Consider the following 57405-nt stretch of genomic DNA (forward strand, 5'->3'; position numbering starts at 1 on the left):
AATGTCTATGATTGGTTTTCATATATTTACAGTTACAGCAGAGCACCCTGAAGGCGTATGGTCAACTTTTGATCAACGAGATTTAGCACCAGATAGAACAAGTTTTCATGGAGACCCTGTAAATTCTAAATCAGATAAATACACATTATTCGATGGAAACTCTGTTGGGAATACAGAAGATGGAATTATTCAAGATAAAACCACCCTTACTCCAAAAGTTAAAAATAAAGTATTTCAATCCTATCCTGAAGGAGTTAGATACAATCAGGCATCTCAAGGAATGGACGTTATTAAAGAAGATGAAGAGTTTGTTAAAATGATTAAATCTAGTAACGAATTAGCTAAAAAAACCCTTACGAATGATAAAGTTAAAATATGGACAAATTATAAATTAGTTGGCTCTATATGGTCAAAAACTAATGCTCCAATTAATGAGTTGCTAGATGGAGATTTATCAAAACCATACGGTACCGGTAATGGGCAAAGTTTTGGTAGTTTAGATTTAGCAAATGTCACTATGGAAACCACATTCCAAACAGGAGGAATGAATTGTTTTACTTGTCACTCGATGAATAATAATTTATATAGGACAAATACATCAAAAAAAATAAATGTTAAGTCTCCTTTGATTAACTCACACTTATTCGAAAAATATGCAGAATTAAAAGCAGCATTATTAGCAAGTCAAGGAGCAGCCAAAACTGACATTAATAAAAAATCGAATACTAATACAATAAAATCTTATAATAATATAGATGAAATTAATAATTTAAAAAATAACATAAGGGAATCATCTCGTGAAGAAGCTAGAGAATTACTTAAAAAGTAGTTATAATACCCTTAGGTAACAATATATATACTTAAATGTATCACGTTTCATCTTTACATAAATCCTATTAACTACGTACAATTAAAATATTCTTCGTAAAATTTCTATGAAAAGGTGGAAGCCAATCTAAGTAAAATAAAGTAAAACTATTTCAACTTAGATTATTTCAACTATTTAAAATTATATTGCAAAAAATCTTCATAATTAGGAGAAATTTAATGCTAGATTTGGAATAGCCAATTCCTGTTTAATTTGGCTCAAACGAATCAAATCATCAATAAAAGTGTTTGAAGATACGCTCGTTAAGGTCACCAAGAGCCAAAAGGTGCCAACTGAAGACAGCTGGCACCTTTTTTTATTTAAAAATTATATACATTAAAGTATATAATTGCTTTATTTATTGCCGTTAAGTAAACCTGCTATTTTCTTGCTGATTTCAACTGCTACAGGACGATGGCCTGCTTCCAGAGCCACGACTGCTATAGAAGCATTCAACTGAGGAATATAAACGGCATCTGTTCCCAATCCGCCTCCGTGATTGTACGCTAAAAACCCTGCATACTTAACTTTGCGGATACCAAGACAATAGTTGATTTCCAAATTTGGCGGTACATCGGTTGTCATCTGAGCGAGAACATTTTTGTTTTTTATAATCTTACCACCAAAAAGTTGCTGAAAAAAAATAGCCATTTCTTTCACATTGGTTACAATTCCACCTCCGCCATACAAATCCCAAGAAGTATCAAGATTATAGGTATCCCATCCAAATTGATCCCAATATTGATGGGTCTGTGGAGCTGTATTTTCAAGTGCATTTTCAAATTTTGCAAACCGGGTAACTTTCAAACCTTGCTTTTTGTAGCCCAGCAGTTTTCTCATCGTTTTGTAATAGGGCTGGTGCGTCACATTCTCTATAACTTCAGTAAGTAATACAAAGTTGATATCAGCATAGTGAAAACCTTCGCCAGGATTTGACAGTGGTTTACCTAGTCCAGCTGCTCTTATGATCTGCTCCTCCCGTGTCCACGCATGTTGCGGATGTTCTCCGATAAATTTAAAATATCCTTCATCCACATAGTCTCTTATACCTGATGTATGGGATAAAAGATGTTTTAAGGTGATGCTGTTTGTATTGTAGCCAGCAGTTGATAATACCTGATCAGATTTTGAAGTAAGATATTTTTTTAGCGGTTGATTGATATCCAATCTTCCTTTTTCAGCCAATCGCAAGATGGTGGCCGCAACATAAGGTTTGGTTGTACTCGCAATCAGTATGGGCTGATCTGCTGTTAATTTCTGCTTTGTTTCCCTTTCTGAATATCCAACAGCATAACTGAAGGAAAGATTTTGATCCGGGGCTTCCACATATAATGCAAAACCTACAGCTTTTGGATCGGCAGCGTAAGTGGAGTCAACAATGTCTTTTATTTTTTGCTGTATATCTTGTGCGTACGAATTTGAAGCTGCTAGGATAATCAGAAATATGACCTTAAGATTTTTAACGGTGTTCATTATTATTATTTTATTTTTTGGGGGACAGAGTTATTGAAAAGCAGGAAATAAAAATTTGATTAAATATTGTTTCCTGAACTTTGTAAAGTTGTTTTTTACGGTTGATGTGGAGGTTAATTAAGCTGTTCCCTAAATTGCAGTGGGGTCAGTCCGGTTTTGTTTTTGAAAAGTTTATTAAATGATTGCGGATACTCAAATCCCAGCTCATAAGCAATTTCGGCAGCAGTAAGTTCCGATGTCGACAGCTTTTGTTTAGCAACTTCGATCAATTTAGCGTGGATATGCTGCTGTGTATTCATTCCTGTCATATTTCTTAGTAGATCACCCAAATAACCATATGATACATGCAACTTTGCTGAAAAATAACTAACTGATGGAATACCTTTCTGTGTTGATTCCTCATCTCCATAGTAATTGTTAAGCAGCGTTTCAAACCGCTCTATCAAAGGGCTGTTTATTGCCTTTCTCGTGATAAACTGCCGTTTATAATAGCGGTTACTGTAATTAAGCAAAACTTCCAAGTATGAAATGATCAGTTCCTGGCTTGTATCGTCTATTACTGTTTCGATTTCTTCTTTGATATCTTCAAAAATGTGCAATACTTTGTTCTTTTCTTTTTCTGAAAGATGAAGGGCTTCATTTATATTGTAACCAAAAAATCCGAATTTTGTCATTAACCTGGCAAGTGGATGCCCCGCAAAAAAATCTGAATGGATGAAAAGGCTCAATCCACTACAATTATCATCATCAGCGACCGCAAGAGCCTGTCCCGGAGCTACAAATATTAATCCCCCTTCATCAAAGTCATAGTACCCCTGTCCATATTTCAATTTGCCCTTCAAGTTACTTTTATAGGATACCATATAAAAGTCGTGAACAAGATATTTCACTTCTGATTCCGGAGAAATATCAGTGTGGTTTACAGAAACGATAAGCGGATGTAAAGGGCCGGCAACCCCCAGCCCTTTACATAAATCACTAATTGACTTAAAATAATGCAGTTCCTTTCTTTTAACTGATTTATCGATCATGATTTAATTTTAAGAATTTTTATTATACATGAATTGACCGTTTAAAATTAGCCATTTTTAACTACAATAGATTTTAACCCTCCAGTCCTTTTGCAATCTGTTTTCTGAATTCTTCAGCCCCGATGTTTAACCTGTGCTGATACGTCGATATGGCATCATTGCCCACCAGGTAACGGAGCTGGTCTTTACCGTCCGTTATGGCTTCGTAAACTACAGAGGCAATAGATTCAGGAGTTGAAAATTGAAGCGGACTTTCACTGTTTTCAAAACTTGCCAGGAACTTGTCAAACTGTTCTGAATAAGCTTCATGCTTACCAAGATCCAGCGACCTGCTCATAAAATCTGTAGCAATTCCGCCAGGCGAGATGGTCTTTACCTGGATATCATGGGCAGCAAGCTCGAAAGACAGGCTTTCGCTCCACCCTTCAACAGCCCATTTTGTCGCATGATAAATGGAAGAAAACGGGAATGCGACCAATCCGCCTATAGAAGTTGTGCTGATAATTAAGCCATTACGTTTCTCCCTTAAATGAGGAAGAAAAGCCTTTGTTACCCGGACAACTCCCAAAACATTAGTATTGAACTGTCGCGTGATTTGTTCATCTTTATACCCTTCTAATGGACCTGTCAGGCCGTACCCTGCATTGTTGAACACCACATCTACAGGGCCAATTTGAATAGCCGCCGCAACTGCTTTTTCAATGGATGAAAAATCTGTTACATCCAATGTAAGAATATGGATGTTTTTGATTTGGTTCAGTTCAGTTTCTTTCTCGGGATACCTCATTGTTGCAATTATATTCCATCCTTTTGATGCCAGTAATTTTGCAGTTGCCTTCCCCAATCCGGAAGAAGCCCCGGTTATAAATATCGTTTTCATTGATCTGCTTATTTGGATAGGAAAATATTGTTTGTAAACGCCTGATATTCTACTTCAGAAGTATTTCTTCGTGCGTTCAGAATAGGCTTGATGTCGTTAGTAGGAGAATAGCGCAAACGATCAGTTCCGTCAGTGGCAGCTTCGTAAATCGCTTGTACCACTTTTTCTACTGCATCAGTATCTGCAGCTCCCGCCATTCCACCATAAACTTTACCAATCTGCTCTAAAAAAGGAAGATAATCTTCGATCAATTGTAGGCCTAAACCTTCATCACCCATACGGTTCATAAAGCCGGTCTGCGGTGCTCCCCCCGGTTCAATGATTTTTGCAGCAATACCCAATGACATCAATTCATACCTTAATCCTTCAGTCCATCCCTCCAAGGCAAATTTGGATGAACTGTAAATCGAAGCCATAGGAAAACCGATGGCACCGGCACCTGAACTGATATTGATAATAGTACCTGATTTTTGGAAACGAAAATGAGGTAAAACGGCTCTTGTTACATCCATTGCCCCAAATACATTCACGTCAAATTGGGTTTGGATAGCTTCACGGGATGCACTTTCAAAAATTCCGAAAAGACCATATCCTGCATTGTTTACCACTGCATCAATATTTCCGAAGTGGTTTATTCCCTCAGCGATTGCTCTATCAATAGAATTCTTATCCTGAACATCTAATTGAGTAACAAAGATATTTTCTGACTTGTCGAGATTTCCATCTTTAGTGGTATCTCTCATTGTTGCGATAACATTCCAGCCTTTAGCAGCGAAATAATTTGCAGTTGCGGCTCCAAAGCCTGATGATGTTCCAGTGATCAATACTGTTTTGTTCATTTTTTTGATATTTAATTTGTTTAACACTTTTGATACTGCAAATATCTACTGCATATCGGCCAACGAATAAACCAGATTAAGGGATTGATAATCCAAAATGAGGATTATGGTTTTTTCCAGAAAAGCCTGTCATTATTAGTGTGAAAATTAATGACGTTGACGCCTGTTTTAGCATTTGTATTTGTTTCAAATCCATCAACGACCGGATCTTTACTGGCTACCGGCAGGAGTTCTACATATTGTATTGTTTTTCCTTTTGCACGCGTCTGCGAGCCAAACTCACTTTTCAGCGGGCAGATCAGCCTATAAAGATTTTTGGCCATAAAGGTGTAGAGGTAATCGTTAAGATCGTCAGCCTTTCCATGATAGTTTGCGTCTGCGTTAAGTTTTAATACTCCTCCGCTTATTAAGCGTTCTCGTACTTCCGCAATACTGAGCAGATTATCTTTTTCATCCATTATATAAGCATTATCCTGTGGATCCATATAGATCCATTTCTTTAGGGAAGGGATATAAACAGAATTGATGACATGTCCTCCTTCCGGGCTGGGGTATCTCCCTGAAAAGCAGATCACGGTTCTGGACTGGAATCCCATGGCCAGGAACACTTCATTCATCGCAATGGAAAGCGGATAGCATCCATGCGCCTGCTTTTTAGTTCGGTAGCTATCAATAATGCTTATGGCGTTTAGGGATTCGATATTCGGGGCATCATTGTGAGGGACCTCTTCATGGAACCACTTCAACAGTCTTTTTGCTCTTTCAATATCACTTCCTTTTCCTGCAATGGCATCAAGACCGTATTTTGTTCGGATCTTTGTTAGATCTTCATGGTCAGAAGACTGATAAGAGAAATCAGGAAAGGTCTGCTTCTGAGAAATATTATATTCCTTTCCCTGACGAAGTTCTCCGAGTTCGGGTGTATCGATTTGCGCAGATGCCCAACCCGTTATAAAAAGGCCTAATAAGGCTAACTTACAGTTTTTTCTCATAAATCATTAATTAAGTATCAATGCATTCATAATTTTGTTTGCTAAACCAATACTGCTCCTCCATCAATGATCAATGATTGTCCGGTTATATATTCCTGCTTCATAAGGAATACAAACGTATCTGCAACATCTATTGGCTGTCCCACTCTTTTTAGCAGAAGTGTTTTTTCCAAATGACTGAAAAAGCTTTCTTTGTCTTCTTGGCGTAGGTTACCCCATAGGTTTGTGTCTATGATACCAGCGGCAATATTGTTTACCCGTATTGGAGCCAGCTCTACTGCCATCGCTTTTGTAAAAGCGTCCATAGCACCACAAATCGTAGCACCTAAACTATACCCGGCAGCAGGGCGTTGCCCAAAATTGCCACTCATTAAGTTAATACTTCCGCCTTCGTTGATATATTGTTTACCATATTTAATCGCTGCAAACGCACCCCAAAACCGAATGGTGAAAAAATCCTTTCCTTTTTCTATGTCGGTATCATCAACCATGCTCATTGAAATATTTTCGCCGGCAGTATAAACCAGGTGATCGAAGTTGCCTATACTGCTGAAAAATGATTTTATATTTTCTTCCCTGTCTAGGCTCAAGGCAAAACCTTTACTGTTTTCCGGCAGGGTTGCAAGCGCTTGATCAATTCGCTGTTGATTGCTTGATACAATGATCACTTCTGCACCATCCGCCGCTGCTGCCTGAGCTGTTGCCAGTCCAAGTCCTGAACTACCGCCAAGAACAATTATCCTTTTATTTTCTAATGTTTTCATTTTTAATTCTTTATGTTAAAAAAATATGCTACAAAAAATTATTACCACCAATTAATAGTTGGCCTGTCCGATCTGCAGCTGGTCGAACTTTCCGTCTTTACCTATTCTGAATTTGAAGTATGTTTTGAAATCACCCCAAGTATCACTATGGAATTTTCCATAAATATCCATACTACTGTTTTCAACTTTATCGATGGAGGTAAAACGTTCTTTACCAATTGCTTCGGTTGAAAATTTCATGAAATCTCTTGAATGACCATCATCAAGAAGGGTTGCATTCTTACTGAAATAGAAAAGCCACTCTTTGGAGGCAGCTTTTTGCCACGCCTCAATAGCAGCACGGACATTTTCGTTGCTTATTTTTTCGTATTCCATTATTGTTGTCGCTTTATGGTTATGATTACCCATTTGCCCACACGCAGATAAATTAATCATGAGCAGGATCGGCAATAAGAATCTATACATCTTCTTTACGTGATATTTTACTGGTTGGCCCCACCATTAACCAATAAATGCTGTCCGTTAACAAATGAAGAAAGACTCCCCGCAAAAAATTCTGCTGCATTGGCCACATCCTCCACTTCTGCTAAACGGCCCATCGGACAACTGTCAAGCAGCGATTTTCTCAGTTCAGGATAACTTCCCTCCTCTGCGAAGATACCGGAATGATCAACCGCGAAAGGGATAATGGAATTGACAGTTACCCCGCGGTACCCGATTTCTTTTGACAATACATCAACCAGGTATCGTGGTGTGGTTTTACTTCCTCCGTACACCGCCATACCCGGAACCGGAAAAGCCGTAGTACTGGATGCAATATAAATAATACGGCCGTTATCCTCTACATTTAGTGCAGCCTGCTGCATCGTGAAATAGGCTCCTTTGGTGTTGATTGAAAACAGGCGGTCAAACTGCTCTTCTGTAAATTCTGTTACAGGCGTTTCCACCATTTCTATACCGGCGTTGGCCACCACGATATCAATTTTACCGAATACCCTTTTTGCTTCTGCGAAAAGTCGTTTAATATCTTCTACTTTACTGACATCGGCCTGGATAGAAATAACTTTTACGCCCATCGCCCTGATATTGCTTTCTACCTGATCTGTAGAAGATTTATCTTTTGAGTAATTCAGTACGATATCTGCACCTAAAGCGGCATAACGCTCTGCAATGGCTTTTCCCAAACCTCTTCCTGATCCTGTAATCAAGGCTACTTTGTTTACTAAGGTGTTCATTGTATAATATTTTAGTTTTGATTTTAGAAATTTATTTAGGCCATCCCTCCATTGGCGCCTATGCTTTGCCCAGATATCCATTTTGCCTGGTCGGATGCAAGAAATGCCACCACTTCCGCTATGTCTTCAGGAGTTCCCAAACGACCGAATGCATTCGTAGAAGCAAGCTGTTTGATCAGTTCCTCAGATTTTCCGTTAAGGAACAAATCGGTTCCTGTAGGGCCGGGCAATACACAATTGACATTGATTCCTCTTGAACCAATTTCTTTGGCAAAAATGCGGCTCATCTGTTCTACAGCAGCTTTAGTGGCAGCATATACGCCATAAGTCGGAAAAATAGTCCGGGTCACCGTTGAAGAAAGGTTGATGATACTTCCATTATCAGAAAGTTTGGTGGCCGCCTGTTGCAGGGAGTAAAAAACACCTTTTATATTAATATCCAGCTGTTTTTCCAGCTGTTCTTCTGAAAGATCTTTGATTAGTGCATTCAACATCACTCCTGCATTGTTTACCCATATATCTACTTTTCCAAAATGCTCAATGGTTTTATCAAAAAGGTATTCCACTTCTTCTTTTCTGCTTACGTCAGCTTTGACTGCAATAGCCTGTCCTCCGGTAGAAGTGATACGTGATACAGTCTCATCTGCTGCGGCCTGGTTGCCACTGTAATTCACAATAACTTTAGCACCTTTCTGTGCCAATTTTAGCGCAATAGCAGCACCGATTCCTTTTGATGATCCGGTTACTACTGCCACTTTTTCTGTTAAATTTTTCATTTTATTTATTTTTTGTTTGATGAAACTTACCTGTCCCTTTTATATTCAGGATTACTATGGCAGTTCCGTTTTTTGTGTTGTTAGATTTTAATTTCTTAGGTCAAAGGTATAATCACCAATGCCCTGTATTGTTGCGAATATTAAAGGATGAGTTGCAAATTTTAAAGAATTGCAGCCCTAAGGAAAGCGTATGTTATTCGGGAAGTGCTATACCTGATATCTCAGCGCATTTATTAATGAACATCTCCTGTATGTCCGTATTTCTGGCATCAGGATGCACAGTCTGTGGTTTTTTGTGATAATAATATCCTCCCGACTTAAGTGTCTCATTATCCATAGAAGAAGCTAACCAGACCTGCGTTACTGGGGCATCTGCAAGGCTGTCCGGAGCACCGGCCCCTCCCATTTTAGTCGCCACCCAGCCCGGCTCTAGTGCATTTGAAGCGACATCTTTCCATTTTCCGGCAATTGCGAAGGCAAGAAGAACATTGTGTAATTTGGAATCTGCATAGGCCTGGAAACCGTTCCAGTTTCTTTGTTCCCAGAAAAGGTCGTTAAGACTGCTATCTCCGTCGCGGTGAAGACCGCTGCTCATATGAATAAGCCTTTTGGGTTTCTCAATAAGCGCGGTAAGGATGTACGGAGAAAGGCTATTTATGGCAAAGACGTGCGGTAAACCATCTATAGTCATAATTTTCCTAGATTCCCGGTAGCCAACCGCCGCGTTATGGATAACAGCATCAAATCTTCCGAGTTTATTTACTTCTTTAGCGAGATCGATGGTTTCTGAAATACTGGCGAGATCACCAGTCAACACCGCCTCAGATTTTGGATTTGCTTGAAGCGCTTCTTCGGCTCTATCCTGATTTCTAGCATGAAGCACTACCTGATGTCCCTGCTGGATCAATAATTTTGCGGCCATCATACCTAGGCCATCGGAAGATCCTGTAATGAATATTCGTCCCATATTTGCAATTTTTTAATTTAATTGGTTTCGATTTGAATCTCCTTTTACCTAAAAATTTCTAATGCATTTTTTTTAATTTCCGGATATCTCTAAAAGGATTCAATTCAGCTAATGTTTGTTATTCAAAGGTACTGGGGCCGGCACCTTTGTCTCTTGCAAATATTAAATCAAAAGTTGCAAATATTACAGAACAGCAATTGGTATGTGCTATGAAATTTATATAGAATAATAACGCTGTAAGTTACTTTGCTTTCATCTAAAGCTTTTATGCACGTATAATATGGATTATTTGTTTTCCAACAGTAAATAATTATGATCAATGCAGAGACCAGCAAAAGAGAAGGGCAAAAAATCGAAAGCTATTACCATATCTGTATGATAAGGCGTGTCATATAACCTTTGATATCTGGTTCTATCCTTTACTGTCAGAAATTTTGGATGTTTGTTTACAGGAATAAAATTAAATTTATTGACTTCCTTTACTGGCTTCAACGATCAGTTCAGCTGCTTCCTTCGGATGCGTCATAAAGACACAATGACTAGCTCCCTGAACTTCTACTATTTTTTTACTTTTCGCTCTTTCGGCGTATAAACGTTCCAGATCAGGATTTATAATTCTATCTGCCTTTGCAACCATATACCAAACGGGTTTCGATTTCCAGGCAGGAATATGGATTATAGCATGAAAAACCGAATCTTTTGTCGGAGTTTGAGAAACAGCCATAAAATCGGCTTTCTCCTTTGCCACACCACCTGCAAAATCTGAAGGAAAGTTGTTAGGGTTGATGTAATCAAATCCGTCATCACCTTTGATTAAAGATTTATAGGCAGACGGATATTTTTTTGCGTTGTCTGCTTCAGATTCGCCTTCGTCCGGAGCATGTGCAGCAAGATAGACAAGTCCTGCAACTTTTGGATTGTTTCCGGCGGTCGTAATAATTGCTCCACCATAGCTGTGACCTACTAGAATACAGGGGCCGTCCTGCTGGTCAATAATCCTGTTTACCTGTTTTACATCATCCTCATAAGACAATAAAGTCTGTTGAGTTACAGAAACATGATATCCTTTTTTTGTAAGTTCTCTATATATGCCTTCCCATCCGGAACCATCTACAAAAGCTCCATGAACAAGAACAATATTTTTAACCGGTAATTTTTGTGCAAAAACAACTCCTGTTGAGCTTGCACAAAAAGTGATCAATATAACTAATAGCAGTTTAAACATAGTTTTCATATTTTTTTTATAATGATTTTATCTAAAGTGTAAATCATATTGTCTAAGCAATTTCTTTATGAATTTCACTAGCCCAGTTATGGAATCTCTGGTTCTATAATCTATGCAGCCGGTATCTGTATTATTTCTATAATTCCGATTTTTCTTTTCATCATATTCTATTATATTGGTTTAATTTATGATGTAAATTTCGGCCGGAATATTAATATTTGAGGTAGTTTTCGTTGAGTAGGCAAAATGAGTCGTTAAAAGTTATTTAGAAATAAAGAACATCTTATTAGTGATGAGATTTTCTATATAAAACAGGTGAGGTCCTCTCATATTTTTTAAAAAAGTTGCTGAAATGCGAGGTTTCGGAAAATCCCAGTCTGTAGCTAATTTCTTTGATAGGTATATCTCCATTTTGCAATAAGGACTTTGCCTCTGTAAGTGTTTTCTCGGCAATCCAGCCAGTAATATTTTTCCCAGTTTTGCTTTTGATAACACTACTCAGATAATTGGGATGCAGATTGAGGGCATTCGCATAATCCTGTACCCTGAAAGCCTGATCCGCTTTACCCGAACTCAGATCACGATAATGCCGTTCCAAAATCCTTTTAAAAGAAATAACAATCTGGGAACTGCGATTTCCTTCGTAGATGGGATTATAATCGTTCCAGATATGTTCTTTAATCTTAAAAAGAAGTACCGCTAACAGATGACCGATGATTTTATATTTTGAAGTTGTACTTTTTCTGTATTCATTTAATATCTGAACATTAATCGCCCCGACTTCTTTGAAAAAATCATCTGCCAACACTCTTGGCCGTACAGTTTCAGTAAGGAGAAATGGAAAATCATTGTAGACATCTTTTCCAATGTATTTTTTAAGAAAGGTTTCGTCAAAAGTAATTAACAAAATATCCTCGATTTCCTTCCAGCTGAATGTTCGATAATTACTTGGATTGGTAAAATAGATTGAATGTGGTTCAACTTCAAAGCTTTGCTCATCGATTGTATATCTTCCACTTCCGTTCTTTACGAACAAGAAAGAGAAAAAATTGGGTCGGTAAGACGCAGATTGATAAGGAAGTTTGAACGGAATATCTCTTAAATTGAAAATAGTGAATCCCTCCGTGAGATCGAACAGATCTACAGGAAGGTTTAGTGCTTTGTACAGCTGAAATAGAGAATGAGATTCGAAATTGTCTGTTGATTCCACTTTTACTGCATTTCAAATTTGAATCCCAAATTTAATAATTTGAAAACTTAAACTAATAAAATTAGGAATTGGTTTGCTTATCCTAATTTACAGCAAATTTCAAATTAAAATACTGAATATTTCTGAAGAAAAATGGATTCAATAAGTATTATTTAATTTGGTACAATCGAACTAATTCATTGATAAAAATGTTTTAAGATATACTCGTCTTTATCACATGATAGGCTTATTAATTTCTAAATCTTGCACCAAATGTTTCGATATTTCTTCGGTTACGAGTACAAGGCTGGAACAGCCAATTAACCACTCATTATTCCAATGTTAATTTTTACAAGTTTTGAAAATTAAATTGTATCAAACAAAAAAGTTAGAAGATTTATTAGATAAATTAGAGGGATATAATTCATTTTTAATTTGACTTAATCGAACCAAATCATCGATAAAAGTGTTTGAAGATACGCTAGTCTTCGTCACACAACCGACATTTGAAGATTGCACTCTTCGATGTCGGCTTTTTTATTTCCTAATCCGTTTTATATTACCTTAAGTTAATCTCTCTCCAATATCAAGATATAATTATGCATACTACGAATTACTCTTATTTACTGAGCCCTTTTTTAATGCGATTACAGCAAATCCAGCCACAACTCCAATTAATGCAGCTACTTTAACGCTTTTGGACGTATTTAAAGGAGGTATACCGTATATTCTGTGTGGGTCTTTTGAAGGCTCAAGTATATTCCCCGATACTTCAGGACCATTCTTTATTTTCATCATTAACCGTACACCAGCTGATGCCGTATTGATTACTACTTTAGGAAAAAGTCTGTAAATTGAAGTAATTGCATAAGATCTGAAATCGGGAAATAAATCTTTTTTCGGTTTCCTAGCTAATTCAACCATTTTTGCAGCGGTATCTCTTGGATCTGAAGCAATGGGAGGTATCCCCATCTTAAATCCTGAGTATTTTGCAGAGTGAAGATTCCCGGTTGATTTCTGAAGTTGGGGGTATAAATTACAGACATGAATGTTGGCATAATTTGAAATTTCGCCTTGAAGGCCATCCATCATTCCTTTAATACCGTACTTAGTTGCCGAGTATACAGAACTGTAAGGTGCGGGCATATATCCTCCTATAGAAACATTATTAATTAATATCCCTTCATTCTGTTTTTTGAAAATTTTAATAGCATTGTAAGCTCCATGCATATAACCAAATAGATTAGTTTTAATAACCTGTTCGTGAATCTCCATTGGAATCTCTTCAAATTTTCCACTCGCCATTACTCCAGCATTATTTACCCATATATCAATTCTTCCAAATCTGGACAATGTTTCTTCTGCTACCCTTTCTATATCTGCAGCAACGGAGGTATCTGCGGAAATTCCCAATACTTCTACTCCCATTCCTTTACAGAGCTCAACAACCTCATCTATACCTTCCTGTCCTCTTGCCACAATTACTATATTACATCCTTCCAATGCAAAAGCTTCTGCAGCAGCCCTTCCTACCCCACTGCTTGAGCCTGTTATTACGACTGTTTTTCGTAATAAAGTCTGTTGAAATTGTTCTTCTTTTCTCATGTTTACTTTTTTTCAATTCGATAATAAATAGAACATGTATTGTGCCAGATGTGTAATTTTTAGGATATATTGTACATTCATTCAAATTTTTACATCCAAAATAATAATGAGTGATGTTTAGGTATTTACATTTTTTATAAAAAGTATTACAAATCCACTTTTTAGTGCAATTGGTCTTATTATTGGATACATTTTATTATACCACTCACAAAAATATCCTTTTATGAAAAAAAATATTGCCATACTAGGAGGATGCTTTGCAAGTAATAGGGATAACGAAATCTTGGCGAATATAGTTTTTGATGAAAAACATTTCATTAAAGCAGACGATAACGCATTAAAAACATGTGATCTTTGTAGTGAAAGCTCAAAGATAATTGCAGAACAGTTGAAACAGCTTCGTTTTTCTTACAATCTATTTCAAAACATAGAAAATTATAAAAAGAAAAATGAATAGTCTGTTTCTTATGCAACAAACTCTATTATAATTTTCAAAGACTAATTCAATAATAAGAAATGAAATTTTAGTAATCAGGTTTTGACTCTGGTACTTTTACAATGTTAAGTAAAAATTATATAAATGATTTTTACAGGTAATACTCTACATCATGAAAACAATTAATAATTTTTGGGAAATACTTAAAAGCACTTATAAAGACTGGAGCGCGCGGGATTTGGGAACTGAGGCTGCAAGTTTAGCCTACACTGCAATTTTTTCGATTCCGGGACTCTTAATTATAGTTATATGGCTCACTGGTATATTCTTTGGTGAAGAAGCGGTACGTGGAGAAATAACTAAACTCATCGGGAGCATGATGGGTAGAGATGTTGGCAAGAGTCTTGAAGAAATGGTTGTCGCAGGCATGGTTGATAAAAAAAATATCATTATGAAAATCATTGGAATTGCGACTCTAGTTTTTGGTGCTACCTCACTTTTCTTCCAATTTCAAAAATCCCTCAATAAGCTGTGGGATATCGTGGCAACTCCTAAAAAGGCATGGGAAAAATATCTTCTCGACCGAGCGAATTCTTTGGGGATGATTATTGTGATTGCATTTCTTATGCTCATTACCTTGCTCATAAGCTCTTTTATCGGTCTTGCTAATGATTGGGTTGTCCATCGTTTCGGGTTGGAAACCCTGGTTCTGATGAATATCATTAATATTGTTGTAGGCTTTCTGGTTACGCTATTTCTTTTCGCCGCCATGTTCAAAATTCTACCCGATGTTGAGTTACAATGGAGATCTGTATGGGTAGGGGCCGCAGTAACTGCTGCACTATTTACACTTGGGAAGTATATCCTTACTTTTTATTTTGAAACGTTCAATCCCAGTTCTGCGTTTGGTACAGCCGGAACTGTTATTTTACTGTTGCTTTGGATTAATTATACCTGTCAGATTATTTTCTTTGGTGCAGAATTCACTAAGGTATATGCTAAAAAAATGGGTCACCAACTAAAACCTTCAAAACATGCAAAATGGAGTCCTCAAATAGTATCTAAAGAAGATTCGCAAGACGTCGTATCTGCTGAAAAAAATTCAAAAAAAACGATGAAAGATTCAACGATTTAGCTTCGAAAATTTATAATATAAAAAATGAATAATCTTTATTTTTTTTTGTTGACGTTCAATATCCTATTTCTGCCACTGGTGTGTAAAACATATTATTTCTTTTCGATAGCGTATTCATCATAGACAATATTAATGAGTTCATCAGAATTAATATTTCGCGAAAAAATGGGATAGTGAAAAGCATCAAGCTTGTTAAGAATACGAATGAGATCCATCTTTTCTTTATGAGTGAGGTTTCCGGCCACAATATTCGTTGCCTGACGAATTTTTTCCATCTGCCTTTCGAGAACAACCAATCCTTTTTCTGAAATACGGATGAGCTTGCTTCGTTTGTCCATATCAGACTCTGTCTGTTCAACAAGTTTCTGACGAAGCAGCCTTGCAATAACAAGCATACCAACTGGCTTATCATGTATATTTTTTTTGATAAGGGCCATTTTAGTCATCTCCCCAAAAGCTTTTAAGTTGATCAGATAAATAAAGTCTTCCTGAGTTGAAAATTCAGAATTAATGATAGCTGACTTTGAATAAGTTTTAGCATATCGGTTTATATGAACCAGTAATGTACTAATTGCACTTTCAGCGGTCCTGCCATTCTCTTTTCCTTCCCAATACGGCTCATCCACAATTTTCTCTCCACCAGAAATCCATGATTTAAAACCTTCAATAGTAGGTGGATAAGAATTTGAAGATGTTTTATTATCTGATTCAAACTGCTCAAGAAGAGCTATAAATTCTTTGATTAGGGTAAAATTCATTTCAATTAAATACTATACAAATATACCTGCTTTTAATTTAATATTTATTCTCTGCTCACTGCATATTGAGTTTATTCAAAGAATTATAAAAAAAGCGGAAACAATTACTATTTTTTAAACATGTATGAAAATCTCTCAACAACAAAAAAGAACATAAATAAACCAATTAAAAAGTAAGAAAACTGTCCGAAACTGATAAGTTTCGGACAGTCTGTAGTATAAAGTCTTTGAATTAATTTGTTCTTTTTCTCCATTCAGCCTTCACATCTTCAGCTGCATCTTTTGTACTTTCCCAAGCTTCATCAGCTTTATCTTTAATATCTTCCCATGCCTCTGACACATTTGACTTCACCTTATCTAACCAGTCTTCCTGCGTCGCTTCCTGATCATTATCTCTTTTTTCATTGATATAATCTTTCGCTTTATCCGCTAATTCACTGATCTTCCATTTTGCATTATCAGCCGCATTTTTTAAAGAGTTTTCTGTTTCATTAACTGCATTTTCCGCTTTGTTGTAATCTGAATTATTCATAATATAATATTTTAGTAATTGGTATATAAATAAACAATGTCTATGCCTAAAATGCCTGTTGATATGTTAAAATCTCTTAAAATATTAAATCAACATTTAAAAAAATCATACTTCATTAAATTATGCAACTCATAACCAATAACATACTTCGCAAAGCATCCTACAATGTTTTTTACTGTTAATGTCGGTCTAGTTACTTCTCCCAAGATTTTTAATCAATCCTTTAAAAATAAACCCATGAAACGGAAATACTATAATCCAATATAACCTAGCCCATAAATCTTTTGGCCGTAATAGAGCCTTCTGCCCTATTTTATTTTTATCATCAAGCTCCATAACGTTTTTAAACCTATTGGCATCTCTGCAGCAGCACATTACCTTATATCCTTAGAATACTATGACGCTGATCATTCTTTTGCCAATATATCCGGTAGCACCGGTTAGTAGAATTTCTTCCATGACATCTGAATTTAAATGTATCCTAAAACATTATACCCAAAAAAAGGCATCAAATCTTCTCTAAAAGATGGCCAAAGTATTTTTTCTTCTTCATAAGATAACTTTCATTCACTTCATTGGAATCAATTTCCAAAGGAACTCTGCTATTGAGAATAATCCCACTATTCTCTATTGATCTAATCTTATCCGGGTTGTTGGTCAACAGATTAATATTCCCAACCTCCAAAATATTCAACATTTCAACGGCTATGTCAAAGTTTCTTCCGTCTGCCGGGAGCCCTAGTTTCAAATTGGCTTCAACAGTATCCAATCCTTTCTCCTGAAGTTCATAAGCCCTGAGTTTATTAATTATTCCGATATTTCTTCCTTCCTGACGAAGGTAAATGATCATGCCTCCATTTTCGGACATATACTTCATAGCGGCATCAAGTTGCTGTCCACATTCACATTTTTTGGAATGAAAAACCTCTCCTGTAATACATTCTGAATGAAAACGAACATTTACAGTTGTATTAAAATCCGTATTCTCTGCTACCCAAACCAGATGAGGACTCCAGTCTTCTTCCTTCTCCGAAAATGCATATACTATGAAGATCCCATATTCTGTAGGTATTTTTGATCGTGCTTGTATTTTGAGCATTTTGTTCTTATTTTAAGTTAATATAATCTATTTTTCAAACGGACTTTTTCTGTCCTGTTTTACCCATATCAATTTTGAAGTATCATAACCGATCTCCTGAGCCTTACTGACAAAATTTTGTTTTATATTTTCGGGAATGGTCTTTTCACGGGATAGAATCCACAAATAATCTAAGTTTTTTCCAGCAATCAATGCGTATTTGTAATCTTCCAGGGCTACGACGTTATATCCGCTGTAAAAAGGGCCGAAAAAGCTCACTTTCAGAGCTGCAGTATTCTCGGACCCTCTAAATTTAGCGGTTCCATTGACAGACACCCATTTATTTTTTTTAAAGTTGTACCCGCTGTTGACTACGTTTACATTTCCCTCCTCATTAAGACTGTACTGAGCGATTGCGTTATCAAGATCTTTTTCAAAGCGATAATCGAATCTGGCAATCTCATACCATGTCCCTAAATATCTATTGACATCAAATCTATCAACAGGCTCCGCTTTTTCGGGCGTAGAAGAACAAGAAGACAAAATGTTTAAAAGCGCGAAACTTGATAAGAATGTAAGAATGATTTTATTTTTCATTTTTAGTTATTTTTTTAAAGAAATAAATATTAAGTAAAAACTGACTGTAGCCATAGACGGCATCTTCTACAGGGATTGTTCCCATTCTAATTCCTAAAAAGTGATCTGGATTATAGTTAACAACCGGCGAAGGAATAAAAGAACCTGTAAGAATTCCATTCACTGCAAAAAAACCGGGCATCAAAATCAGATATACCAGACTAGCCTTTCCTATCCATTCTTTTTGAGCAATAAAATGGAGATAAAATAGGGTAAGCAGTGTTACAATTACGGTAAGAAGCGTGTATATTCTTCCATAATAAAGAAAGCCAACCACACCAAGGATAATAAATGACGTGAATACGATGAGATTATTAAAGGCGCTGGCCCAATCAGGACGATAAAATTTCTCAATGCAGTAATAAGTAAAAACACAGGCGAAAGGAATACAGTAAAAAAACAGCCATTCTTCAAGAGGAAGTCCTGCTATTTTAAATCCTAAGGTATAATTGAGATCAAACCACCAAACCCCTTTTGAAGTAAACCATATATCCCAGATAATAAAAGGAATGGCCACGATGGTAGATGACAGAAGAAACTTTCCAAAAAATCTGTTAAACTGTATTCTTCTGTCAAAAGATGCTATAAAGCAAATAATGATCGTGAAAAAATTAATCAGTATGTAAGTATAAGGCATCATTTTTTATTGAAATACATTTTAAAATATTTAACAGGAACCCACAAAAAGCCAAAACATTCTCCTTTTTCTTTACCCAAATGTTTGTGATGTTGCTTATGGGCTCGTCTTATAGCAAGGAAGTAAGGGCTTTTTGCTTTTGTAAAAATTTTTGCTCTCTGGTGAATAAAAATATCATGCACAAAGAAATAGGCCATTCCATAAAGGCTTATTCCCAGACCGATAAAAAACCAATAACTGAAATTCTGCTGTACTCCCAGATATAATAAGGCAATAGCCGGGCTTGCAAAAATGAAAAAGAACCAATCATTCCTTTCAAGCTTGCCATCATGGCTATGATCATGATGATCGCGGTGCAGGAACCAAAGAAAGCCATGCATAATATATCGATGGATCAGCCATGTAGCTCCTTCCATCGAAATAAATACTCCCAAAACGATCAGAATATTCATTTTAATTATGTTTATCGTTAAAAAGATCATTCAGAACCCTGTATCTGAAATCGAAAATACTTCTGAGCTTCTCTTTTACAAATAACCGATGGGCTATTGTACCTAAAATCCCCATCGGGAGTTCATAATCTACCGTGTCTTTCATGAGTACTCCATTCTCATTAGGAATAAATTCATGAAAATGATTCCAGTACTCGTATGGACCTTTTTTCTGAAAGTCTGTAAAACTTTTATAATCTTTTACCTGGCTGATAACGGTCTTCCACCTCATCGGAATTCCCAGCACTGGAGAAACTGTATAATCTATCTCCATTCCTTTGAAAATAGGTTTATTTTTCACATCAGAAAGGACAACAAAGCCCATACTCTTAGGAGTTATTTCTGATAAATTATGGGGCGATGAAAAAAAACTCCATGCCTTTTCAATGCTGCAACTCAGCTGTTGTTCTCTGTATAATCTGTACCTCATTTATTTTTTATTAATTGTTAGCTCCCTGAGCAATCATTTTCATCCTGTATTCTAAGATCAGAAATAAGCAGATTTGTAACGGATATAACTTTTAAAAGCAACCAGCAATTTTTGTGAATTGGCAATTCTGATTCTTTGCTGCAAAATATTCTGGGAGCTTGTTCTTTTTATTTTCTCAAATAGGGAGAGATAATATCTGTAGGCAAGATATACTCCGAAAATGGATGATCCAGGCAGTTTCTTAATTCCCTGCAATGCTTCTTTGAATTCTTCTTCAATTTCTTTTTCAATCTGGGTTTTTACAATATTATCAAAGACTGACATATTCAGGGAAGGAAAATAAGTTCTTCCTAAAAGCTGATAATCATCTTTAAGATCCCGCAAAAAATTTACTTTCTGAAAAGCAGATCCCAACTTCATTGCAAAGGGTTTAAGTTTATCATATTGCTGTTTGTCACCTTCTGTAAATATCTGCAGACACATAAGCCCTACAACTTCTGCAGATCCGTATATATACTCTTTATACAGTTCAGTATTATAATCAATTTTATGAAGATCCATTTCCATACTCCGTAAAAACTGATTGATCAACTTTATATCAATATCATACTGCCGAACTGTTTCCTGAAATGAATGCAAAATAGGATTGAGTGATATTCTATCTTCAAGCGCTTCATAAGTTTCAGCTTTTAATCTCTTCAGAAGCTTTTCTTTATCATAGCCATGAAAACTATCTACGATTTCATCAGCAAGGCGCACATACCCATAGACTGCATAAATAGCAGGCCTGATAGATGGCTTCAGGGCAAGTATTCCTAACGAAAAACTGGTACTGTATTTTTGGGTAGTGTACTTACTTACTTCGTAAGACAATTCATCAAACAGCTTTTTCATATTATTTTATTTTTAGTTTACTAACTTCAGCCGCCACAATTTTCCCTGAAATTACCGAGGGAGGAACTCCTGGCCCAGGAACCGTTAACTGCCCCGTATAGAAAAGATTCCCTATCTTTCTGTTCCTTATTTTGGGTTTTAAAACTGCTGTCTGCGACAAAGTATTAGATAACCCATAGGCATTACCCTGATAAGCATTATAATCCGAAATAAAATCGCTTACGCAATAGCTTCTCTTATATTCAATTCTGGAAATAAGATCGGTCTCACCGGTATGTTTTTCAATTCTTTCAAGCATTTCCATCAAATATTTTTCCCTAACAGATTCCTCATCATGTATCCCAGGGGCAAGTGGTAGCAGTAAAAAAAGATTCTCACAACCTTCAGGAGCAACATCCGGATCTGTTTTGGAAGGACAACATGTATAAAAAAGAGGCTTCTTGGGCCATTTTTTATTTTTATAAATACAATCTATATGATGATCAAGTTCATTTTCAAAAAACAAAGTATGGTGCTTTAAATGGGGTATTCTTCCTCTGATTCCCAAATAATAAATAAGACAAGAGGGTGCAAAAGTTCTCGTCTTCCAATATTCTTCGTTATAGTTTCTGAGCGATTTGGGAAGCAATCTTTCTGTATGATGATAATCTGATGAAGCAATTACCGCATCAAATTCATATGTTTTACCTTCCGTTAGTATGGAAACTACTTTTCCGTTTTCCGTATTTATTTTTTGTATTTCATGATTAAAATGAAACGTTACCCCCTGTTTTTCTCCTATCTCTTTCATAGCAAGAACTAGTTGATAAAAGCCTCCCATTGGATATTTTGTACCCAGAACATAGCCTCCGTAATTCATAAGACTGTATAGGGCGGGAATCTGCTGGGGAGAAGCTCCGAGGAATATAACAGGAAACTCCATCAAAGATTTTAATTTTTCATCAGAAAAGTATCCCGAAACATACTTTCGGAAATTACTGAGGAGGTCAAGCTTGAAAGCACTGTTTGCAATTTTTAAAGAAGCAAATTCTAGCCAGTTGTAGCAGGGCTTGGTAACGAATTCCTTCATTCCGATTTCATACTTAAATTTAGCAGACTCCATAAATATGTCATACTGCTTACCTGCCCCACTTTCTATTGCTTCGAAGAGTTCTCTAATAGCATTATTATCTCCAGGAACAGAAACTTTTTCTCCTGAGAAAACCATTTCAAACTGAGGATCCAAAGAAACAAGATGAAAAAAATCGGATGTTTTATAGCCGAAATCATTGAAAAATCTCTCAATAATATCAGGCATCCAGTACCAGCTAGGGCCCATATCAAAAACATACCCTTCATCTGTTTTAAATTGCCTTGCTCGACCACCAGGTTGATGATGCTTTTCAAATACATGCACTTCATTGCCGGATTTTGCGGCATAAGCAGCTGCTGAGAGTCCTGAAAACCCAGATCCTATCACTGCAATTCTCTTTCTTAAGTTTCCAGTTATCATTGGTATTTATTTAAAAGTTTTAACAGATAATCTTATATTGTATCAACTCAATTTTTTATTCACCACATCCAGTAAACTATCATTTGCCAAATTCATTTGGTAAAAAGAAGCATGGAATTCATCAAGTTTAGAGAGTATGGCTATGAGCAACATTTGCTCAGAATGTGTTAAATTTCCCACAACAGCTTTGGAAGCTTTTCGAATTTCTTCCATATGCTCTTCCAGCACAGCAATTCCTTTCTCCGTTATGGTAATATGTTTTGTTCTTTTATCTTTCTGAGAAACGGTTTGTTCTATCCACTGATTATGGATTAGACGATTTATAATAAGAACACCTGTAGATTTCTCACTTACATTATGTCTTATCAGTTCCATTTTTGTCATAGCCCCCATCGCCTTCAGACTAATCATGTAAATAAAATCATCCTGACTTGAAAAAAAAGATTTTCCTATAGATCTTGAGTACATTTTCGCATACCTGCCAATTCTTACGAATAAAGTATTAATAACGCTATCAGAACTTCTTCCTAATTCCTTACCTATCCAAAGCGGATCTTCTGAATTAGAATCATCTTCAAAAGAAGCATTAATCCATTGTATAAATCCTTGAAGATCGTTATTATACAATATTTTATCTTCATTTTGTTCAGTGAACTTCTGGACGAGTTCTACAACTGATTTTATAAGATCAAAATTCATATCAAACAAATTAGTATACAAATATACTAAAATAAGAATATAAATATACTTTTATTTTATTTTACTTTAATGCTAAAAATTAAAATAGGGGGAGTTAAAGATTAATTAAAAAAAAAGATTTAAAATATCTGAAATACAAAATGCTAAAAAACAATAGATTAAACAGCAGGAATAATATTAAAAAAAAGCTTTAATCAAAAAGGAAAGTTGACAATCAATAGTGGATTTATAAACCTAAATATATTTTTGATATAAAAATTACGTAAACAAGAAACATTTTAATACAAAGCTAAAGCGTCTTTAAAAGTAGTTTTATAATAAAAAAGTTATATAAAAACACTTCTTACCACAATAGGAAATAAGAGAAGTAGCATAAATTCTAGTAATCCTTGTATTATTTGGCTTAAGCAAATTAAATCATCAATAAAAGTATTTCAAAATATGCGCGTCTAGGTTACAAAAAGTCAAACGACGCTACTTTTTGACAAGTAGCGTCGTTTTTTATTCTAATTGATAGTAAGCTAGTTCTAAATATAAGAGATAATTTTTTTTTTAATTTAATAATCTTATTCACCATCATTATTTATGATACTCTTCTTCTGTTACTGGTTGTAACCATATCACCGAACCATTTTTATTATCAGAACTCCAGTATGACTGTGCCAGTTATTACCACAACCTGTTTCAAATGTAACATTGGAAATGGGAACATTTAAATCTTTATTGCTTATAAGAGGCGCCAGATTTGATTTACCAATAAAATATTGCGCAAAATGAGTGCCTTCTTAACCTGTTGGAAAATCGCTTATTGTAGGAATATTTATATTCATTTTGTTAGATTTTATTTTGTTTGAATTTACTTTATTTTGTGCGATTACAGATTGACCGCATGCTAAAAGTATGATGATTAAATAGTTTATAATTCAATTGTCTTAATGATTTTTGCAGGAATCCCCCCCACTATAGCATTATCCGGAACATCTTTAGAAACCACTGCTCCAGCTGCAATTACCGCATTTTTACCAATCGTAACTCCCGGAAGAATGGTTGCGTTGGCTCCAATCCACGCATTTCGTTTTATGAGAATAGATTTTCCCATCAATCCTTTCCTGTGCTGAGGTTTTAAAGGGTGATTTTCAGTTATCAGACTAACTTTAGGGCCGATTAACACGTCGTCTTCAATCGTAATTCCGCCCAAAGTCAGAAAAGTACAATCAAAGTTAATGAATACATTTTTACCGATCTTGAGATGCTTTCCATAGTTGATATAAATAGGGGTAAATACCGCTACATTCTCCAATTTCTCACCGACAATCTCACTTAATATTTTTAAAATCTCATTCGATTCTGTGGAAGTATTTAATAGATTAAGTTGTTTCTTAACTTCATAAGAAGCGCCCAACAGTTTGTGAATTTCAGGATCATCAGGCATTATTGTTTCACCATTCCGAAGTCTGGCGAAAATATCTTTGTTAAAGATCATTTTTAAATATTTAGAAAATAAAAACGCTAAATCCACCATTTTAACAAGTGGATTTAACTATTGCAATGTTTAATTATTTCAAATTCGTTCTGAAGAAATGATCCAGTTTTTCAAAAGGAATCACATCCACTTTATCGTATAAATCTACGTGAACCGAATTCGGAATAATCATCAATTCTTTCGGTTCTGCAGCCATCTTGTAAATATCCTCACTCATATATTTGGAATGGGCATTTTCTCCGGCAATCAGAAGCATAGGTCTTGGCGAAATTTCTTTGATATAACTCAACATCACCGAGTTGGCAAAAGACAGCGAATTGGTTTTCGTCCAGCCTTTATTGGAGTTTAAAGAACGTTTGTGATATCCCCTCGGCGTTTTGTAATAATCAAAATAATCCTTTACAAACTGAGGTTCATCACCGTTTAATTTTTCAGGTAAATGGGTTGTCGGATATTCAGGTTTTCCGTTTTCAGCATCAACCCAACGTTGGAGACTCATTGTCTCAAAAGCTTTCGTGCGTTCTTCGGGAGTCATTTTATCATAATATCCTTTGGCACTAACTCTTGAAATATCATAAGTACTTGTTGTTGCTACTGCCTTCACTCGTTTGTCGGCAATGGTTGCATTCAATGCAAAAGTTGCAAAGCCACAGATTCCGATGATTCCGATTTTGTTTCTATCTACATTGTTTTGAAGCCCTAAAAAATCAACTGCCGCGCTGAAATCTTCGGTATTGATGTCAGGTGAAGCAATATCTCTCGGCTCACCTCCACTTTCGCCAGTATAAGAAGGATCAAAAGCGATAACGGCAAAACCCCTTTCTGCCATTTGATTGGCATATAAACCTGAAGATTGTTCTTTCACCGCACCAAAAGGTCCACTGATTGCCAAGGCTGCCAGTTTTTCTTTCCCTACATTTTTGGGAAGATAGAAATCTCCTGAAAGCGTGATTCCGTAACGATTCCTAAAAGTAATCGATTTTCGGGTTACTTTATCACTGAGTTCGAAAGTATAATGTTCGTTTTGTTCTGTTCCATTCATTTTGGTTTGATTTGATTTTTTATTCTGCGCAAATACCTGTCCGATAAAAAGAAGGGACAAAGCCATCACTGTTGTTACTATTTTCATATCTGAATTTTGTTTAAAAATTACTGATACAAAATTAGAAACAGCGGAGTGCTAACAGTTAATGATAATCAAACCAAAAATTAAGAAATTCAAACTTCTGTCAAACGAAATGCTTTTGGATTGGTGCCTGTTTGTTTTTTAAAGAAATTATTAAAATACGTCGGATAATCGAATCCGAGAGCGAAAGCTATTTCTGAAATATTCCAGTCAGTGTGTTGCAGCAATGCTTTTGCTTCTGTAAGAATACGTTCTGTGATATGAGCTGTGGTCGATTTTCCGGTAATCTCTTTTACGGCACGATTGAGATAATTGACGTGAACATTTAGATTCTTTGCAAAATCCTGAGCTGATTTCAATTGCAGAGATTGGTCTGTAGTTTCAATAGGAAATTGTCTTTCCAACAGTTCCAGAAAAACAGATGATAGTCTTGATGCAGCATTCTTATTCTGATCAAAATCCTCTGCAGGTTCCAGCTTTAAAGATTCGTGAATGATAAGACTTATGTAATTACGTATCAGTTCATCCTTATAAACATAATCACTTTCCTGTTCTGCAATCATCTTTTGGAAAATGGTGTTAAGAAATTGTCTTTGTTCTTCGGTAATTTTCAAAACGGGAGTTCCGCCGATTTTAAAGAAAGAAGACTGCTGCAAACTTTCAGAGCGTTCAGAATTCTTAAAAAATTCCTCAGAAAAAAGAATGGTATATCCTTTATAAGTCGTTGAAATCGTTTCCCAGGAATATGGAATATGTGGGTTTCCGAAAAAAAGCACAGTTCCCTCTTGTTCGAAACTTTTATCAGAATAATGAATCTTACTTTTCCCGGTCGTAAGGCAGATTTTATAGAACTCTTTTCTGCTGTACACACGGGTTTCATTGCCGTCCTGCTCAATCTGAAAGGCACGGAAACCTTTTAGTTTTAATTCACTATTAAACTCCGAAACAACTCTTTTTACCTTTTCTTTCATTTTTCAAAGTTAAGAAAATCAAACCAGAAACATAAGTGCTAAAAATGTACTTTACTATGGATAATTATTCTTAACAATTTTCAGAATCATCTATATCTACTAATAAATATTCTAGATTAAATATTCAAAGCTAAAAGCAGAATATTTTAAAAACCTACTAAAGTGATATAATGGAGTTAAGATTTTCTCATCCTTAATTAGTGTGAATTTTGTAGATAAACGGGACATTTCAATAATTAACAAATTCAAAGGGAAATAACAAAATTAATTAGCTTATGAGTAATAGTTTTGTAAATATTCTCATTATTTATCATATATCTCTAATCCATTAATAGCTCTTAAAAGATCAATTCCTTTCCCCAAAATCGATTTGAAAAGATCTCCTTTTTCCTGCAATCGTTCTGCCATATTCAGGATCGTAAAATCTGTCGGATGGAGGCCTTTTTTTACTTCACTCCATTCTAATGGCGCGGAAACAGGAGCCCCGGGTTTTGGGCGTACGCTGTATACACTTGCCAATGTCTGTGCTCGTCGGTTCTGTAAATAATCCAGATAAATTTTATTCTTATCTCTTTTTTGAAGACTTCTTTCGAGCGTAGTTAGCTCCGGAAGCTCCTGATGAACCAGTTGCATAAGCACATGCCCAAAATCTTTCACCTGATCATAGGGATACTTGGCTCCCATTGGAATATATATATGCATCCCAGAACTTCCGGATGTTTTTGGATAGCCAATAATACCTGCTTTATCCAAAACTTCTTTAACAGCCAATGTTGTTTCTATAACATCTTCAAATGTATTTTTTTCAGAAGGATCAAGGTCAAGCACCAAATAATCGGGAAAATCAGCCTTCGGTATATGGCTTGTCCAGACATTCAGTTCAATACATCCTAAATTATTCAGATATGCCAAGGTTTCTTTATCATTACAAAGAATATAATTGATGTATTTGTCGTTACTTTCAGAAAATATTTTTTGAAGAGTCACCCAGTCCGGCGTATTTTCATCAGCATCTTTCTGATAGAAGCTCAGTCCTTCGATTCCATTGGGAAAACGGTTGAGTGATTGGGGGCGGTTTTTCAGATGGGGCAAAATAAATTTGGCAATGCTCTGATAATAATCTATAATCTCCCCTTTTGTAATGCCATCCGCCGGAAAGTATATTTTATTCTGATTGGTCAGCGTAATCTGCTGTTTTCCGATTTTTTTGACTTTATCTGTTGTTGTTTTCTTTGTGGGGGACTTGGCTTTCATCTTGGGCTGTTTTTGAGTTAAATCTGTATCAAATTTTACCTCTGTATCATCAATGTCTTCTCTTAGTCTTAAAAAAACCGGATGACGATAGATATGATCTTTCGTGAGTTCTGTATATTTTATTTCAGCTACCAATTCAGGTTTAAGCCATGTTGCTTTGGAATTGGTTTTAGGAGTTATTTTAAATGCTGATTGCTTTACTACCAGAGGTTGTAATTTTTGATGAATCTCTTTAAGACTTCGATCTGTAAATCCTGTTCCTGTATGTCCGCAAAATACGAGTTCTCCATTTAAGTATTTTCCTAAAATAAGAGATCCGAACTCCTTTCTTGAGCCTTTGGGAGCGGTGAAACCACAAATCAGGGCTTCGTCAGTTTTATGGATCTTTATTTTCAACCATTCGGAGCTTCTGGTGTTTTCTTTATATTCACTGTCTGCTTTTTTGGCTATAATTCCTTCCAATCCCATATTTTCGGCAGCTTGAAAGAAATCTTTTCCGTTTTGAAGAATATGATCATGATACTTGATAATGTCATTTTCAATTAAAGCTTCTTTCAGTAGTTCTTTTCGCTGTAAATAAGAAAGGTTTTCTGTGGAATGTCCATTCAGCCATAGTAAATCGAATACCTGATAAAGGAGGACCAATTCGGTATTTTGTTCCCCTATTCTCTGTAGCCATTGAAAATTAGGTTTTCCTTTTTCATCATAGGCTACTATTTCTCCATCCAGGACCATTTCGTGATTCTGAATTTTGAGTGCATCTGCAACTTTTTTGAATGATTTTGAAAAATCAAGACCGTTTCTGGAATACAACCTGCTTTCACCTTTTCGGGTATCGGCAATAGCTCTATATCCATCCCATTTTATTTCAAAAGCCCAATCTTTGTCATCAAACGGTTGTTTATTTGTTTTACAGAGCATAGGCTTTATAAAATCAGGAAGCTTTTTCTCACCAGAAAGTGCCGGAGTATAATTTTTATAATGTTTTAAGCTTTCCCCGGCATTATTTTTTTTTTACTGCTTTTCTCCTTCAGATAAGCTGTAACTTTAGAATCTTTTGTGGTATAATCTTCTGCATCATACTCTTCTTGAATGGCGTAACGATCTTTATGTTTGATAAGAAGCCAGGCATTTTCCTCTGTTGAATTTTTAATTTTGACCAAAGCAAATTCACCTTTCAATTTTTTACCGTGCAAAATAAACTTAAGGGATTGCTTATGTAGTTCCGAACGCATGATCAGATCATCACTTTTTCCTTCTATTTTTTCCAAAGGTTCATAGGTTCCTTCATCCCAGATTTCCACTTCACCGGCACCATAATTTCCTTTGGGAATGCTTCCTTCAAATGTGCGGTATTCATAAGGATGATCTTCCACCATCATTGCCAGTCTTTTATCAGAAGGATTAAGAGAAGGTCCTTTCGGAACTGCCCAGCTTTTAAGAACACCCTCCATTTCAAGTCGGAAATCATAATGCAAACGTGTTGCTGCGTGACGCTGAATCACAAATCTCAGTTTTGCAGTACTTTCCTTTTCTTTGCCTTCCGGTTCGGAAGTTACCTTAAAATCTCTCTTTTTATGATATTCTTCTAATGGCATCTTACAAAAATTTAAAGTTAAACGAAAAATGATTATCTGATTAAAATCTTATCCTGCTTTTCTTTTTCCTGACTCAAGGCTGGCCTTCAACATGGCCATAAGGTCAGTCGCTTTTCCCGCAGGCTCTTTTGTTTCCTTAACTTTTGCCCTTTTACCTTTTGCTTTCTGCTTTATAATTTTCAAAAGATCTTCATTATAAGTATCACTGTACTTCGAAGGATCGAAAGTCTCCGCTAAAGATTTAATTAATGTTTCCGCCATTTTGAGTTCCTCAGCTTTCGGTGCTTTTCCTGATGGTATTTTCAGATCTTCATATGTTCTCATTTCTTCCGGATACCTCATTCGGTTTACCATGAGAATTTCATCTTGATAAGGACGAATCATGCACAGAATTTCCCTTTCTCTTAAAATAAAAGAACCTATCCCTGCCATTTTTGTTTTCATTAGGGCTTTCAACAATAATTTATAGGCTGCCTCTCCATTTTTTTGAGGTTCTAAAAAATAAGGGGTTTCGAAAAGTGCAGGATCCACTTCTTCTTCTTTTACAAACTGTAAAATACTGAGAATTTTTGATTTTTCAGGACTTACCGCCTGAAAATCCTCATCTTCTAAAACAATGTATCTATCTTCTATTTTATAGCCTTTTACGATATTTTCCCACGCTACTTCTTTGTTAGTATTTTCATTTACTCTTTTGTATTTGATATTGCTGAGATCTTTTTTATCCAGCATATCCAGATCTAATGTACTCGATTCACTGGCCGAGTACAACTTGATCGGTATATTTACCAATCCAAAACCTATTGCTCCATTCCAGATTGCTCTCATATTTTTTTTTAACTGTTAGAGTACAAAACCTTTTCCAAATTGATGTAAATGCAATTTATTTAGAGGTATTTATAAGTTATTTAACACCTTTCTTTTCAAATCGTTGGAAATCCAGTAAACCATTTACCAGTGTTTTCCATTCAATTTTTGAAACACCGATCATTCCCCCTGCTGCAATCAAGAGGTTTCTGGTTTTGTCCAAAAACTCAGCGTCCATATTAGGTGTTTCATTTCGTCCATATATTCCTACTTGAATAAAGTCTCTTCCTTTAAAGATTCCAAATGTAGAGGTAGCTTGATCAGAATAAAAATGTAATATGTGTTCCGATGTTTTATCCTGAGGATTTTTTGAAGGCCTGCAAGTCATCATCACAAAATCAAGACAAATACCATGGGTCTGCTCTTCAAACAGATCCACAATTTGAACCCAGTCGAAACCATTGGCTTCTACAGTTCCCGGACCAGGAATATCTATCCTGATATAATCACCAATTAAAGGGTATCTATTAATCATTTTACCCTCTGAATCAAAAAGTTTAAAATCTGCAAACCCTTCGCCACAGTACCTTTTCCAATTGTTGATCAACATGAATCTTTCTCTAAGTGTGTTGAAAACTTCCTCAACATGCTCCGGGGCAACATAGCTTTTTTTAGATTCTGTATCGTGGTATCCCCCTTTCTTCTGAATGGGAACACCGAATATTTCTTTAGGTTTCATATGTATCGTTATTAATTTTCGTTGTGGGGCATATCAACAGGCTTCGATTCGGGAGAGCCTCTTTCACGTAGCCAAATAGATAAAACGACAAGGGAAGCTACTGCCAGAAATTCACTCTGCCAGTTCTGAAAAGATTCAAACCAGAATCTTGATTCTGAAATATACTGTAATGCTGTTAAAGCGGGTTTATTTTTCATCATCTGTTCATCATTAAAATCTTTAAGACTGCCATAGAAATGTAAAATAAAGCTGGTCAGAAACAGAGTTGCAAATGCAAGTGATAATGAATGTTGATAGAGCTTGAGCCAAATTCCTCCTTTTTTCACGGACCATGGTGCTTTGGGATGTGCTATAGGATCTCTGTCCACCTCTTCCTTTTCTGTCAAAGATTTTGATTCGCTGGAACCTTTTTGTCTGAGAGAAACCGTTAGTAAAACGTAGAGCATCATCTGAAGAAATTCACTTTCCCAGTTTTCAAAAGTAGCCTGTATAAAATGTCCGCTATGAATGTATTCACGCATTTTTAAAGCAGCCTGCCCGTTTTCAATCAATTCTTTGTTTTCCGTTTTCCAACCGGTGAAAAACTGTCCGGTAAGAAAGATAATCATGAGGGTAAACAGTACAATACTTAAGCTGTTGCGATAAAAGAAGCTGGGGCGTGACATATTTGCAAGTTTAAAGTTCAAGGTTTAAGAATCACGTTTTTGATAAGGAAAAACTTTTTGCAGGTTCTTTGTGGTTGGCCCGGTAAGGATTTTTCCATTGATATTGAATCTGGAGCCGTGGCATGGGCAGTCCCAGCTTAGTTCAGCACTATTCCACCGAACTTCACATCCCGCATGCGGACATGTACTCCGGAGCAAATGTAAAGTCCCGTCAATTTCTTTGTAAAGTGCGTAAGATTCGGACTCGTAGAGGATCACTTTTGCTTCCCCTTCTCCAACTTCTGAAAAGGATTCAATTTTATCTTTGAACATTTTATCTTTCACAAAATCAAAGGCCACATTTGATGCTTCTTTCACAAAATCCGAGAATCCAGCAATAGGCTTAATTCTTGAAGGATTAAATAAGTTTCCATATTTACTTTTTCCGGTAATAATCAAATCATGTATTATTTGTGATGAAAGCGTCCCGAATATCATTCCGTTTCCTCTGAAACCTGTCGCTACAAAAATTCTTTCTTTAGTTCCCGGGAGTTTTCCAATGTATGGAAGCCCATCCACCGGTTCATAGTATTGGCTGGACCAGCTGTAAAATACGGTTTCCACATCAAAGTATTTCCGCACATAATTTTCAAGCCTTGAGAAGCATGCTCCAGTATCGTCGGCGTGTCCTGTTTTGTGGTCTTCACCGCCTGCAATTAAAAGGTTTTCGCCATCGATATTCTGGATACGGTAATAATGATAAGGTTCACAGAGGTCATAGCCTAACTCCCATGGGTATTTATCATTTTTTAGGGTAAATGCCATCGCATAACTTCTGTAAGGAGCATTGGTAAAGTGTAGAAGATTTACTCCGGGAGGAATATGAGTGGCATAAACAAGATTTCGTGCCTTTATTTCTCCTTTTGAAGTTTTTAAAATAACATGATCTTCCTGCTCATCATGACTTTCACAAAAACAGTTTTCCTGAATAAAACCTCCAAGCCTTATAAATGCTTCACAAAGTCCTTTTATATATTTAATAGGATGAAAATGCCCCTGTCCGGGAATTAATACCGCCTCTTTGAAAGGAACCGGAAAAGGAATTTCGTTCACGTAGCTCATTTTGTGGCCAACGTTTTCAGCTCCTTCAACAATACTTTTCAACCGCTCTTCCTGATTTTCATCCAATGCAAAGAGGTATGCTGATTTTCTGGTAAAATCACAACTAATCTTGTATCTATCGATATTATCTTCAATAATTTCAATTGCATCATTTCCGGATTCTGCATAGAGTTTAGCATTATCCAAACCAAAATCGCGTATGGCCTGTGTAAAGGTTGTATCAAAGAAATCATTTAAATGAGCCGTGGTACCACCTGTTGTTCCAAAACCGATGTTGGCCGCTTCCAGAATAATACATTTTTTTCCGGATTCCTGAAGTTTCAAGGCTGTTGAAACTCCGGTAATTCCACCTCCTATTATGGCAACATCAAATAGCGAATGGAGATCAGTTTCTGTAGAAAATTTCCTGACCTCTTCCTGCCATATACTTTTTCTTGCACCGTCTCTGTACATAACCAAAATATTTTTTTGTTAAAATTATCTGATATTTAATGTATCGCTTTCAGGCAGACCTGTTTTGCCAGCACTGGGCGGGTTGTTCTTTTGGGCTCTTTTTCTGTTTTCATCTTCATCAATATTACATCTGCAAGAATTAAAAGCAAATACGCTGAGTACTCCTAAAATGAATGCTGTTGTTTTCATATGTTTAATATTTTGATGGGTTACTTTTTAACCATTTACAATCAATCCACCGTTGGGATGAAGCACTTGTCCCGTCATCTGTGAGGCATCTGGACTTGCCAGAAAAAGAAAGCTGAAGGCTATTTCTTCGGGCGTTGCATTTCTCTCCAAAGGAGGCTTATTGGGGTTTTCTTCTTTTTCGTCGAATGTTTCTTCAGTAAGTGGTGTTGCTACAGGTCCGGGAGCAACGGCATTGATGCGTATTCCTTTTGATTTGGACTGCAACGCTAGTGAGCGGGTGAAAGAAACAATAGCACCTTTGGTAGCGGAATAATCAAGGAGCTCAGCATGTCCCTGATAGGCAGAAACGGAAGTGGTATTGATGACACAGCTTCCTTCTTTCAGATAAGGAAATACAACTTTCGTTAATAAAATCATTCCTATAATATTGGAATCAAAAGTTTGCCTGATATTTTTCTCTTCAAGCTGCTCTATGCTGTCTGCAGGAAATTGAACTCCGGCATTATTGATGAGGATATCAATTTTTCCAAATGCTGAATTAACTTCTTTCACTGTTTTTTCACAAAATTCATAATCATTGATATCTCCTTGAAAGATGTAGCATTTTCTATTCAAATTTTCAATTTCTTTTTTTGTTTTTTCAGCATCATTATCGCTCGAATGATAAATAATGGCAATATGTGCTCCTTCCACTGCAAAAAGAAGAGCCACTGCTTTACCAATTCCGCTGTCGGCTCCGGTAATTAACGCTACCTTATTTTTTAATTTTCCCATTTCATCGTCATTTTATTCCTGCTCCCTAGGTTTCTGCAATTCTGCCATTCTATGGGCAGCCATACTATCACTTGAAAGATTAGCCATGGCTACGGAGAGTTTATTTTTCAAGCCTGAAACTATTTTATCTTCATTGTTCATCAGAGCGTTATAACCATCAATTGCTACTTGTTCCGGAGATGCCAGACTGTCTTTATCATCCAGGATTTTACTGCGGTTCATATCTGCTTTATTAAAGAAATCAGTATCTGTAGGCCCAGGTAAAAGTGCGGTAACTGTTATTCCTGAGTCTTTCAGCTCTTCACGAATGGCTTCGGACCACGACAAAACAAATGCTTTGGTAGCATGATATACCGAATGCCATGGACCGGGAGCTTTACTGGCCACAGATGCCAGATTCAGAATTTTTCCAGATCCTTTTGGAAGTCTGTCCTTAATAAAGAGTTTGGTAAGGATGAGAACTGAAATAATATTCAAATGAACAATATCTATTTCTCTGTGAATATCCGTATCCTGAAATTTCCCATACACTCCCTGTCCTGTGTCATTAACTAATATTTCAGGACTTATTGCATTCATTTTCAATTCAGAATAAAGAGAATAGGCTTCTTCTTCTAAAAACAAATTTTTAGAGATGCTGATCACGTTTACTCCGTAGTTTTTAAATTCTTCAGCTTTTCTCACCAGATCTTCATGATCTCTGGCCACAATAACAAGATCATAGCCGTTCATGGCAAACTGTTTCGCGAGTTCATAACCTATACCACTGGTAGCACCTGTAATGAGTACAAATTGATTCTTGCGTTCCATACAATTTATTTTAGGATTAAAAGCCGATTAAGTTCACTTTTAAAACACCCCAGAATAAATTCCGTATAATACAGTTGAGCATTCAGGGCCTGAGTTTTGGGATGCAGCTCCAGTTTTTTAGTCAGAATAATCTCACCTTTATAGGAAAATGAGAAATAAGCAAAAATTTTATAGCCGGAATTGCGGATGGGAGTACAGTAACCTGTGGTGGCAATAGACCAATCAGATTCATATAATTTGGCGACATTCAATGCCATAGTTTCTGCAATATTTTCGGAAACACAGTCGCATTCTTCTGCCTCCTGACTGTTGACTTTTAACAGCCTAACTTTTTCTGGCAGTGAATAAACTGTCATTCCACCTTTATAGAACATTGAAGCATTCCGCATCTGTGAAAAAGCCAGCTGTAGACAACCTGACGTAACACTTTCTGCAATGGAAATGCTCTCATCAATGGTCATGAGTGACTGGCTTATATATTCAAGGAGATTTTGTTGAAAATCCATAATAGTATAATTTTTAATGATGTTAAAAAAAGCTTAAAAAAAACTGCTGAATAAATAGACAGCAGCTTTGCTTCATATAAAAATATTTAAGTTGGTTGGTGTGGTTTGAAGGATGTTTATGATTTAAGCATTTCTCTCCATTTCAAGATCCCAGACTCTGTGCTTGGCTATGGCATTAATAAATTTATCAGTCTGCTTTCCATCTTCCCAGGTGATAATTCCAGGATCATCATGCTGTTTTGCTGATACATTGGAATTATGGTAAAGGACCTGAGTATCTGTTCCAAAATATATGGCTTTACAATGTTTATAAGCTTCATTGATGAAATGCAAAACAAGGTTCTTATTTTCAGCAACCATCAGTTCGGTTACGGAATCTGCACCCGAACAGATACAAAGGGCATCGAAGCAAACACTTGAGGTATTGGTCAGCGTATGTTTCGGTGCGAGCTCCGCTCCGTCATTGGTTCTTACATGAGCAAGACTTGGGGCAATCAATTCTACCTTTGCCCCTTCTGCTTCAAGTTTTGTTTTAAGATCATTGATAGCTCCGCCATCAGCACCATTGGCCAGAATAAATCCTATTTTCCGGCTTTTAATAGTGTCTTTTACGGTATGCCTCATGCTTAATGCATCAGAAATTTTTGTTTTAGGCTCTCTTTCTTCACTTTGAAGTTCTACAATATTGCTGTCTGCAGGTAAGCTCTGATTAGGCCACTCAAGTTTTTTAACTTCTACGCCTACTTTTTCTGCGACTCTCCAAGCCAGGAATGTATCAATATATCCTAATTGTCCTACCATTCTTTCTCTGATATCCGGACGTGTCACTTTAGACAATTCAAAAATCAAAGCATTCTGCAGGTGTAATTTCTCCGGTGTTGACTGGCTATTATAAAATAGCTTAGCTTGTGAATAATGATCAACAAAGCTTTTACTTCTTTCTCTAACTTTCTCTCCGGAAACTCTTTCCTGCTGGGAAGCAAAACCTCCTTCAGACATCATGGCCTGAAAAGGACAGCCTCCTCCGATAGAATTAGGTTCATAGCTTGTTTTTCCTTTAACAATCTGCTGTCTCATATGACCATCCCTTTGATTATTATGAACCGTATTGATGGATCTGTTAATCGGTATTTCATGAAAATTGGGAGATCCCAGTCTTGAAAGCTGTGTATCTGTATATGAAAATAATCTTCCCTGCAGCAACGGATCATTAGTGAAATCAATTCCAGGGATGATATGGCCGGGGTGGAAGGCAACCTGTTCGGTTTCTGCAAAGAAATTATCCGGATTTCTGTTAAGGGTTAATGTTCCTACAATTTCCACAGGAACTTCCTCTTCGGGTACCAGTTTTGTAGGATCGAGAAGATCAAAATCAAATTTGTGTTCATCTTCTTCAGGAATCAGCTGCACTCCGAAATCCCATTCCGGATAATCACCGTTTTCAATGGCTTCCCAGAGATCTCTTTTATGAAAATCAGAATCTACTCCTGAAAGAATCTGAGCTTCATTCCAGGCTACGGAATGTACACCCAGTTTGGGTTTAAAATGGAATTTTACAAAATGAACTTTTCCTTCCTCATTAATGAATTTGAAAGAATGTACCCCAAAGCCCTCCATCATTCTGAGACTTCTCGGAATGGCTCTATCGCTCATTACCCACATAATCATGTGCATACTTTCGGGCATCAGTGAAATGAAGTCCCAAAATGTGTCGTGGGCAGATGCTGCTTGTGGAATTTCATTATCTGGTTCGGGTTTTACCGCATGTATCAGATCCGGAAATTTAATGGCATCCTGAATAAAAAACACAGGCATATTATTGGCAACAAGATCATAATTCCCTTCGTCAGTATAAAATTTTATAGCAAAACCTCTTACATCTCTTGCCAGATCTGTACTTCCTTTACTTCCTGCAACAGTGGAAAACCGTACAAAAACTGGTGTTTCTTTTCCCACTTCTGTTAAAAATCGGGCTTTGGTATATCCTGCAAGACTTTTGTTAAGTTTAAAAATCCCATGAGCACCTGAGCCTCGTGCGTGAACTACTCTTTCAGGAATTCTTTCATGATCAAAATGGGTAATCTTTTCTCTCAGAATAAAATCTTCCAGCAATGAAGGGCCACGTTCTCCCGCTTTTAAGGAATCCTGATTATTATTAATTTTGAGTCCCTGATTGGTAGTGAGTTTTTGATCTTCATTGGAAGTACTGTGTAGATCCAGCTGCTCTGCTTTTTTATTCGGTTCGTTGGTTTTCATATTCATAATCTTTTTGTGGTTGGTGTATTGTAAAGCAGTTAATAAGGTTTAGACTGCGAAACTAATCTGTTTTACTCTCTAGAATTTCAAGAAGCCTATTGATATACTCTTCCTCTTTCAGCACTTTATAATAGGCTGTTTTAGCATATAAAGTGAATGCCGGGGTTTCAAATCTTATTATTTCAGCATCCCTATCTGTAGTTTCTGTTGTGTGTTTAGTATGAAACTCGCGTATATTAAGGATATACTCTTTCAGATAAGTATCTATTACTTCTTTCAGAACTTCACAGGTAGCATTGTTTTTAATCTTTTCCAGAGACTTAATCAGAAAAGCCGTAACTCCGTAAGAATTGATAATAGGCAGAAATAAAGACTCACTCTCTATTACATTATTTTTATCATTCAGTCCGGAATCTTGCAAAGTATTATTTTCAAATATCATATTCAAAAATGGTATCAGTTATTGGAAGATCTCAGGTATTGTTCAAAATAATGGAGGTCATTTTTATCTTTAATGGATAAATAAAACATGATCTGTTCCGGTTCTTTTAATCCAATACTGCCGAAACAGTCGAAATGAGCAATTAAGGCTTGGATATTTTCAATATCAACATCCTTGAGAATGATAAATGGCAGGAAGATATTTTCTCTTATCTCTTTAGCATAAATTGCTGCTCCGTCCTTAAAACAATTTCCAGTATGGGAGACTTTTACAAAATCTTGGTGTTTCAGTGTTTCTATAATTTGTTGACTGTCCATATATTTTGATTTCAAGATTAAAATAAGCCATATAGAACAAGCTATATGGCTTATTGCATAGTTTAGTCTTCTTGTTCTGCGTCGAAATTAATGGATGTCTCAGCGATATCTGTAAGATACGAATCCGTATCTTCTTCTTCCTGTAATGTTCTTTCAAGAAGATCCGCAGCTTTATCATGTCCCATGGTTATGGCCAGCTGAGCCAACCCTCCGTAAGTAGCAATTTCGTAATGTTCAACTTTCTGTGCAGCAATAATTAATGCTACATCTCTTGTTGCAGAGCCATCTTCTGTTGATTTGATGACTTCTTCGCCTTCTTCGATGATTCCTTTAATAGCCTTACATTCCTTTTTTTCAGGCTTTTCGTCAATGAGCTGGAATACTTTTTCCAGTCTTTTAACGTGTTTTTGAGTCTGAAGATGATGATCTTCAAACGCATCCTTCAGTTCTTCTGTTGTCGCAGCTTCCTGCATCTTTTCAAGCGCTTCAAGAATTGCATTTTCTGCATAGTAAATATCTTTAAGAGCACTTACAAAAAACTTATGCAGAGGAGAACTTTTCATTTCATCCTTGTTGACTGTTTCTTTAGCTGCCGTACCTTTCTTGGTAGCAGGAACAGCACTGTCAGTTTCTAATATTTTATTGGGCATGGTGTGAATGGTGTTTGTTATTAAAGGATTACCTCTTTATATATGACTAAAGAGGCAATCCTGGAAAAAGAATTATGAATTACGTCTGCCACCGAATCCGGAACGACCTGAAGATCTTCCGCCTCCGTGGGATGCCTGTCCGCCCATTCTGGCAATTCTGGTGCGATCTGCCTTGCTCATCGCTGCAAAACCTCTTTTGGAACTGCCGGAACCTGAACTACGGCCCGAACTACTGTTATTATTATTTCCTGATCTTGAGTTTGAACCCTGTCTTCCTGAGTTAGATTCAGAAACGGAAGATCTTACTCCTGATCTCGAACGTGAACCAGAATTGGAGCGGTTATGGGAATTACCATTTGAATTTCTGCCATTTGCTTCTCCTCTACCGGAAGTAAATCTTCCCTGGCTGTCCCTCTGTTGGTTTCCGTTGCTACCTCTGTAAGTTCTGCTGTTATTTCCTCTTTGGCTATAATTATCATCGTCATCATCATCGTCGTAGTTATTATCATAATCATCATCTTCATCATAATCCTCATCATAGTCATCATTTTCATTATCAAAATAATTTTCATATTCTGAAAAATCATCATCGTAATCTTCTTCTCTGGTTGCATCGTTATAACCATGATCATATCCTAATTGATATACTTCTTCAAGATTTTCCGGTGAATGCGAACGTCTTCTTGAACTGCTGTTTCTTGAATTTCTAGTGTTCATAACTGAATTTTTATATTAATATTAGTGATGGGTATTGCAGTCCGTGACTAGTATTAGACGGCAACAGTTAAGTGTTGGTAATTTTAAATAAGAGATAAAAAGCAAATGCTTTTTTGCGTGCCTTTTACTAAGGGCTTTAGAATTGTGTTGAAGATTTATACCAAATATACGACACAATAACTCACTTTTTTATGACTTGGGTCATGTTATTAGACATTAAAATGCTGTTTAAAGAACATTCCTACTGTTGCATTTTTTAGCATAGTGGATGAAAACATTAATGATGGTCTTCAATATGACATTGTGTAATATAGTACTTTATATAGGGGGATTTCTGATGAGAAGTAGCTACTCAACTCCAGCGAATCGGTTTAAAATAAAGTTTCCTATTTTTGAGAAAGCTTTAATACATAATTTTACGATTTTCTATTTTCAACAACATGGCTCTTTCCATTGCCTTGATAGTTCTTATGGTGGTTTCTACGCAAAGTCCAGTCAATCCTGCCATTTGCTGTCTTGTAAGAGGAACCCTAAATGAATATTGCTGTTGATCTACTGCAAAACTTTTCAGATAATCCATTAGCGCAACAAGTTTCAAAATAGGACTTTGTGTTGAAAGATTTTGATTCATAATCAGTTTAAAATAAAGCCTTTGTGACAGGCATTTATTCATTTCATAAGAAATTTCTGAATCTTCTCTCAATAAATTAAGAAATGCCTTTCGAGGAAGTTTTACTATTTCACATTCAGTGATCGCTATCGCGTTCATAGGATAAGGCTTTTCCATAAACAATAAAGACTCTCCAATACTCTGACCATCTTCAATGATGATCTGTATGGTTTCCCTTCCATCTTCATTGTAATTATTCAGTTTTGCTTCTCCTTTTATAATCTGGTAATAAAATGCAGGCCAAGCTCCTTCTGAAAAGATAGTTTCTCCAGCAGAATACATTATACTATTTGCTCCCATGGAATACAACAGATTTTCTTTAATAACCATAATCATTTTTTTTAAATTTCTAGAATTCAGTAGAATATTACCGGGAACTTTAAATTATGAGAGCAAATATTAAACCTTCATCCTGTTAACTAAAGTTAAATCCTTATAAGAGAAAAATATAAAAAGTATAATATATTTAATCAATCATCCAATAAACCATATCAAAACACTAAAAATTTCCCAATCGGTATTAATAATAATTTTTATATAAAATTAAAGTCAGACTTTTCTAAAGCTCAAAATAATCCAGCAATATTTTATGAAGTATTTTTACTTTTTACGATCACAGAATCTTGTGTGGAAACTGTGGTATCTCGAGAAAGTATATCATGAACTACTAGAATGACTTTTTTATTGGAACTAAGAGTGATAATGGTATCTTGTATAGAGTTGCTCTTATATTGTGATTCTTTTTAACAACTCAGTAGCATACCCAAAAAGTATAGCAGAGAACAAAATTAACAATTTCATAATATTAAATTTTCTGGCGTTAATTACAAATTTAATTCATTATTTTTTATTTATCCTATGACTCAAATCACAAAAACACCCTTTAAAATAAATATTTCCAAATACACCAAGCGCTAATTGTGAAAATTTAATATTTGATTCGTATTAAAGTATCAATTTTTAGCTTAGTGAATAAAGCTAAAAAATTGATAATATCCTATCTGTAAATCATCTATACTAATTTAGCCATTTACAATTTCTCCACCATTTGGATGCAGAACCTGACCGCTGATAAAACGAGAATCATCACAGGCAAAAAACAAGAAACAAGGTGCAATTTCGTTAGGCATTCCTGCACGTTTCATAGGTGAATCACTTCCGAACTCAGAGTTTTTTTTAGGCTTAAATGAAGAAGCAATTAATGGCGTCCAAACCGGTCCCGGTGCCACAGCATTTACTCTGATTCCTTTTTCAATAAGGTTTGCTGATAAACTTCGAGTGAAGGAGATAATTGCTCCTTTGGTTGCGGAATAATCAATCAGTTTGGGACTTCCCCTGTAAGCAGTAACTGAAGAAGTATTGATGATACTTGTTCCCTTTTTAAGATATGGCATGGCATATTTTGTAATCCAGAAATAGGAGAAAAAATTATTTTGAAAAGTAGTTAATAACTGTTCAGTACTAATCTTTTCAATAGAGTCAGCTTCCCAATGAAGCCCAGCATTATTAACAATGATATCAATTTTTTTATGAATTTTAATACAGGTTTGAATTACTTTTTTACAATGGTTTTCTTTTCCTAAATCCCCTTTTATCAAAGTACATACTCTGGAAAACGCTTGAATTTCTTTTTGGGTCTGCTTGGCATCTTTTGTTTCACTTAGATAAGCAATAATGATATCAGCTCCTTATTTTGCAAATAACAAAGCTACCGCCTTTCCTATTCCACTGTCGCCTCCAGTAATTAACGCTACCTTATTTTTTAATTTACCTTCTTTCGGATATTTCAAAGGTGCTGTCTCCGGAATTGGATTCATGTTTGTTTCAGATCCCGGTCGGTTTTGTCTCTGTAAAGGACGAATTTTTTTTTTAGGTACTTTTTCCATTTTTTTATTTTTAAAAAAGCTGCAAATAATATGCTATTTTTCAATAAGAATATGGAACCTAACTTTAACATTATAAAATCAATATTTGTATAAATTGGGGAATCAAAACGGCTTATCAGTAGAATCAAGATATTCATATACATTTTCTATTCTCAATAAATCTTCTTTAAAAAAATTCGAGAAATCATCCGTTGTGGCTACCTTATTAACGCTTGCCTTCTTCAGGTCAGGACACCTCTTAAATATTCCAAATTTTATCTGTTAATGGATCCTTGAGCATAATAATTCTATTATTCTTCAATACTTTTGTAACACCAAAATTAGAAACATCATCAGTAGAAGTTAATGCCCATGTTCCTATATTGGTTGTTGTGCTAGCAGTAATAATCTTTGCCATTCAGCTCTTATAAGAATTCTATATATAATAATGACATTAGACGAAAATGAATGCCAATAAGTACAAAATATATTTCAACAAGTCAGGTATTTTATTCCTTTGATTTATAAATTTTAATCTAATGGAATTAATAACAAAAAATGATCTTAATGAATTAAGAGATGAGATTGTAAGGGAGATTAAATTAATCATCAATAAGGAACATTATCAAAATGAATTAGAGGATCCATTTGAATGGATACGCAGTAAAAAAATCAAAAGATTAATGGATATTTCCTCCGCAACATTACAAAATCTTAGAATATCAGGAAAAATAAGATATAAAAAAGTAATGGGATCATATTATTATAATAGAACAGATTTTTTTAATCTATTTGAAAATGAGAAGTAATGATAAAAATTGGCTGGACTATATGTTTCAAATAACAAAAGATCCACGCATAAGTGTTTGGCATATTTCTCTTATTTATGCTATCATACAACTGGCTTATTTGCAAGAAGAAGATGATGTCATCAGAGTTAGCCGGAGCAAACTTATGAAACTTTCACATATATCAACGTTTCCTACTTACCATAAATATTTTCATCAATTACAGACATTTGGATACATTATATATGAACCATCCTATCATCCAGGATATAGGAGTGTAGTTAAAATTATAAGTTCAAAAAAATGACAAACAAATAAGCTTCAATAATAATTATTGAAGCTTGTTTGATAAAATGCTACATCATTATAGCTTTAACCCTCTCAAAGATTGCTTCTATACGGGTACATCTGGTATTAAAAGATTCTGGAGTACAAACAATCCCAATCATTCTTAATGCGGTTAATTCTAACTCAAGATCTTTGAATATTTGATTAAGATTGCTATTTTTATACTTACTATCAAGTTGTAGCTTAGTCTCCAATTGTTTCATTTCTTTACCAATTGTTTCCTGTTCTGTGATAGCGTAATCTTCAGTTTGTTTTATTGAATAATGCCCTAACAATTCCTTTACCACATGCATGGGAACGCCATTATTCAATGTTACAGTACTTGCAAATGTTCTACGAGCTTTATGGGTATTGAGATTATTGGGTATTTCGCATATGTCTGCAATTTCTTTTAAATAAACATTCATTTTTTGGTTAGATCTGACTGGCAAAGCGCTTCTCCGTTCTAAACAGACAGGATGATCTTTATACTTGTTCAAAATTTCAATAGCCTTCGGTAATAGAGGAATATCCGTTTGTGAATTAGATTTCTGTCTGCTGCTCATAATCCATAGACCTCCGTCATTACCTTCCTTTATATCTTTCCACTTTAATTGATAAGCATCTATATATGCCAGCCCTGTATAACATTGGAAAATAAATATATCCCTAACTGTATCAAGTCTTGTGGAATCTAACTTCTGTTCTTCAAGACATTTAAGCTCACTCCTTGTCAATGGCTGCTTTTTAAGTCGGGTTTTCTTCCCTACAAAAAGCTTGAATGGGTCCTTGATAATCAAATCCTTGGCTACTGCTCTTAATATAATTTTTTTAAAATTACTGATATATTTCAGAGATGTATTATTTGAACAATTCCTAACGGTTGTAAGATAGAGATAATAATTTTTTGCAAACTCATAATTAAGTGAAGTAAACGGGATATCCTCTCGATCAAATTGATGCCTTATAAAATCTTTTACATGCGATCGTGCTGTAATATAACGGACAAGTGTACCTTTAGAATATTTTCCTTTTCTTAACAAAGCTTCAATTTCATCATTATGTTCCTGAAACTCTTCAAGAACCTTATTTCTTTTCAATGATCCCCCATTTACGAAATTTATTAAATCTACTGATGAAATAGGAAGTCCTTTAGTATATAGTTCAATTCTGTAGAGATTGATTTTAGTAGTGAGAGTATCTAGAAAAGCATTTAAAGATCTTGCATCTTCTTTTGTGCCTATGGCTTTTCCTTCCTTTTGGTCCCAGCGATTAGCATCCCATGTTCTTTTTGTGGACGCCTCCTTTGGTACCCCATCTATAGTTATCCTAACGTACACGGTACGAATTGTCTTGTTTTTTGCACTCTTTAAGAAATAAAAGAGACCATAACTTTGTTCTAACATAATTCAACATTTAAAGGTTAATAAAAGTCGAACTAAAAATCTTTGAAAACAAGTCGTTAAGACATTTTACATGTTGGTAATCAAATCATTGCAAATTATTTCAAAAAAAAAAAAAAAAAAAAAAAAAATAAGTTGCCACGATTTTGCCACAAAATTTATGAGTCTATTTGAAAACTATACCATTCTTTTTCACAAAAAAAATCCTACAAAAATCAATTTTTGCAGGATTTATCCATCTTTTTGTGCATTATAAACATTTTATCAATTGCACCAAGTGGAGAATACGGGATTCGAACCCGTGACCTTTTGACTGCCAGTCAAACGCGCTAGCCAACTGCGCCAATCCCCCGTTTTTTATTGTAAGGCGGTACAAAAGTAAGTATTTAAATGATATTTGCAACTATTTTATAATTTTTATTGAATTAAAATTAATGGAAATAGGCTCAGTGACCACGAAATCCATCATTCTCCATGGAATAACTTCCCAATTAATCCTATTTTTGTCTGAAATTATAATACAATCATGCAACTCTATACAGAAAGATTAGTTCTAAGGGATATTACTATTGATGACAAACAGGATATTTTCGATTACCGCTCAGATGCCGAAGCCAATAAATTTCAAGGCTGGATTCCTGAAACCCTGGAAGAAGTAGAAAGTTTTATCCAAAGAAATACTAAAGAATTCAACCAACCTGAAAGCTGGTAGCAGCTGTTGATTACTGATAAAGAGACAAAAGCAGTCATTGGAGATATTGGAGTTCATTTTATCGGAAATGAAAATGTACAGATAGAACTGGGAATTACCTTAAACACCTCATTTCAGGGTAAAGGATATGCTTCTGAGGCTTTAAAAGGTATTATTGATTTCCTTTTTAATGATTTGCATAAACACAGAATTACGGCTTCCGTAGATCCTGATAACACTGCTTCCCTTCAACTGATGGAAAGAATCGGGCTAAGAAAAGAAGGACACTTTGTGAAAAGTCTGTTCTGGAAAAATAAATGGGTTGATGATATTATTTATGCAGTTCTTCGTGAAGAATGGATTACTAAACAAAAATAAACACAGCTCATCAAAGCATTACCCTGAGAAATATCCTATACAAACTTACAGTACTGTATATTTTTCGTAAAATGGAGTGAATTTTGTTCTTACAATCGTTAAAGCAACCAAACCATTGCAGATCAAATAAGATACAATCATTGTATGGAACCACTTTTTTATCGTAACTGTAATCCAGTTATCATTTTCGATCAATGAATACATCTCTTTTTTTAAGTGCGTAATAACGTGATCCTTTTTCTTTCCGTTTAATGAAAATAAGTCTTTCATAATCTTTGGTAATCTTTAATAATTTTTAGTTTAGCAAGTTTTTATGTTGGCTTATTTCATGGGTTAGCTTTATTATTCCAAATATAGTGAAATACATAGTGTTTACTTTATGACACAAATCATAAAACAAGTGTTAAAATATCCTAAAAAAGGCGTGTTTCAGTTATCTTTTCTTAAATTTTCTATTTCCAAAGTGTATTTTCTTCGAGTACGTTCCGGAACAATCAGTCCTTGAAAATAGAAATTTATATTCCTACTCTATAGAGCAAAAGAGCCGAAATTGAATATTTCGGCTCTTTTGTTTCTTAAAAATAAAGATTTTTACTTTTTAAATAATGGATCAGTTCTTTCGGGCGGTCAGTCTGAATAATATTGACTCCTTTATTAATATACCAATCATACAGATCAGGATGATCCAGAATGAGGTCATCATTGTTTCCGGCGTTATGATGTGGCCATAATGAATTGACCCAGATTTTAACCTTGCTTTCTTTAAGCTTTTTAAAATCAATCAGGTTCTTTTCTGTTGTTCCTATTGTAAATTCAAAACCATAGACTTTATAGTTTTTAATGTATTCTGATATTTTTTTCAGATCTTCCTCTTTCCCCAGCTGGATAATCGGCATATAGTGAATTTTACTTTTTATATCACCATATTTCCGGTTGAACTCCGTGTAGGATTCATGACCTTTAAACAAAATCTGATCCAGCATATTCCGCTTTTTCACCAAAGGATAAACCTGTTTTATATAATCAAAACCTTTATCCAGATTTAAGAGGATTTTTCCATCAGAAACTTCTAAAATCTCCTGTAAAGTAGGAACACTCATTTGAGTTTCCACTCCTAAACCGTCTCTCAGATGGAGCTTTTTAATTTCGGCTAAAGTAAAATCAGAGGGTTTCCCTTTCCCTGTGGTCGTTCTGTCGATCGTATTGTCATGCATAAGGATCAAAACACTGTCTTTGGTCATGGCAAGATCTATTTCCGCCATATCAACGCCTTTTTCAATGGCTTTTTTTACTGCCCACACAGAATTTTCCGGAGCTTCTCTCCAATCCCCCCGATGAGCAACCACCATTACTTTGTTATCGGGAAAAGCGGAAAGTGAAATTTTCTTTTGCTGAGCAAAGTGCAGAGAAGAAATAATAAGAAGGGAAAGTTGTAATAATTTATTGTTGAGCATAATTTTAAAGTTTAAATTAATATCCTGGATTTTGTTTAATTGCCGGATCTGTATTGATTTGTCCCTGTGGCACAGGCATCAGAAGATGATAAGGTTTGATTTGTGCTGTGCTGTATCCGGGATTATTACTAAAGTGAGCGGTCATCACCGAAATAGCTTTTCCGGTTCTCAGAAGGTCAAACCAACGATGTCCCTCTCCTACGAACTCTAGTCTTCTTTCGCGGTCAATTTCATTAAGCAAAGCATCCTTTGTTGAGAGGTTCACAGAAGCAATTCCTGCTCTGGTTTTAATTTTATTCAGATATAAATTAGCATTGGTAAAATCATTCTGTTGAGTGAAACATTCCGCCATCATCAGGAAAACATCCGCTAATCTAAGCACCACAAAGTTGCTTCCTCCATCGGCAATGGTATTGGACGTTTTGACTAGCTTTTTACTGAAAGGAATTCCGTTTGAAGTAAGTCCGATATAGGCAGAACGTCTTGTATCTCCGGCTGAATAAAGGTTGTAAACTTCTTTGGTCGGAAGATTGTGCCCCTTCGCTCCTGAAACAGATCCTGATGGGCTGAACATCTGAAATGCCGAACTTCCTTCAGAATTTCCGTTCAATCCGGAGGTAAACTGTACATCAAAAATAATTTCAGCATTATTTTTATTGGTAACATCAAAAATTTTAGTGACATCGGGCAAAAGCTGATAGCCTAACGATTCAATCTGATTTAAATACGTCAGTGACTCTGCAAATTTATTCTGTGTCAGCAACACTTTCCCCAAAATTCCCAAAGCAGCACCTTTCGTTATTCTACCCTTTTGCATTGTTGCCGTTGGTAAAAGATCAATAGCATCTTTCAAATCTTTTTCTATAGCTGTATAAACTTCCGCAACAGGAGTTCTCGGCTGTCCAAAATAATCATTGACATTTGTAGTTTCTTTTAAAACCAAAGGAACATCCCCAAAAATTCTTACCAGATTAAAATACATCAGTGCTCTCAGAAACTTCATTTCTCCAATTCTTGTATTTTTCAGGGTATCAGTCATATCAGGAATTTTGCCAATCCTTGTGAGAATAATATTGGACTGTTGAATTCCTACATAATTATCTTTCCAGGCACTTGCAATAAGGCTGTTGTTGGGCTGAATGGTGAAAAAATCCAGTTCTCCATAGGTAAAAGCATCGTTGGCAGGAACCTCATCATAGGTATTATCTGAAGGCAGTTCACCCAAAGCCGGCATGGCAAGCTGATATTGTCCCGTGTATTGAAGGGCTCCGTATACAGAAATAATTCCCTGCTCAATTTCAGAAGAATTGGTATAAAATTGTGAAGAAACTTTCTGTGCTTCAGGATTTACGTCCAAAAGATCAGACGAACAGGAAAACATCACCGAAAGACTGAATATTGTAAAGAATATTTTTTTCATGATTTTAAAATTTAAAGTTAACGCCTACAGAATAAATTTTAGCTACCGGATAATAAGCCTGATCAAAGCCCTGGGTAAGAACATTGTCTGAAGTGGCATCGATATTCATTCCTTTATACTTTGAAATGGTAAAAAGATTGTTTCCAACCAGATAGATCTGTGCATTTTCCAAACCGATATTTTCAAGCATTGATTTTGGGAAATTGAAAGCCAGACGAAGTGATCTCAGTCTTACATAATCTGCATTTTTAAAGTAGAGATTTGAAGTTCTGGCCTCTTTTCTATTGTTGGAAAAGTTCATATTCGGCATTCCGAAAAACCCATTGGGATTGGTGACTGCATTGTAACGGTTGTCAAAATAATACTGTGAAGCCATTCCAAAACCTTCTCCTGATTCTAAAGTAGTCACAGCATCCGCATTATAGATCCTTTTTCCGATTTCGCTGTATAAGGAAAAGCTTAATTCAAAAAGTCCGTATCTGAAATTATTATTAAATCCAAGAATGTATTTGGGAACTCCGCTTCCGAAACTTCTTTTATCGTTGACATCAATTTTCCCGTCACCATTAAGGTCTTCCATAATATAATCCCCTACCATTGTTCCGGTAATGTGCGGTGAATTGTTGATCTCATCCTGAGTTTTATAGATCCCAAGAATATTGTAGCCATACATCTCCCCGATAGAACCTCCCACTTTGGTAACAGAGAAATTATTTTCTCCTGTGATGATCTGATTCTGCCCATTTGCCAGAGCTAAAACCTCATTTTTGTTGGTTGAAAAATTAAAGCTTCCTGAGTAGGTAAAGTCATTTGCAATGTTGAACGTTTTTGAAGCAATCTGTAATTCAAAACCGGAGTTTTTGATTTTCCCGATATTCTGAAGAGACGTACTGAAACCGGACTGCTGCGGAACAGGAACATCCAATAGCAAACCATCTCTGTTCAGGATATAATAATCTGCGGAAATATTCAGGATATTTTTACACAGAGAAAAATCAATCCCGAAGTTGTTTGATCTGGACTTTTCCCAGGAAATATTAGGATTGGGAGCGGTTGCCGTTATGTACCCCGGAACTAAAACTCCTCCGAAATTATAATTATCAGGATTCATCAACGAAAGTGCCCCGAAATTAGGAATCTGGTTATTTCCGTTGCTTCCCAAACTGTATCTTAGCTTTAAATCCGTTACGATAGTATTTTCAGGAAAGAAATTTTCATTACTGATCGTCCAGCCTGCAGAAAATGCATAGAAATCACCCCATTTCGAATTCTTACCGAAACGTGAAGAACCGTCTCTACGGTAAGAAGCCATCAGATTATACTTATTATCAAAGGTATAATTAACCCTTGTAAAATAAGACATCAACCTCCATTTGTACTGTGTCAGCGTATTTTTAAATGAAGTTCCGCCTGCAATATTCCTGATGCTGTTATCTGGAAAGGCCGTAGCTTCTGTTAAAAGCTGTGTATTATCTTCCTGCTGAAAAGACTGTCCCGCAATAGCATCTACTCTATGCTCACCCCATTTTTGATCAAATGAAAGCAGGTTTTCAATCAGATAATTTTTTCGGATATATTCTGTTCTGTTGGCAAAAGTCACATCCGGAGCAGCAGCTCTGTACACTCCAACAGTAGAAGGATCAAAGAAATTATACTCGTAGTTGGTATAATCTTCGCCTACCGACAGTCTGTATTTCAAGCCTTTCAACAACTCAAGCTCTGTGAAAATATTTCCGAATGTTTTAAATAAAGTATACTTCCTGTTGGTCATTTCCTGAACGGCACCCGGATTTTCTACCAAAGCACCATCCGTTGCTGTATTTCCCAATATTTGCTGGGAAATGGCAAGACTTCCGTCATTATTATAAGGCTTAAAGAAAGGATACATTGCAGTGGCCATCTGCAGAGGATTATAGCTTCTCGAATTTTCTGCAGCATTGATGGTTCCCGTTGCATAAGAAGGCGTCATCGTCACTCCTACTTTCCATTTATCGGTAAGTTCTGTGGAAAGGTTTACACTGGTAGAAAATTTTTCATAGTCTGTACCAATTACCAATCCTTTCTGGCTAAAATAGCTCATGGTAAAAGCATATTTACTCTTGTCACTTCCTCCGGTAATATTCAGGGAAGTCTGACTGATGGGTGCAGGTTTCATTACTGTATTCAACCAGTCGGTATCGGTTAATCCAGGCTGCTTGGCCAGATAAGGAGCTAAATAATCGGGAATTAATTCTCTCAAAGAAGCTCCTTTGCTGATTCTTGTTGCATTATCATCGGAAACACTTCTGTTACTGCCTTTGGAAAGATAATTATTGTCTCTGGCTTCTTTCAGAAACGTGGCCATATCATAAGCGTTGACCAATTTTACATTGTCACTTCTCATCTGCATTCCGTAATAGGAATCGAAAGAAACGGCCATTCTTCCCTTTTTCCCTTGTTTTGTTTCAATGATAATGACGCCATTCGCTCCTCTTGAACCGTAAATGGCTGCGGAAGCGGCATCTTTTAAGATATCAATTTTGGCAATGGAATTGGGATCAATCGCATTCAGATTGGAACCTTCGGTTAAAGGAAGTCCGTCTACAACGATTAACGGATTGGAACCAGCTGTTAACGTTCCGATACCTCTTACTCTGATAGACGGTGAACCTCCCGGCGTTGCATTAGCCTGAGTAATCTGAACTCCGGTTGCTTTTCCTGCAATAATATCACCGAAATTGCTGGAGGCGATCCCTTTCATCTGTTTCTCATCAATAGAAGAAATAGAGCCGGAATTGTTTTTCTTACTCTGCTTTCCATAACCCACCAGAACAACCTCATCAATATTTTTTTCTCTGGATTTTACCGTGTCTTTAATGGGATTGAAATACTCCGCAGACGGTTGACCATTCGTTCTCTGAATTCTGGCAATTGCTCTTGCATTGAGACGAACGGTGACTGTTTTTTGATCTACATTAAAATCCAGGCCGATGCTTTTCTTCAGATAATCTAAAGATGAAGACAATGACTGATAGTTCACCTGAGATTCATCTACCTGAATATCCTTCAGGTCTGAAACTGAATAGAAGAATTTTACACCATGTTCTCTGGACAGTTTTTCAAAAATTTTAATTAATGGTGTTTTCCGCTGTATGACGGACTGTTGAAAACATTTGTTAGCCTCTGCGAAGGTAAACTGTGGCGCGCACAAAAGACCCAACAACATCATGCTAATTGTTGTTTTTTTCATAGCTTTGCTGAAATTAGTTGTTATTTGACTGATTTATATTCAATGCATCGGTAACCCCAATTACTGGTGCATTATTTTTCTAATATAATATGGTGATCTGATTCTTTTCTTGTTTTTAGATTAAATGGAAATCCTATGGTTTTAATCACTTTATCCAGATCTCCGGTGATATCTCCATCAATAACATTCTCTCTATATTGTTGAGGATAGGTTATTGAGATATTGTACGTCTTCTCCAATTGTGAAATGGCCTGTCCGAATTTCATTTCATTAAAATCAAATGTTCTTACCACATCCTGATCGTAGAAATGTTTTTCTGCTCCGTCTTTATCTGCAAGCCATGTTTCTTTAGGTAAAAGATAGGTTGTATGACCGTTGTAATCAATTTTTACTTTTCCTTCTTTCAGATAGACTTTTTTATCTTCAGATCTCTGATCCAACAGGAATTTTGTTCCCAGCACTTTTACTTTAAATCCATTGGCATCAATGACAAAGGGCAACGCTTTATTTTTAGCAACACTGAAGAATGCTTTTCCCTTGAAAGAAACATTTCTGGCTTTTTCTCCGAAATTATCATTCAGGGTCAATTCGCTTTCAGGTTCTAATGTAATGATACTTCCATCTGGTAAAGTGAATTCCTTTTGCATCCTTTCAGATTTGAAAACCATTTGCTGATGGAATGAAGATTTCATATCATTATCAGTAAAGAAAAGAGTCATCACCGTAAACAAAGGCAGAAGAACAGCCGCGGCCCATAGAAAACGTTTTGTCTTGTTTCTGGATCTGATTTTATTTTCAAGTCCGTTCCAGATTCTCTGATCTGCCGAATCCTTTATTTTCCGGTTTTCATCTTTGACTGATTTCCATTGATTTTCGAAATCCATATGCTCCTGTTTGTTCTTTATTAAAGAATACGCAGGAAGTGTACAATCGTCAACCTGTATTTTTTTGATTTAACGATTTGTTCATACAAATTAATATTGAATTAAAGTAAATAATCACTTATTAAAAAAATATAATTAGGTACTACAATCAAATATTATTGTCCTACAAAATATTCTGTATCTTAATATTATATATATTTGTGATTATAAAAACTATATAAACCATGAATCAAAAAACAAAAGATTTTTTTGAAAAACATAAAATTCTAGAAAGAGAAATAATTGATGCAAAAGGACAAACTATGTATCAACTTAAAGATTTTATGAAGTCACAAAATAAACTATTTGCCTACAATACTACCGCCTGTAATCAAGGTCATACAATCAAAGATAGAAATGGACATTGTATTGTATGTAAAACAGCTTCAATTACATTTTTAAGAAGATCCTTAGCAACAGGTAATATTTATATTGCAGGAAGTATTGCAAAGGAATATATAAAAATAGGAATGTCAACCGTTCCTCTTGATCAAAGGTTTACTAGACTAAACTCTCGGAGAGTTGGTAATACTAATGATTGGGTCTTAATTAAAAGTATAAAATGTGATTTTGTAAATAAACATGAACTTGCAATACATAAATTATTAAAAAAATATAAAATTGACGGTGATAAATATGGTGATACAGAATCAACAGAAATTTTTAGATGTAGTTATGAAAAGGCAAATGCAACTTTAGAACAATATTTTGAAGAAAATAATATTGAAAAAATTGAAACAAAAACGTTTTTATATAATCCGGAAAAATATAGTTTTAGAAATCTAATTAATTCAAATAACATGTAACCTATTCTCTAATATTATAAAAGACCAATAGAAATATTATAAAGTTATTCAATCATAAAATAATTTGGAGTAGGGACTTAATATCAATATAAACTGAATCGTTAAAAGAAAAAATTCAAATTCGCTCTCAGAAACTTCAACACTTTATTGACATGTTTTTCCACGGCTGTTTTAGAAATATCATTTTCCTGAGCAATGGTAAAAAGACTGAGATTCTGGATTTTATTTTTGATGAAAAATTCACGGCTCTTTTCCGGAACCTGCTCCAGAAGGCTTTCTATCTTTTTAAGCTGATCTTCCTGTTGGATCTGTTTTTCGAGTTCTGAGCTTTCTTCATCCTGACTTTCCTGGGAATTTTCAAGAGGAACGAAAATCATTTTTCTTTTACGGTAGAAATTGGAGATTTCCTGTTTGGCAGATTTAAAGATGAGTGCTTCAATTTCTGAGGGAGAATGGGTTTTGGATAGATATTTCCAGACATGCATAAAAATATCCTGAACAATTTCTTCAATATCCTCCTCTTCCGAAAGGTATTTGGCCACAAAAAAATACACCCTGTGCTTGTAACCGGAATATATTTCTTTAAAATGATCCATTCTTTAATACGTCTTTGAACTCAAAACTGGTGGTACAAAAGTATCCAAAAGCTATGGCAATCATATTAAATATATATTAAGTTTAAATCCTTAGCGATAAGTCAGCACCGGATTTTCACAGAAAAATTTTCTGCTCAGAAAGAAAAGTCCAAATCATCAGCGAAAGGTCTGAAATTGGAATGCATAGCCGCTGTAAAATAGTCACAGAATACCTGATACACTGCAGAATTGGTATCCGTTGCCCGGATTCCCAGTTGTGTATAAATAGTAAGAATCTGATGGGACAATCTTTGAACCAGCTCTACTCCATATTGATGAATCTCGTGTTGTTGATCACCTGAAATCTCTTTATGATCACCCAGTATATTTTCTACTTCTCTGGCAATGTTTAGTACTTTTTCCAAATGTTTTTCAACAGACTCTGTGAAACTTTTGAAATGGATCTCAGGACGAATCAATTCTGCCTCTTCAATAAAATGAGAAGCCATTCCTAAATAATTGACCAAAAGCGTCAGATCTGCAAAAACCCGAAACGGAATAGTGTCCAGAATATCCTTGGTGAAAAAGGTATCATACACAAAGCTGTACTCTTCACTAACGAGAACATTTTCAACAGTGAATGAATAGGTGCCGCTGGCTTTCATTCCCATAGATTTCCAGTTAGGAATAATTTGAGCCCTTTCTTTCGGAATAATGAATGAGTGAATGATCTCATTACCGTCTTTATCCATTATAGGTTTCCCGTTTTCCGTAATCTTGGCATTCAATGTGAAATGGGTCAGATGAGGTGCTCCGGTTGCAAAATTCCATGAACCATTGATCAGATAAGTACTGTCATCTTGTTTTTCTGCTGTACCGCCAATCATTCCGCTGCCGCCAAAACAGGTTTCAGAATGGGTGAACAGTAATTGAGCAACTTCAGGTTTGATATTTCTGGAGAAGTAATTGGCTCCGGCACAAAGTGTCAGCATCCAGCCAAAGCTTCCATCGGTTTCTGCCCAACCAAATAAAGCTTTAAGTCCTTCTTCAAAACGATAGCCGAGTCCTCCATATTTTTTGGGAACCCAGATCTTCAGTAATCCTTCTTCGTGAATATATTGTATTACCTCATCAGAAATTCCAGAATCTCCATGAAGTTCCTGTCTGATCTCTTTAGTGCTCAGCATTAGCTTTGGATTTAATGATTTTCTGCCACTCTATATATCCGGAGATGGCTACTAAAAATAAGAATGATGTCAAAACAGCATAGAGATACAATTCTTTATGGATCATTAAAGGGATAGAAATAATATTACTTACGTTCAATATCACCCAGTTTTCAATTTTCCGTCTTGCCATCAGCCACATTCCCGCCCAGGCAAAAGCACTCACCAGAGAATCCCAGACCGGAACATCCGAATCAGTAAAATGGGTCAGAAAAGACCAGAATAAGATAAAAGTTCCCAAAACAATTCCTCCGGTAATCCACTTTTCTGTGGTGCTGGTAACGGAAATTTCCATTTCTGATTTTTGCTTCCCGAATTTCCAATACAGCCATCCATAGATACTCATGACCAGATAATAAAGATTTAAGGTAAATTCAGCGTACAGCTTGGAAGTAAGCATCACATACAACGTAAGAAGAATCCCTGCAATTCCGAAAAGATAGTTGTTGACGTTGTTTTTACGAGCCAGTAAAACCTGAATGACTGAAAATAAGACTCCGAACCATTCCGGTAAGGTAATTTGTTTTAAAATGTCCTGCATCATATTAATTATTGGAAATCAAATGATGAGATGATCAGTAAGCAATCCCTACGCCGGCATTATCCGGATCAGGTGTGGAAGTACATTCCTGGGTATCATCTCAGCCACTGTTCTGTAGCACCCCATTGTTGGGACAAAGGTGCAGCTTTTTTGTGGAAAAAGAAAGGACTTCAGGCTTTTAATTTTGGAAATATAATACTTCTATTTATCCTTTAAAAAAAATATCCTATGCTTCCTGAACTAACCGGAATGTAAGATTAATACGTTCCTTCATGGAGGATACAGACTTAGCAATTCTATGCTCCCAGTTTTCCTGAAGATCACCTTTCATAATCAATAATGAGCCATTAGGAAGTGGTAGGCTGTATTTACTCTGATGATGATCCTTTTTCCTGAAATCAAAGTTTCTGGTCTGTCCTAAACTTAAAGATGCAATCACAGGACGTTTTCCATATCTGCTTTCCTTATCCCGATGCCAGGCAACAGAATCGTTATGATCCCTGTAAAGGTTAAGCAATACAGAATTGAACTGATAGCCGAATGTTTCTTCGATCCTTTGCTTTAAAGAAAATAATTCGGGAGTCCAGAGGTTGTTATCCACTTCACCATTTCCTAATGGATAATCCGTTTTCGGATCACCATACCAGGCTGTTAGGCGTGGTGTCAGAACCGTTTTGTCATACATTTTCTGAGTACGTTGTTTCCAGGGAGATGTTTCAAGCAGATGATATTTAAGATTATCCGCTTCCTCCTGACTCAGGAAATGTTCTCTGTATTCCAATAGGTCTTTTGGAAATTCATATAAATCTTCTGAATCGAACAAGCTGAGCTGGGTCATATTTTTAGTTTTTAAAATAACAGAAAACCTTATGTTCTCTGAGGAAACGAATTTGATACAAATAATATCTACAAATATATCAATAATGATACAAAATAAATCAAACAATAAAGATCATTAGAACAAAATACATAATGGTAGATTTTTACAAAAGCTATATCATTATTTTTATTCGTTAAAAACAACCTTCTTTTTTATATAATTCACTTTTATAACAAATTGTAAATTAAATATCTGAAATAATTAATACATTCAAAAAAACGAGTAATAATGTATTATATGCACACAATAGGATGTCACTTCGGGAAGATTTAATACTTAATTCAAAAATAATTATTCATCTTTGCAGCC

At 35.7% G+C, this 57405-nt stretch carries 61 protein-coding genes, 1 tRNA gene, 1 pseudogene and 1 riboswitch (1 of these 64 cut by a window edge); of the genes and pseudogenes, 6 read left to right on the forward strand and 57 right to left on the reverse strand.

The genetic code is table 11. From position 1 onward, the window contains the following. A protein-coding gene (locus tag ACMA47_RS00495) for a hypothetical protein (RefSeq protein ID WP_413928213.1) crosses the window boundary here: on the forward strand, positions 1 to 829 show its 3' portion. The gene continues 710 nt to the left of window position 1, outside the view; 829 of the gene's 1539 nt are visible here — the last part of the coding sequence; its start codon lies beyond the left edge, outside the window; the stop codon is at positions 827 to 829. Between the two features lie 393 nt (positions 830 to 1222). On the opposite strand, the gene ACMA47_RS00500 is transcribed toward ACMA47_RS00495, so the two are convergent. The 13 genes from ACMA47_RS00500 to ACMA47_RS00560 form a co-directional block, all read right to left on the reverse strand. Next, complete coding sequence (locus tag ACMA47_RS00500; RefSeq protein WP_413928214.1) at positions 1223 to 2341, reverse strand: serine hydrolase domain-containing protein; 1119 nt, start codon at positions 2339 to 2341, stop codon at positions 1223 to 1225. Between the two features lie 113 nt (positions 2342 to 2454). Further along, positions 2455 to 3372 carry a helix-turn-helix domain-containing protein gene (locus tag ACMA47_RS00505; RefSeq protein ID WP_413928215.1) on the reverse strand — a complete coding sequence of 306 codons (918 nt, stop codon included), beginning with the start codon at positions 3370 to 3372 and terminating at the stop codon, positions 2455 to 2457. A 73-nt stretch (positions 3373 to 3445) separates the two neighbouring features. Continuing rightward, complete coding sequence (locus ACMA47_RS00510) at positions 3446 to 4252, reverse strand: SDR family oxidoreductase (RefSeq protein ID WP_413928216.1); 807 nt, start codon at positions 4250 to 4252, stop codon at positions 3446 to 3448. 8 nt (positions 4253 to 4260) lie between these two features. After that, on the reverse strand, positions 4261 to 5091 hold the full coding sequence (locus tag ACMA47_RS00515; protein ID WP_413928217.1) for an SDR family oxidoreductase: 831 nt from the start codon (positions 5089 to 5091) through the stop codon (positions 4261 to 4263). A 104-nt stretch (positions 5092 to 5195) separates the two neighbouring features. Next, positions 5196 to 6083, reverse strand: coding sequence for a transglutaminase-like domain-containing protein (locus ACMA47_RS00520; RefSeq protein ID WP_413928218.1), 888 nt, complete (start codon positions 6081 to 6083; stop codon positions 5196 to 5198). 41 nt (positions 6084 to 6124) lie between these two features. Continuing rightward, positions 6125 to 6847 (reverse strand): SDR family oxidoreductase, encoded by a 723-nt coding sequence (locus tag ACMA47_RS00525; protein ID WP_216444316.1) that lies wholly within the window; start codon positions 6845 to 6847, stop codon positions 6125 to 6127. Positions 6848 to 6898: 51 nt separating this feature from the next. Then, the gene (locus ACMA47_RS00530; protein WP_413928219.1) at positions 6899 to 7222 is read right to left on the reverse strand and encodes a hypothetical protein; all 324 of its coding nucleotides are present in this window, start codon (positions 7220 to 7222) and stop codon (positions 6899 to 6901) included. Positions 7223 to 7329: 107 nt separating this feature from the next. Further along, positions 7330 to 8082: an SDR family oxidoreductase gene (locus ACMA47_RS00535; protein ID WP_216444314.1), complete on the reverse strand. Its 753-nt coding sequence runs from the start codon at positions 8080 to 8082 to the stop codon at positions 7330 to 7332. 35 nt (positions 8083 to 8117) lie between these two features. Beyond that, positions 8118 to 8858, reverse strand: a complete 741-nt coding sequence (locus ACMA47_RS00540) for an SDR family oxidoreductase (protein ID WP_280210279.1) — start codon at positions 8856 to 8858, stop codon at positions 8118 to 8120. 193 nt (positions 8859 to 9051) lie between these two features. After that, positions 9052 to 9825: an SDR family NAD(P)-dependent oxidoreductase gene (locus ACMA47_RS00545; protein ID WP_413928220.1), complete on the reverse strand. Its 774-nt coding sequence runs from the start codon at positions 9823 to 9825 to the stop codon at positions 9052 to 9054. Between the two features lie 466 nt (positions 9826 to 10291). Next, positions 10292 to 11059 carry an alpha/beta fold hydrolase gene (locus ACMA47_RS00550; RefSeq protein WP_413928221.1) on the reverse strand — a complete coding sequence of 256 codons (768 nt, stop codon included), beginning with the start codon at positions 11057 to 11059 and terminating at the stop codon, positions 10292 to 10294. 277 nt (positions 11060 to 11336) lie between these two features. Then, the gene (locus ACMA47_RS00555; RefSeq protein ID WP_277695132.1) at positions 11337 to 12260 is read right to left on the reverse strand and encodes a helix-turn-helix domain-containing protein; all 924 of its coding nucleotides are present in this window, start codon (positions 12258 to 12260) and stop codon (positions 11337 to 11339) included. A gap of 585 nt (positions 12261 to 12845) precedes the next feature. Beyond that, entirely contained in the window at positions 12846 to 13844 is a 999-nt protein-coding gene (locus ACMA47_RS00560) for an SDR family NAD(P)-dependent oxidoreductase (protein ID WP_413928222.1), read from the reverse strand. 223 nt (positions 13845 to 14067) lie between these two features. On the opposite strand from ACMA47_RS00560, the gene ACMA47_RS00565 reads away from it, so the two are divergent. Both ACMA47_RS00565 and ACMA47_RS00570 read left to right on the forward strand, forming a co-directional pair. After that, a complete protein-coding gene (locus ACMA47_RS00565; RefSeq protein WP_413928223.1) occupies positions 14068 to 14301 on the forward strand; it encodes a hypothetical protein in 234 nt (77 codons plus the stop codon). Positions 14302 to 14449: 148 nt separating this feature from the next. Continuing rightward, a complete protein-coding gene (locus ACMA47_RS00570) occupies positions 14450 to 15415 on the forward strand; it encodes a YihY/virulence factor BrkB family protein (protein WP_253316184.1) in 966 nt (321 codons plus the stop codon). Positions 15416 to 15507: 92 nt separating this feature from the next. Here the strand turns inward: ACMA47_RS00570 and ACMA47_RS00575 are convergent, their stop codons facing one another. From ACMA47_RS00575 to ACMA47_RS00735, 33 genes are all read right to left on the reverse strand, one after another. Further along, positions 15508 to 16173 (reverse strand): MarR family winged helix-turn-helix transcriptional regulator, encoded by a 666-nt coding sequence (locus ACMA47_RS00575; protein WP_253316083.1) that lies wholly within the window; start codon positions 16171 to 16173, stop codon positions 15508 to 15510. A gap of 232 nt (positions 16174 to 16405) precedes the next feature. Beyond that, positions 16406 to 16705, reverse strand: a complete 300-nt coding sequence (locus ACMA47_RS00580; protein ID WP_062669922.1) for a hypothetical protein — start codon at positions 16703 to 16705, stop codon at positions 16406 to 16408. Between the two features lie 189 nt (positions 16706 to 16894). After that, complete coding sequence (locus tag ACMA47_RS00585) at positions 16895 to 17080, reverse strand: DUF2867 domain-containing protein (RefSeq protein WP_413928224.1); 186 nt, start codon at positions 17078 to 17080, stop codon at positions 16895 to 16897. Between the two features lie 133 nt (positions 17081 to 17213). After that, positions 17214 to 17804 carry a GTP cyclohydrolase II gene (ribA, locus tag ACMA47_RS00590; RefSeq protein ID WP_413928225.1) on the reverse strand — a complete coding sequence of 197 codons (591 nt, stop codon included), beginning with the start codon at positions 17802 to 17804 and terminating at the stop codon, positions 17214 to 17216. A 27-nt stretch (positions 17805 to 17831) separates the two neighbouring features. Further along, positions 17832 to 18380: a lipocalin family protein gene (locus tag ACMA47_RS00595; RefSeq protein WP_413928226.1), complete on the reverse strand. Its 549-nt coding sequence runs from the start codon at positions 18378 to 18380 to the stop codon at positions 17832 to 17834. Beyond that, a complete protein-coding gene (locus ACMA47_RS00600; RefSeq protein WP_413928227.1) occupies positions 18370 to 19059 on the reverse strand; it encodes a lycopene cyclase domain-containing protein in 690 nt (229 codons plus the stop codon). The genes ACMA47_RS00595 and ACMA47_RS00600 overlap by 11 nt, the downstream gene beginning before the upstream one ends. Then, positions 19056 to 19508 (reverse strand): sterol desaturase family protein, encoded by a 453-nt coding sequence (locus tag ACMA47_RS00605; protein WP_253316077.1) that lies wholly within the window; start codon positions 19506 to 19508, stop codon positions 19056 to 19058. The genes ACMA47_RS00600 and ACMA47_RS00605 overlap by 4 nt, the downstream gene beginning before the upstream one ends. Before the next feature lies 1 nt (position 19509). Then, positions 19510 to 19977 carry an SRPBCC family protein gene (locus tag ACMA47_RS00610; RefSeq protein ID WP_413928228.1) on the reverse strand — a complete coding sequence of 156 codons (468 nt, stop codon included), beginning with the start codon at positions 19975 to 19977 and terminating at the stop codon, positions 19510 to 19512. 57 nt (positions 19978 to 20034) lie between these two features. Next, positions 20035 to 20871, reverse strand: a complete 837-nt coding sequence (locus tag ACMA47_RS00615) for a phytoene/squalene synthase family protein (protein WP_413928229.1) — start codon at positions 20869 to 20871, stop codon at positions 20035 to 20037. A 1-nt stretch (position 20872) separates the two neighbouring features. Then, positions 20873 to 22363 carry a phytoene desaturase family protein gene (locus ACMA47_RS00620; protein WP_413928230.1) on the reverse strand — a complete coding sequence of 497 codons (1491 nt, stop codon included), beginning with the start codon at positions 22361 to 22363 and terminating at the stop codon, positions 20873 to 20875. Between the two features lie 42 nt (positions 22364 to 22405). Then, complete coding sequence (locus ACMA47_RS00625) at positions 22406 to 23062, reverse strand: MarR family winged helix-turn-helix transcriptional regulator (protein ID WP_413928231.1); 657 nt, start codon at positions 23060 to 23062, stop codon at positions 22406 to 22408. A 916-nt stretch (positions 23063 to 23978) separates the two neighbouring features. After that, positions 23979 to 24545 carry a sugar O-acetyltransferase gene (locus tag ACMA47_RS00630; RefSeq protein WP_413928232.1) on the reverse strand — a complete coding sequence of 189 codons (567 nt, stop codon included), beginning with the start codon at positions 24543 to 24545 and terminating at the stop codon, positions 23979 to 23981. Positions 24546 to 24618: 73 nt separating this feature from the next. Then, positions 24619 to 25674, reverse strand: coding sequence for an alpha/beta hydrolase (locus ACMA47_RS00635; RefSeq protein WP_413928233.1), 1056 nt, complete (start codon positions 25672 to 25674; stop codon positions 24619 to 24621). 89 nt (positions 25675 to 25763) lie between these two features. Next, positions 25764 to 26642: a helix-turn-helix domain-containing protein gene (locus ACMA47_RS00640; protein ID WP_413928234.1), complete on the reverse strand. Its 879-nt coding sequence runs from the start codon at positions 26640 to 26642 to the stop codon at positions 25764 to 25766. Between the two features lie 303 nt (positions 26643 to 26945). Next, positions 26946 to 28817: a DNA ligase D gene (ligD, locus tag ACMA47_RS00645; RefSeq protein WP_413928235.1), complete on the reverse strand. Its 1872-nt coding sequence runs from the start codon at positions 28815 to 28817 to the stop codon at positions 26946 to 26948. Between the two features lie 65 nt (positions 28818 to 28882). Next, positions 28883 to 29494 carry a DNA polymerase ligase N-terminal domain-containing protein gene (locus tag ACMA47_RS00650; RefSeq protein ID WP_413928236.1) on the reverse strand — a complete coding sequence of 204 codons (612 nt, stop codon included), beginning with the start codon at positions 29492 to 29494 and terminating at the stop codon, positions 28883 to 28885. 48 nt (positions 29495 to 29542) lie between these two features. Further along, entirely contained in the window at positions 29543 to 30322 is a 780-nt protein-coding gene (locus ACMA47_RS00655; RefSeq protein ID WP_413928237.1) for a Ku protein, read from the reverse strand. A 76-nt stretch (positions 30323 to 30398) separates the two neighbouring features. Then, positions 30399 to 31040, reverse strand: coding sequence for a hypothetical protein (locus tag ACMA47_RS00660; RefSeq protein ID WP_413928238.1), 642 nt, complete (start codon positions 31038 to 31040; stop codon positions 30399 to 30401). Positions 31041 to 31051: 11 nt separating this feature from the next. Further along, entirely contained in the window at positions 31052 to 31705 is a 654-nt protein-coding gene (locus tag ACMA47_RS00665; protein ID WP_413928239.1) for a DUF6766 family protein, read from the reverse strand. A gap of 24 nt (positions 31706 to 31729) precedes the next feature. Then, positions 31730 to 33259: an FAD-dependent oxidoreductase gene (locus ACMA47_RS00670; protein ID WP_413928240.1), complete on the reverse strand. Its 1530-nt coding sequence runs from the start codon at positions 33257 to 33259 to the stop codon at positions 31730 to 31732. A 24-nt stretch (positions 33260 to 33283) separates the two neighbouring features. After that, complete coding sequence (locus tag ACMA47_RS00675) at positions 33284 to 33448, reverse strand: hypothetical protein (protein WP_413928241.1); 165 nt, start codon at positions 33446 to 33448, stop codon at positions 33284 to 33286. 27 nt (positions 33449 to 33475) lie between these two features. Then, complete coding sequence (locus ACMA47_RS00680) at positions 33476 to 34222, reverse strand: SDR family oxidoreductase (protein ID WP_413928242.1); 747 nt, start codon at positions 34220 to 34222, stop codon at positions 33476 to 33478. A 12-nt stretch (positions 34223 to 34234) separates the two neighbouring features. Then, a complete protein-coding gene (locus tag ACMA47_RS00685) occupies positions 34235 to 35032 on the reverse strand; it encodes an SDR family NAD(P)-dependent oxidoreductase (RefSeq protein WP_413928243.1) in 798 nt (265 codons plus the stop codon). A gap of 5 nt (positions 35033 to 35037) precedes the next feature. Beyond that, on the reverse strand, positions 35038 to 35538 hold the full coding sequence (locus tag ACMA47_RS00690) for a CinA family protein (protein WP_413928244.1): 501 nt from the start codon (positions 35536 to 35538) through the stop codon (positions 35038 to 35040). Positions 35539 to 35661: 123 nt separating this feature from the next. Further along, entirely contained in the window at positions 35662 to 37800 is a 2139-nt protein-coding gene (locus tag ACMA47_RS00695) for a catalase (protein ID WP_413928245.1), read from the reverse strand. A 55-nt stretch (positions 37801 to 37855) separates the two neighbouring features. After that, positions 37856 to 38236, reverse strand: a complete 381-nt coding sequence (locus ACMA47_RS00700) for a hypothetical protein (RefSeq protein WP_413928246.1) — start codon at positions 38234 to 38236, stop codon at positions 37856 to 37858. A gap of 14 nt (positions 38237 to 38250) precedes the next feature. Continuing rightward, complete coding sequence (locus ACMA47_RS00705) at positions 38251 to 38553, reverse strand: hypothetical protein (protein WP_413928247.1); 303 nt, start codon at positions 38551 to 38553, stop codon at positions 38251 to 38253. A 62-nt stretch (positions 38554 to 38615) separates the two neighbouring features. Next, complete coding sequence (locus tag ACMA47_RS00710; RefSeq protein WP_413928248.1) at positions 38616 to 39203, reverse strand: ferritin-like domain-containing protein; 588 nt, start codon at positions 39201 to 39203, stop codon at positions 38616 to 38618. A gap of 72 nt (positions 39204 to 39275) precedes the next feature. After that, positions 39276 to 39920 carry a stress-induced protein gene (locus ACMA47_RS00715; protein WP_413928249.1) on the reverse strand — a complete coding sequence of 215 codons (645 nt, stop codon included), beginning with the start codon at positions 39918 to 39920 and terminating at the stop codon, positions 39276 to 39278. 403 nt (positions 39921 to 40323) lie between these two features. Next, the gene (locus ACMA47_RS00720) at positions 40324 to 40920 is read right to left on the reverse strand and encodes a Crp/Fnr family transcriptional regulator (RefSeq protein WP_413928250.1); all 597 of its coding nucleotides are present in this window, start codon (positions 40918 to 40920) and stop codon (positions 40324 to 40326) included. Positions 40921 to 41612: 692 nt separating this feature from the next. Next, positions 41613 to 42269, reverse strand: a complete 657-nt coding sequence (locus ACMA47_RS00725) for an SDR family oxidoreductase (protein WP_413928969.1) — start codon at positions 42267 to 42269, stop codon at positions 41613 to 41615. Positions 42270 to 42278: 9 nt separating this feature from the next. Next, positions 42279 to 42476: a hypothetical protein gene (locus ACMA47_RS00730; RefSeq protein ID WP_413928251.1), complete on the reverse strand. Its 198-nt coding sequence runs from the start codon at positions 42474 to 42476 to the stop codon at positions 42279 to 42281. A gap of 238 nt (positions 42477 to 42714) precedes the next feature. Continuing rightward, positions 42715 to 42873 carry a hypothetical protein gene (locus tag ACMA47_RS00735; protein WP_413928252.1) on the reverse strand — a complete coding sequence of 53 codons (159 nt, stop codon included), beginning with the start codon at positions 42871 to 42873 and terminating at the stop codon, positions 42715 to 42717. 121 nt (positions 42874 to 42994) lie between these two features. Here ACMA47_RS00735 and ACMA47_RS00740 point away from each other — a divergent pair, with 121 nt between their 5' ends. Next, positions 42995 to 43264: a DNA-binding protein gene (locus ACMA47_RS00740; protein ID WP_413928253.1), complete on the forward strand. Its 270-nt coding sequence runs from the start codon at positions 42995 to 42997 to the stop codon at positions 43262 to 43264. A 335-nt stretch (positions 43265 to 43599) separates the two neighbouring features. Here the strand turns inward: ACMA47_RS00740 and ACMA47_RS00745 are convergent, their stop codons facing one another. Next, entirely contained in the window at positions 43600 to 44976 is a 1377-nt protein-coding gene (locus ACMA47_RS00745) for a site-specific integrase (RefSeq protein WP_413928254.1), read from the reverse strand. Positions 44977 to 45251: 275 nt separating this feature from the next. Further along, positions 45252 to 45325, reverse strand: a tRNA-Ala gene (locus ACMA47_RS00750). 174 nt (positions 45326 to 45499) lie between these two features. Here ACMA47_RS00750 and ACMA47_RS00755 point away from each other — a divergent pair. Further along, positions 45500 to 46042, forward strand: a pseudogene (locus tag ACMA47_RS00755) (GNAT family N-acetyltransferase). A 45-nt stretch (positions 46043 to 46087) separates the two neighbouring features. Here the strand turns inward: ACMA47_RS00755 and ACMA47_RS00760 are convergent. The 5 genes from ACMA47_RS00760 to ACMA47_RS00780 form a co-directional block, all read right to left on the reverse strand. Next, entirely contained in the window at positions 46088 to 46312 is a 225-nt protein-coding gene (locus ACMA47_RS00760) for a hypothetical protein (protein WP_413928255.1), read from the reverse strand. 305 nt (positions 46313 to 46617) lie between these two features. Continuing rightward, positions 46618 to 47496, reverse strand: a complete 879-nt coding sequence (locus tag ACMA47_RS00765) for a glycerophosphodiester phosphodiesterase family protein (RefSeq protein WP_413928256.1) — start codon at positions 47494 to 47496, stop codon at positions 46618 to 46620. Between the two features lie 16 nt (positions 47497 to 47512). Continuing rightward, positions 47513 to 48916 (reverse strand): RagB/SusD family nutrient uptake outer membrane protein, encoded by a 1404-nt coding sequence (locus ACMA47_RS00770; RefSeq protein ID WP_413928257.1) that lies wholly within the window; start codon positions 48914 to 48916, stop codon positions 47513 to 47515. A gap of 4 nt (positions 48917 to 48920) precedes the next feature. Beyond that, the gene (locus tag ACMA47_RS00775) at positions 48921 to 52145 is read right to left on the reverse strand and encodes a SusC/RagA family TonB-linked outer membrane protein (RefSeq protein WP_413928258.1); all 3225 of its coding nucleotides are present in this window, start codon (positions 52143 to 52145) and stop codon (positions 48921 to 48923) included. Positions 52146 to 52216: 71 nt separating this feature from the next. Then, positions 52217 to 53029: a FecR family protein gene (locus ACMA47_RS00780; RefSeq protein WP_413928259.1), complete on the reverse strand. Its 813-nt coding sequence runs from the start codon at positions 53027 to 53029 to the stop codon at positions 52217 to 52219. Between the two features lie 224 nt (positions 53030 to 53253). Here ACMA47_RS00780 and ACMA47_RS00785 point away from each other — a divergent pair, with 224 nt between their 5' ends. After that, positions 53254 to 53874 (forward strand): GIY-YIG nuclease family protein, encoded by a 621-nt coding sequence (locus ACMA47_RS00785; RefSeq protein ID WP_413928260.1) that lies wholly within the window; start codon positions 53254 to 53256, stop codon positions 53872 to 53874. A gap of 101 nt (positions 53875 to 53975) precedes the next feature. Here the strand turns inward: ACMA47_RS00785 and ACMA47_RS00790 are convergent, their stop codons facing one another. The 4 genes from ACMA47_RS00790 to ACMA47_RS00805 form a co-directional block, all read right to left on the reverse strand. Then, complete coding sequence (locus ACMA47_RS00790; protein ID WP_413928261.1) at positions 53976 to 54470, reverse strand: RNA polymerase sigma factor; 495 nt, start codon at positions 54468 to 54470, stop codon at positions 53976 to 53978. 134 nt (positions 54471 to 54604) lie between these two features. Further along, on the reverse strand, positions 54605 to 55636 hold the full coding sequence (locus ACMA47_RS00795; RefSeq protein ID WP_413928262.1) for a hypothetical protein: 1032 nt from the start codon (positions 55634 to 55636) through the stop codon (positions 54605 to 54607). After that, positions 55623 to 56219: a nicotinamide riboside transporter PnuC gene (gene pnuC / locus ACMA47_RS00800; RefSeq protein ID WP_413928263.1), complete on the reverse strand. Its 597-nt coding sequence runs from the start codon at positions 56217 to 56219 to the stop codon at positions 55623 to 55625. The genes ACMA47_RS00795 and pnuC overlap by 14 nt, the downstream gene beginning before the upstream one ends. 25 nt (positions 56220 to 56244) lie before the next feature. Continuing rightward, positions 56245 to 56351, reverse strand: a riboswitch (TPP riboswitch). Positions 56352 to 56442: 91 nt separating this feature from the next. Beyond that, entirely contained in the window at positions 56443 to 57054 is a 612-nt protein-coding gene (locus ACMA47_RS00805; protein WP_413928264.1) for an alpha-ketoglutarate-dependent dioxygenase AlkB family protein, read from the reverse strand. Positions 57055 to 57405 lie beyond the last annotated feature (351 nt).

The organism is Chryseobacterium sp. T20, assembly GCF_047345655.1.
In the GTDB taxonomy this organism is placed as follows: domain Bacteria; phylum Bacteroidota; class Bacteroidia; order Flavobacteriales; family Weeksellaceae; genus Chryseobacterium.

What these genes read in the sequence shown, in the direction of transcription:
- ACMA47_RS00500 (WP_413928214.1), bottom strand. Translation starts at nt 2,341, where the DNA reads ATGAACACCGTTAAAAATCTTAAGGTCATATTTCTGATTATCCTAGCA.
- ACMA47_RS00505 (WP_413928215.1), bottom strand. Translation starts at nt 3,372, where the DNA reads ATGATCGATAAATCAGTTAAAAGAAAGGAACTGCATTATTTTAAGTCA.
- ACMA47_RS00510 (WP_413928216.1), bottom strand. Translation starts at nt 4,252, where the DNA reads ATGAAAACGATATTTATAACCGGGGCTTCTTCCGGATTGGGGAAGGCA.
- ACMA47_RS00515 (WP_413928217.1), bottom strand. Translation starts at nt 5,091, where the DNA reads ATGAACAAAACAGTATTGATCACTGGAACATCATCAGGCTTTGGAGCC.
- ACMA47_RS00520 (WP_413928218.1), bottom strand. Translation starts at nt 6,083, where the DNA reads ATGAGAAAAAACTGTAAGTTAGCCTTATTAGGCCTTTTTATAACGGGT.
- ACMA47_RS00525 (WP_216444316.1), bottom strand. Translation starts at nt 6,847, where the DNA reads ATGAAAACATTAGAAAATAAAAGGATAATTGTTCTTGGCGGTAGTTCA.
- ACMA47_RS00530 (WP_413928219.1), bottom strand. Translation starts at nt 7,222, where the DNA reads ATGGAATACGAAAAAATAAGCAACGAAAATGTCCGTGCTGCTATTGAG.
- ACMA47_RS00535 (WP_216444314.1), bottom strand. Translation starts at nt 8,082, where the DNA reads ATGAACACCTTAGTAAACAAAGTAGCCTTGATTACAGGATCAGGAAGA.
- ACMA47_RS00540 (WP_280210279.1), bottom strand. Translation starts at nt 8,858, where the DNA reads ATGAAAAATTTAACAGAAAAAGTGGCAGTAGTAACCGGATCATCAAAA.
- ACMA47_RS00545 (WP_413928220.1), bottom strand. Translation starts at nt 9,825, where the DNA reads ATGGGACGAATATTCATTACAGGATCTTCCGATGGCCTAGGTATGATG.
- ACMA47_RS00550 (WP_413928221.1), bottom strand. Translation starts at nt 11,059, where the DNA reads ATGAAAACTATGTTTAAACTGCTATTAGTTATATTGATCACTTTTTGT.
- ACMA47_RS00560 (WP_413928222.1), bottom strand. Translation starts at nt 13,844, where the DNA reads ATGAGAAAAGAAGAACAATTTCAACAGACTTTATTACGAAAAACAGTC.
- ACMA47_RS00565 (WP_413928223.1), top strand. Translation starts at nt 14,068, where the DNA reads ATGAAAAAAAATATTGCCATACTAGGAGGATGCTTTGCAAGTAATAGG.
- ACMA47_RS00575 (WP_253316083.1), bottom strand. Translation starts at nt 16,173, where the DNA reads ATGAATTTTACCCTAATCAAAGAATTTATAGCTCTTCTTGAGCAGTTT.
- ACMA47_RS00580 (WP_062669922.1), bottom strand. Translation starts at nt 16,705, where the DNA reads ATGAATAATTCAGATTACAACAAAGCGGAAAATGCAGTTAATGAAACA.
- ACMA47_RS00585 (WP_413928224.1), bottom strand. Translation starts at nt 17,080, where the DNA reads ATGTGCTGCTGCAGAGATGCCAATAGGTTTAAAAACGTTATGGAGCTT.
- ribA (WP_413928225.1), bottom strand. Translation starts at nt 17,804, where the DNA reads ATGCTCAAAATACAAGCACGATCAAAAATACCTACAGAATATGGGATC.
- ACMA47_RS00595 (WP_413928226.1), bottom strand. Translation starts at nt 18,380, where the DNA reads ATGAAAAATAAAATCATTCTTACATTCTTATCAAGTTTCGCGCTTTTA.
- ACMA47_RS00600 (WP_413928227.1), bottom strand. Translation starts at nt 19,059, where the DNA reads ATGATGCCTTATACTTACATACTGATTAATTTTTTCACGATCATTATT.
- ACMA47_RS00605 (WP_253316077.1), bottom strand. Translation starts at nt 19,508, where the DNA reads ATGAATATTCTGATCGTTTTGGGAGTATTTATTTCGATGGAAGGAGCT.
- ACMA47_RS00610 (WP_413928228.1), bottom strand. Translation starts at nt 19,977, where the DNA reads ATGAGGTACAGATTATACAGAGAACAACAGCTGAGTTGCAGCATTGAA.
- ACMA47_RS00615 (WP_413928229.1), bottom strand. Translation starts at nt 20,871, where the DNA reads ATGAAAAAGCTGTTTGATGAATTGTCTTACGAAGTAAGTAAGTACACT.
- ACMA47_RS00620 (WP_413928230.1), bottom strand. Translation starts at nt 22,363, where the DNA reads ATGATAACTGGAAACTTAAGAAAGAGAATTGCAGTGATAGGATCTGGG.
- ACMA47_RS00625 (WP_413928231.1), bottom strand. Translation starts at nt 23,062, where the DNA reads ATGAATTTTGATCTTATAAAATCAGTTGTAGAACTCGTCCAGAAGTTC.
- ACMA47_RS00630 (WP_413928232.1), bottom strand. Translation starts at nt 24,545, where the DNA reads ATGATCTTTAACAAAGATATTTTCGCCAGACTTCGGAATGGTGAAACA.
- ACMA47_RS00635 (WP_413928233.1), bottom strand. Translation starts at nt 25,674, where the DNA reads ATGAAAATAGTAACAACAGTGATGGCTTTGTCCCTTCTTTTTATCGGA.
- ACMA47_RS00640 (WP_413928234.1), bottom strand. Translation starts at nt 26,642, where the DNA reads ATGAAAGAAAAGGTAAAAAGAGTTGTTTCGGAGTTTAATAGTGAATTA.
- ligD (WP_413928235.1), bottom strand. Translation starts at nt 28,817, where the DNA reads ATGCTCTGTAAAACAAATAAACAACCGTTTGATGACAAAGATTGGGCT.
- ACMA47_RS00650 (WP_413928236.1), bottom strand. Translation starts at nt 29,494, where the DNA reads ATGCCATTAGAAGAATATCATAAAAAGAGAGATTTTAAGGTAACTTCC.
- ACMA47_RS00655 (WP_413928237.1), bottom strand. Translation starts at nt 30,322, where the DNA reads ATGAGAGCAATCTGGAATGGAGCAATAGGTTTTGGATTGGTAAATATA.
- ACMA47_RS00660 (WP_413928238.1), bottom strand. Translation starts at nt 31,040, where the DNA reads ATGAAACCTAAAGAAATATTCGGTGTTCCCATTCAGAAGAAAGGGGGA.
- ACMA47_RS00665 (WP_413928239.1), bottom strand. Translation starts at nt 31,705, where the DNA reads ATGTCACGCCCCAGCTTCTTTTATCGCAACAGCTTAAGTATTGTACTG.
- ACMA47_RS00670 (WP_413928240.1), bottom strand. Translation starts at nt 33,259, where the DNA reads ATGTACAGAGACGGTGCAAGAAAAAGTATATGGCAGGAAGAGGTCAGG.
- ACMA47_RS00675 (WP_413928241.1), bottom strand. Translation starts at nt 33,448, where the DNA reads ATGAAAACAACAGCATTCATTTTAGGAGTACTCAGCGTATTTGCTTTT.
- ACMA47_RS00680 (WP_413928242.1), bottom strand. Translation starts at nt 34,222, where the DNA reads ATGGGAAAATTAAAAAATAAGGTAGCGTTAATTACCGGAGCCGACAGC.
- ACMA47_RS00685 (WP_413928243.1), bottom strand. Translation starts at nt 35,032, where the DNA reads ATGGAACGCAAGAATCAATTTGTACTCATTACAGGTGCTACCAGTGGT.
- ACMA47_RS00690 (WP_413928244.1), bottom strand. Translation starts at nt 35,538, where the DNA reads ATGGATTTTCAACAAAATCTCCTTGAATATATAAGCCAGTCACTCATG.
- ACMA47_RS00695 (WP_413928245.1), bottom strand. Translation starts at nt 37,800, where the DNA reads ATGAATATGAAAACCAACGAACCGAATAAAAAAGCAGAGCAGCTGGAT.
- ACMA47_RS00700 (WP_413928246.1), bottom strand. Translation starts at nt 38,236, where the DNA reads ATGATATTTGAAAATAATACTTTGCAAGATTCCGGACTGAATGATAAA.
- ACMA47_RS00705 (WP_413928247.1), bottom strand. Translation starts at nt 38,553, where the DNA reads ATGGACAGTCAACAAATTATAGAAACACTGAAACACCAAGATTTTGTA.
- ACMA47_RS00710 (WP_413928248.1), bottom strand. Translation starts at nt 39,203, where the DNA reads ATGCCCAATAAAATATTAGAAACTGACAGTGCTGTTCCTGCTACCAAG.
- ACMA47_RS00715 (WP_413928249.1), bottom strand. Translation starts at nt 39,920, where the DNA reads ATGAACACTAGAAATTCAAGAAACAGCAGTTCAAGAAGACGTTCGCAT.
- ACMA47_RS00720 (WP_413928250.1), bottom strand. Translation starts at nt 40,920, where the DNA reads ATGGTTATTAAAGAAAATCTGTTGTATTCCATGGGAGCAAATAGTATA.
- ACMA47_RS00730 (WP_413928251.1), bottom strand. Translation starts at nt 42,476, where the DNA reads ATGGAAAAAGTACCTAAAAAAAAAATTCGTCCTTTACAGAGACAAAAC.
- ACMA47_RS00735 (WP_413928252.1), bottom strand. Translation starts at nt 42,873, where the DNA reads ATGGCAAAGATTATTACTGCTAGCACAACAACCAATATAGGAACATGG.
- ACMA47_RS00740 (WP_413928253.1), top strand. Translation starts at nt 42,995, where the DNA reads ATGGAATTAATAACAAAAAATGATCTTAATGAATTAAGAGATGAGATT.
- ACMA47_RS00745 (WP_413928254.1), bottom strand. Translation starts at nt 44,976, where the DNA reads ATGTTAGAACAAAGTTATGGTCTCTTTTATTTCTTAAAGAGTGCAAAA.
- ACMA47_RS00760 (WP_413928255.1), bottom strand. Translation starts at nt 46,312, where the DNA reads ATGAAAGACTTATTTTCATTAAACGGAAAGAAAAAGGATCACGTTATT.
- ACMA47_RS00765 (WP_413928256.1), bottom strand. Translation starts at nt 47,496, where the DNA reads ATGCTCAACAATAAATTATTACAACTTTCCCTTCTTATTATTTCTTCT.
- ACMA47_RS00770 (WP_413928257.1), bottom strand. Translation starts at nt 48,916, where the DNA reads ATGAAAAAAATATTCTTTACAATATTCAGTCTTTCGGTGATGTTTTCC.
- ACMA47_RS00775 (WP_413928258.1), bottom strand. Translation starts at nt 52,145, where the DNA reads ATGAAAAAAACAACAATTAGCATGATGTTGTTGGGTCTTTTGTGCGCG.
- ACMA47_RS00780 (WP_413928259.1), bottom strand. Translation starts at nt 53,029, where the DNA reads ATGGATTTCGAAAATCAATGGAAATCAGTCAAAGATGAAAACCGGAAA.
- ACMA47_RS00785 (WP_413928260.1), top strand. Translation starts at nt 53,254, where the DNA reads ATGAATCAAAAAACAAAAGATTTTTTTGAAAAACATAAAATTCTAGAA.
- ACMA47_RS00790 (WP_413928261.1), bottom strand. Translation starts at nt 54,470, where the DNA reads ATGGATCATTTTAAAGAAATATATTCCGGTTACAAGCACAGGGTGTAT.
- ACMA47_RS00795 (WP_413928262.1), bottom strand. Translation starts at nt 55,636, where the DNA reads ATGCTGAGCACTAAAGAGATCAGACAGGAACTTCATGGAGATTCTGGA.
- pnuC (WP_413928263.1), bottom strand. Translation starts at nt 56,219, where the DNA reads ATGATGCAGGACATTTTAAAACAAATTACCTTACCGGAATGGTTCGGA.
- ACMA47_RS00805 (WP_413928264.1), bottom strand. Translation starts at nt 57,054, where the DNA reads ATGACCCAGCTCAGCTTGTTCGATTCAGAAGATTTATATGAATTTCCA.